The organism is Streptomyces sp. NPDC091282, assembly GCF_044757385.1.
Classification (GTDB): domain Bacteria; phylum Actinomycetota; class Actinomycetes; order Streptomycetales; family Streptomycetaceae; genus Streptomyces; species Streptomyces gramineus.
Map to the genome: position 1 here is coordinate 506,075 of NZ_JBIVUX010000005.1, position 55,724 is coordinate 561,798.

The 55,724-nt window shown below is 71.7% G+C and carries 50 protein-coding genes, 1 tRNA gene and 2 pseudogenes (2 of these 53 running past the window's edge); 31 read left to right on the forward strand and 22 right to left on the reverse strand.

Features of this window, described 5'->3' with window-relative positions; translation table 11 throughout:
• Positions 1–347, forward strand: partial view of an NADP-dependent phosphogluconate dehydrogenase gene (gene gndA, locus ACIQOE_RS25670; protein ID WP_401413951.1) — the end only. It extends 1,093 nt beyond the left edge of the window; only the last 347 of its 1,440 coding nucleotides appear in the window; the start codon falls outside the window, past its left edge; its stop codon occupies positions 345–347.
• Positions 348–383: 36 nt separating this feature from the next.
• On the opposite strand, the gene ACIQOE_RS25675 is transcribed toward gndA, so the two are convergent.
• The gene (locus tag ACIQOE_RS25675; RefSeq protein WP_362170626.1) at positions 384–1,424 is read right to left on the reverse strand and encodes an NlpC/P60 family protein; all 1,041 of its coding nucleotides are present in this window, start codon (positions 1,422–1,424) and stop codon (positions 384–386) included.
• Between the two features lie 209 nt (positions 1,425–1,633).
• Between ACIQOE_RS25675 and ACIQOE_RS25680 the strand changes: the two genes are divergently transcribed.
• Together ACIQOE_RS25680 and ACIQOE_RS25685 are read left to right on the forward strand one after the other, a co-directional pair.
• Positions 1,634–2,683, forward strand: a complete 1,050-nt coding sequence (locus ACIQOE_RS25680; protein WP_401413954.1) for a chitinase — start codon at positions 1,634–1,636, stop codon at positions 2,681–2,683.
• 186 nt (positions 2,684–2,869) lie between these two features.
• Positions 2,870–3,730, forward strand: a complete 861-nt coding sequence (locus ACIQOE_RS25685) for an LLM class F420-dependent oxidoreductase (protein WP_401413956.1) — start codon at positions 2,870–2,872, stop codon at positions 3,728–3,730.
• 43 nt (positions 3,731–3,773) lie between these two features.
• On the opposite strand, the gene ACIQOE_RS25690 is transcribed toward ACIQOE_RS25685, so the two are convergent.
• From ACIQOE_RS25690 to ACIQOE_RS25700, 3 genes are all read right to left on the reverse strand, one after another.
• Positions 3,774–4,241 (reverse strand): VOC family protein, encoded by a 468-nt coding sequence (locus ACIQOE_RS25690; protein ID WP_365560829.1) that lies wholly within the window; start codon positions 4,239–4,241, stop codon positions 3,774–3,776.
• Positions 4,242–4,270: 29 nt separating this feature from the next.
• Complete coding sequence (locus ACIQOE_RS25695) at positions 4,271–4,945, reverse strand: TOPRIM nucleotidyl transferase/hydrolase domain-containing protein (RefSeq protein ID WP_399011649.1); 675 nt, start codon at positions 4,943–4,945, stop codon at positions 4,271–4,273.
• Positions 4,946–5,324: 379 nt separating this feature from the next.
• A complete protein-coding gene (locus ACIQOE_RS25700) occupies positions 5,325–5,900 on the reverse strand; it encodes a TetR/AcrR family transcriptional regulator (RefSeq protein ID WP_365569100.1) in 576 nt (191 codons plus the stop codon).
• 185 nt (positions 5,901–6,085) lie between these two features.
• Here ACIQOE_RS25700 and ACIQOE_RS25705 point away from each other — a divergent pair, with 185 nt between their 5' ends.
• The gene (locus ACIQOE_RS25705; protein ID WP_401413959.1) at positions 6,086–7,105 is read left to right on the forward strand and encodes an aldo/keto reductase; all 1,020 of its coding nucleotides are present in this window, start codon (positions 6,086–6,088) and stop codon (positions 7,103–7,105) included.
• Positions 7,106–7,127: 22 nt separating this feature from the next.
• On the forward strand, positions 7,128–8,003 hold the full coding sequence (locus ACIQOE_RS25710) for an LLM class flavin-dependent oxidoreductase (RefSeq protein WP_401413961.1): 876 nt from the start codon (positions 7,128–7,130) through the stop codon (positions 8,001–8,003).
• A gap of 249 nt (positions 8,004–8,252) precedes the next feature.
• Here the strand turns inward: ACIQOE_RS25710 and ACIQOE_RS25715 are convergent, their stop codons facing one another.
• From ACIQOE_RS25715 to ACIQOE_RS25740, 6 genes are all read right to left on the reverse strand, one after another.
• Positions 8,253–8,540, reverse strand: coding sequence for an SCO5918 family protein (locus ACIQOE_RS25715; protein ID WP_351316946.1), 288 nt, complete (start codon positions 8,538–8,540; stop codon positions 8,253–8,255).
• Between the two features lie 129 nt (positions 8,541–8,669).
• Positions 8,670–10,157, reverse strand: coding sequence for a DEAD/DEAH box helicase (locus tag ACIQOE_RS25720; RefSeq protein WP_365560817.1), 1,488 nt, complete (start codon positions 10,155–10,157; stop codon positions 8,670–8,672).
• 182 nt (positions 10,158–10,339) lie between these two features.
• On the reverse strand, positions 10,340–10,543 hold the full coding sequence (locus ACIQOE_RS25725) for a cold-shock protein (protein ID WP_010032345.1): 204 nt from the start codon (positions 10,541–10,543) through the stop codon (positions 10,340–10,342).
• A 234-nt stretch (positions 10,544–10,777) separates the two neighbouring features.
• A complete protein-coding gene (locus ACIQOE_RS25730; RefSeq protein WP_351316952.1) occupies positions 10,778–11,116 on the reverse strand; it encodes a helix-turn-helix domain-containing protein in 339 nt (112 codons plus the stop codon).
• A 291-nt stretch (positions 11,117–11,407) separates the two neighbouring features.
• On the reverse strand, positions 11,408–12,439 hold the full coding sequence (locus ACIQOE_RS25735) for a 2-dehydropantoate 2-reductase (protein ID WP_401413964.1): 1,032 nt from the start codon (positions 12,437–12,439) through the stop codon (positions 11,408–11,410).
• A gap of 72 nt (positions 12,440–12,511) precedes the next feature.
• Positions 12,512–13,153 carry a TetR/AcrR family transcriptional regulator gene (locus ACIQOE_RS25740; protein WP_401413966.1) on the reverse strand — a complete coding sequence of 214 codons (642 nt, stop codon included), beginning with the start codon at positions 13,151–13,153 and terminating at the stop codon, positions 12,512–12,514.
• 71 nt (positions 13,154–13,224) lie between these two features.
• On the opposite strand from ACIQOE_RS25740, the gene ACIQOE_RS25745 reads away from it, so the two are divergent.
• Both ACIQOE_RS25745 and ACIQOE_RS25750 read left to right on the forward strand, forming a co-directional pair.
• Complete coding sequence (locus ACIQOE_RS25745) at positions 13,225–13,839, forward strand: peroxiredoxin-like family protein (RefSeq protein ID WP_362640108.1); 615 nt, start codon at positions 13,225–13,227, stop codon at positions 13,837–13,839.
• Positions 13,840–13,996: 157 nt separating this feature from the next.
• On the forward strand, positions 13,997–14,395 hold the full coding sequence (locus ACIQOE_RS25750) for a hypothetical protein (protein WP_351316962.1): 399 nt from the start codon (positions 13,997–13,999) through the stop codon (positions 14,393–14,395).
• 34 nt (positions 14,396–14,429) lie between these two features.
• Here ACIQOE_RS25750 and ACIQOE_RS25755 read toward each other — a convergent pair whose 3' ends face one another.
• Entirely contained in the window at positions 14,430–16,571 is a 2,142-nt protein-coding gene (locus ACIQOE_RS25755; protein ID WP_365560805.1) for a SpoIIE family protein phosphatase, read from the reverse strand.
• Between the two features lie 252 nt (positions 16,572–16,823).
• On the opposite strand from ACIQOE_RS25755, the gene sigJ reads away from it, so the two are divergent.
• Both sigJ and ACIQOE_RS25765 read left to right on the forward strand, forming a co-directional pair.
• The gene (sigJ, locus tag ACIQOE_RS25760; RefSeq protein ID WP_401413969.1) at positions 16,824–17,768 is read left to right on the forward strand and encodes an RNA polymerase sigma factor SigJ; all 945 of its coding nucleotides are present in this window, start codon (positions 16,824–16,826) and stop codon (positions 17,766–17,768) included.
• A 104-nt stretch (positions 17,769–17,872) separates the two neighbouring features.
• Positions 17,873–19,072 (forward strand): NAD(P)/FAD-dependent oxidoreductase, encoded by a 1,200-nt coding sequence (locus ACIQOE_RS25765; protein WP_401413971.1) that lies wholly within the window; start codon positions 17,873–17,875, stop codon positions 19,070–19,072.
• 60 nt (positions 19,073–19,132) lie between these two features.
• On the opposite strand, the gene ACIQOE_RS25770 is transcribed toward ACIQOE_RS25765, so the two are convergent.
• Entirely contained in the window at positions 19,133–19,510 is a 378-nt protein-coding gene (locus ACIQOE_RS25770) for an antibiotic biosynthesis monooxygenase (RefSeq protein ID WP_365569079.1), read from the reverse strand.
• On the opposite strand from ACIQOE_RS25770, the gene ACIQOE_RS25775 reads away from it, so the two are divergent.
• The 4 genes from ACIQOE_RS25775 to ACIQOE_RS25790 all read left to right on the forward strand — a co-directional run bounded on the left by ACIQOE_RS25775 (position 19,460) and on the right by ACIQOE_RS25790 (position 24,783).
• Positions 19,460–21,142, forward strand: coding sequence for a recombinase family protein (locus ACIQOE_RS25775; RefSeq protein ID WP_401413973.1), 1,683 nt, complete (start codon positions 19,460–19,462; stop codon positions 21,140–21,142). The two genes, ACIQOE_RS25770 and ACIQOE_RS25775, sit on opposite strands and share 51 nt — an antisense overlap.
• Before the next feature lie 313 nt (positions 21,143–21,455).
• Positions 21,456–22,934 (forward strand): FG-GAP and VCBS repeat-containing protein, encoded by a 1,479-nt coding sequence (locus ACIQOE_RS25780; protein WP_401413975.1) that lies wholly within the window; start codon positions 21,456–21,458, stop codon positions 22,932–22,934.
• Between the two features lie 36 nt (positions 22,935–22,970).
• Complete coding sequence (locus ACIQOE_RS25785; protein ID WP_401413977.1) at positions 22,971–23,999, forward strand: YIP1 family protein; 1,029 nt, start codon at positions 22,971–22,973, stop codon at positions 23,997–23,999.
• Between the two features lie 475 nt (positions 24,000–24,474).
• A complete protein-coding gene (locus ACIQOE_RS25790; protein WP_351316985.1) occupies positions 24,475–24,783 on the forward strand; it encodes a hypothetical protein in 309 nt (102 codons plus the stop codon).
• Between the two features lie 82 nt (positions 24,784–24,865).
• On the opposite strand, the gene ACIQOE_RS25795 is transcribed toward ACIQOE_RS25790, so the two are convergent.
• From ACIQOE_RS25795 to ACIQOE_RS25805, 3 genes are all read right to left on the reverse strand, one after another.
• A complete protein-coding gene (locus ACIQOE_RS25795; RefSeq protein WP_365560789.1) occupies positions 24,866–25,378 on the reverse strand; it encodes a phosphoribosyltransferase in 513 nt (170 codons plus the stop codon).
• Positions 25,379–25,388: 10 nt separating this feature from the next.
• The gene (dcd, locus tag ACIQOE_RS25800; protein WP_351316991.1) at positions 25,389–25,964 is read right to left on the reverse strand and encodes a dCTP deaminase; all 576 of its coding nucleotides are present in this window, start codon (positions 25,962–25,964) and stop codon (positions 25,389–25,391) included.
• 73 nt (positions 25,965–26,037) lie between these two features.
• Entirely contained in the window at positions 26,038–26,202 is a 165-nt protein-coding gene (locus ACIQOE_RS25805; RefSeq protein ID WP_362640123.1) for a hypothetical protein, read from the reverse strand.
• Positions 26,203–26,474: 272 nt separating this feature from the next.
• Here ACIQOE_RS25805 and ACIQOE_RS25810 point away from each other — a divergent pair.
• The 3 genes from ACIQOE_RS25810 to ACIQOE_RS25820 all read left to right on the forward strand — a co-directional run bounded on the left by ACIQOE_RS25810 (position 26,475) and on the right by ACIQOE_RS25820 (position 28,095).
• Positions 26,475–26,548, forward strand: a tRNA-Gly gene (locus ACIQOE_RS25810).
• Positions 26,549–26,914: 366 nt separating this feature from the next.
• Entirely contained in the window at positions 26,915–27,139 is a 225-nt protein-coding gene (locus ACIQOE_RS25815) for a hypothetical protein (protein ID WP_401413980.1), read from the forward strand.
• Positions 27,140–27,594: 455 nt separating this feature from the next.
• A complete protein-coding gene (locus tag ACIQOE_RS25820) occupies positions 27,595–28,095 on the forward strand; it encodes a hypothetical protein (RefSeq protein WP_401413982.1) in 501 nt (166 codons plus the stop codon).
• A gap of 6 nt (positions 28,096–28,101) precedes the next feature.
• On the opposite strand, the gene ACIQOE_RS25825 is transcribed toward ACIQOE_RS25820, so the two are convergent.
• From ACIQOE_RS25825 to ACIQOE_RS25835, 3 genes and pseudogenes are all read right to left on the reverse strand, one after another.
• Positions 28,102–28,851, reverse strand: coding sequence for a transposase family protein (locus ACIQOE_RS25825; protein ID WP_401413984.1), 750 nt, complete (start codon positions 28,849–28,851; stop codon positions 28,102–28,104).
• 75 nt (positions 28,852–28,926) lie between these two features.
• Positions 28,927–30,094 (reverse strand): annotated as a pseudogene (locus ACIQOE_RS25830) (IS3 family transposase).
• Between the two features lie 972 nt (positions 30,095–31,066).
• A complete protein-coding gene (locus tag ACIQOE_RS25835; RefSeq protein ID WP_401413986.1) occupies positions 31,067–34,135 on the reverse strand; it encodes an AfsR/SARP family transcriptional regulator in 3,069 nt (1,022 codons plus the stop codon).
• Between the two features lie 179 nt (positions 34,136–34,314).
• Between ACIQOE_RS25835 and ACIQOE_RS25840 the strand changes: the two genes are divergently transcribed.
• A complete protein-coding gene (locus tag ACIQOE_RS25840) occupies positions 34,315–36,747 on the forward strand; it encodes a tetratricopeptide repeat protein (protein WP_401413988.1) in 2,433 nt (810 codons plus the stop codon).
• A gap of 618 nt (positions 36,748–37,365) precedes the next feature.
• On the opposite strand, the gene ACIQOE_RS25845 is transcribed toward ACIQOE_RS25840, so the two are convergent.
• Positions 37,366–38,583: a hypothetical protein gene (locus ACIQOE_RS25845; protein WP_401414222.1), complete on the reverse strand. Its 1,218-nt coding sequence runs from the start codon at positions 38,581–38,583 to the stop codon at positions 37,366–37,368.
• A 541-nt stretch (positions 38,584–39,124) separates the two neighbouring features.
• Here ACIQOE_RS25845 and ACIQOE_RS25850 point away from each other — a divergent pair.
• Positions 39,125–39,991, forward strand: coding sequence for a helix-turn-helix domain-containing protein (locus tag ACIQOE_RS25850; protein WP_401414224.1), 867 nt, complete (start codon positions 39,125–39,127; stop codon positions 39,989–39,991).
• A gap of 67 nt (positions 39,992–40,058) precedes the next feature.
• Here ACIQOE_RS25850 and ACIQOE_RS25855 read toward each other — a convergent pair whose 3' ends face one another.
• The gene (locus ACIQOE_RS25855; protein ID WP_401413990.1) at positions 40,059–41,006 is read right to left on the reverse strand and encodes an ACP S-malonyltransferase; all 948 of its coding nucleotides are present in this window, start codon (positions 41,004–41,006) and stop codon (positions 40,059–40,061) included.
• A 299-nt stretch (positions 41,007–41,305) separates the two neighbouring features.
• Here ACIQOE_RS25855 and ACIQOE_RS25860 point away from each other — a divergent pair, with 299 nt between their 5' ends.
• The 11 genes and pseudogenes from ACIQOE_RS25860 to ACIQOE_RS25910 all read left to right on the forward strand — a co-directional run bounded on the left by ACIQOE_RS25860 (position 41,306) and on the right by ACIQOE_RS25910 (position 53,217).
• A complete protein-coding gene (locus ACIQOE_RS25860; RefSeq protein ID WP_401414226.1) occupies positions 41,306–42,850 on the forward strand; it encodes an acyl-CoA carboxylase subunit beta in 1,545 nt (514 codons plus the stop codon).
• Positions 42,847–43,068, forward strand: a complete 222-nt coding sequence (locus tag ACIQOE_RS25865; RefSeq protein ID WP_351317076.1) for an acyl-CoA carboxylase epsilon subunit — start codon at positions 42,847–42,849, stop codon at positions 43,066–43,068. Before ACIQOE_RS25860 ends, ACIQOE_RS25865 begins: the two co-directional genes overlap by 4 nt.
• A 103-nt stretch (positions 43,069–43,171) precedes the next feature.
• Positions 43,172–44,221: an AfsA-related hotdog domain-containing protein gene (locus ACIQOE_RS25870; RefSeq protein WP_351317079.1), complete on the forward strand. Its 1,050-nt coding sequence runs from the start codon at positions 43,172–43,174 to the stop codon at positions 44,219–44,221.
• Positions 44,218–45,249, forward strand: coding sequence for a ketoacyl-ACP synthase III family protein (locus tag ACIQOE_RS25875; RefSeq protein WP_365569043.1), 1,032 nt, complete (start codon positions 44,218–44,220; stop codon positions 45,247–45,249). The genes ACIQOE_RS25870 and ACIQOE_RS25875 overlap by 4 nt, the downstream gene beginning before the upstream one ends.
• 127 nt (positions 45,250–45,376) lie before the next feature.
• Positions 45,377–47,065 carry an FAD-dependent monooxygenase gene (locus tag ACIQOE_RS25880; protein WP_401413993.1) on the forward strand — a complete coding sequence of 563 codons (1,689 nt, stop codon included), beginning with the start codon at positions 45,377–45,379 and terminating at the stop codon, positions 47,063–47,065.
• Positions 47,062–48,057: pseudogene (locus tag ACIQOE_RS25885) on the forward strand (beta-ketoacyl-ACP synthase III); the annotation flags it as partial. The gene ACIQOE_RS25880 and the pseudogene ACIQOE_RS25885, both read left to right, overlap by 4 nt.
• Before the next feature lie 48 nt (positions 48,058–48,105).
• Positions 48,106–48,369: a phosphopantetheine-binding protein gene (locus tag ACIQOE_RS25890; protein ID WP_351317857.1), complete on the forward strand. Its 264-nt coding sequence runs from the start codon at positions 48,106–48,108 to the stop codon at positions 48,367–48,369.
• A 5-nt stretch (positions 48,370–48,374) separates the two neighbouring features.
• Positions 48,375–49,610 carry a beta-ketoacyl-[acyl-carrier-protein] synthase family protein gene (locus ACIQOE_RS25895; protein ID WP_399012054.1) on the forward strand — a complete coding sequence of 412 codons (1,236 nt, stop codon included), beginning with the start codon at positions 48,375–48,377 and terminating at the stop codon, positions 49,608–49,610.
• 61 nt (positions 49,611–49,671) lie between these two features.
• Positions 49,672–50,637 (forward strand): aldo/keto reductase, encoded by a 966-nt coding sequence (locus ACIQOE_RS25900; protein WP_351317091.1) that lies wholly within the window; start codon positions 49,672–49,674, stop codon positions 50,635–50,637.
• A gap of 35 nt (positions 50,638–50,672) precedes the next feature.
• Positions 50,673–52,388 carry a 3-hydroxyacyl-CoA dehydrogenase family protein gene (locus ACIQOE_RS25905; protein WP_401413995.1) on the forward strand — a complete coding sequence of 572 codons (1,716 nt, stop codon included), beginning with the start codon at positions 50,673–50,675 and terminating at the stop codon, positions 52,386–52,388.
• 88 nt (positions 52,389–52,476) lie between these two features.
• Entirely contained in the window at positions 52,477–53,217 is a 741-nt protein-coding gene (locus tag ACIQOE_RS25910; RefSeq protein WP_362640148.1) for an HAD family hydrolase, read from the forward strand.
• Here ACIQOE_RS25910 and ACIQOE_RS25915 read toward each other — a convergent pair.
• Positions 53,177–54,106 (reverse strand): ScbA/BarX family gamma-butyrolactone biosynthesis protein, encoded by a 930-nt coding sequence (locus ACIQOE_RS25915; protein ID WP_362640149.1) that lies wholly within the window; start codon positions 54,104–54,106, stop codon positions 53,177–53,179. The two genes, ACIQOE_RS25910 and ACIQOE_RS25915, sit on opposite strands and share 41 nt — an antisense overlap.
• Before the next feature lie 116 nt (positions 54,107–54,222).
• Here ACIQOE_RS25915 and ACIQOE_RS25920 point away from each other — a divergent pair, with 116 nt between their 5' ends.
• A complete protein-coding gene (locus ACIQOE_RS25920) occupies positions 54,223–54,909 on the forward strand; it encodes a ScbR family autoregulator-binding transcription factor (RefSeq protein WP_351317103.1) in 687 nt (228 codons plus the stop codon).
• Complete coding sequence (locus ACIQOE_RS25925; protein ID WP_401413998.1) at positions 54,906–55,628, forward strand: HAD family hydrolase; 723 nt, start codon at positions 54,906–54,908, stop codon at positions 55,626–55,628. Before ACIQOE_RS25920 ends, ACIQOE_RS25925 begins: the two co-directional genes overlap by 4 nt.
• Positions 55,629–55,678: 50 nt before the next feature.
• Here ACIQOE_RS25925 and ACIQOE_RS25930 read toward each other — a convergent pair whose 3' ends face one another.
• On the reverse strand, positions 55,679–55,724 hold the 3' portion of the coding sequence (locus tag ACIQOE_RS25930; RefSeq protein WP_362640150.1) for a glucose 1-dehydrogenase. The gene runs 725 nt beyond the window's last position; 46 of the gene's 771 nt are visible here — the last part of the coding sequence; the start codon falls outside the window, past its right edge — the gene reads right to left on this strand; its stop codon occupies positions 55,679–55,681.

Below are 55,724 nucleotides of genomic sequence, written 5' to 3' on the forward strand. Positions count from 1 at the left end.
GCGGCTGCATCATCCGCGCGTCCTTCCTGGACCGGATCCGCGCGGCCTACGGGGCCGAACCGGACCTCGTCAGCCTGCTGGCCGAGCGGGAGTTCGCACGGGAGATCGCCGCCGCGCAGGTGCCGTGGCGGGAGACGGTGGCCTCGGCGGCCCGCCGGGGCATCCCCGTCCCGGCGTTCTCCGCGGCCCTGGCCCACTACGACACCCTGCGGTCACCGCGGCTCCCGGCGGCGCTCCTCCAGGGCCAGCGCGACTACTTCGGCGCGCACACCTACGGTCGCGTCGACCGCGCCGGCGCCTTCCACACCCACTGGGCGACGGCGGGCCGCCCTGAGACGGCGGGCTGAGGAGCGCCCCGCGAGGGGCATCCCCGGGACACCGATTCAGACGCGGACGCCGAACATGAACGGCCCGCCGATGGTGGACATCGACTCGTAGCGGACGACCGTGCCGGTGCGCGGGGCGTGCAGGATCTGCCCGTTGCCCGCGTACAGGCCCACGTGGTGCAGGTCGTTGAAGAAGAAGACCAGGTCGCCGACCTGGAGGCCGGACGTCGAGTAGATCCTGGTGCCGATCGTCGTCTGCGACTCCGAGGTGCGCGGGATGGAGACCCCGGCCTGCGCGTACGCCCAGGAGGTCAGGCCCGAGCAGTCGAAGGAGGACGGACCGGTGGCGCCGTACACGTACGGCGTGCCGAGCCTGGTCTTGGCGGCGGCGAAGGCGGCGGCGGCCCGGCCGGTGGCGGAGGTGTCGCTGCCGAGGTCCACCCGCTCGCTGGAGGAGCGGCTCGCGCGGTCCTGTTCGGCGGCGAGCGCGGCCTTCTCGGCGGCGGTGAGGCTGTTCAGCAGCTTCTGCGCCTGGGCCAGTTTGGCCTGGACCTCTTTCTTCTTCGCGCCGAGTTCGGTGCGGGTGGCGGCCAGGTCCTTGAGCTTGCCGGTGGCCTCCGCCCGCTCCTGCGCCAGCTCGCGCTGCTTGGCCTGGATCTTCTTCAGCGTCTCGACCTGCTGGCCGCTGAGCTGGTCCAGGGTGGAGGCCTTGTCCAGGTAGTCGTCCGGGTCGGCGGACAGGAACAGCTGGAGCGAGGGGTCGAGGCCGCCGCTGCGGTACTGGGCGGTGGCCATGGAGCCGATGCCGTCCCGCAGTTCGTTCAGCTCGTCCTGGCCGCGGGCGACCGAGTCCTGCAGCGCGGATATCTGCTTCTGGAGCTTGTCCTGCTTCTCCTGGGCCCCGTTGAACTTCTCGGTGGCCTGCTCGGCCTGCTCGTACAGCTTGTCGACCCGGGACTTCACCTCGTCCTTGCTGGGCTTCTCGCCGGGCGCGGCGTTCGCGGCCTGCGAGGAGAGGGCGACGGCGGCAGCGGCGGCCGTGGTGAGCACGGTGACCCGAGCGCGGCTCGGCTGCTTGGGACGACGGTGGAACGCCACGGAGGCGATCTCCTTCCGAGCAGAGGTTCGGGTTACAGACCCTAATGACTCTCTTATGGTCGGTTCAAATCTTCGCATGAAAATTCTTGGCCGTAACTGCTCGGAGCGGAGCGCCTCTTGACGTCACATCGAACAGAAGGGGGCGCGGAGGGTCTGGGGATCGTAAAGAACCTTGACACTCAATTGGTCTAGTCCAACTATGGGCGTCCATGAGACGCACTCGTGCACTGCAGGCCGCCCTGACCGCAACTGCCTTGTCCACCGCGCTCGTCGGTCTCGGAACGGGCGCCGCGCACGCCTCCCCTCAGCACGCCGCGAAGCCCATGCCCACCCGGGTCGCGGCCCCCTACTTCGAGGCCTGGACCGGTGAGAGCCCCGCCGCGCTCGCCGCCGAGTCCGGCAACAAGTACCTCACCCTGGCCTTCCTCCAGACGCCCGCCGCCGGCTCCTGCACCGCCGACTGGAACGGCGACGCCACCATGCCGGTCGCCCGCTCGACGTTCGGCGCCGACATATCCGCCCTCCAGGCCCGCGGCGGCAACGCCATCCCGTCCTTCGGCGGCTACGCGGCCGACACCACCGGCACCGAACTCGCCGACAGCTGCACCGACGTGGACGCCATCGCCGGGGTCTACGAGAAGCTCGTCACGACGTACGGCATCTCCCGCATCGACCTGGACATCGAGGCCGACTCCCTCGCCGACACCGCCGGCGTCGACCGCCGCAACCAGGCGATCGCCAAGGCCGAGCACTGGGCCGACCGCACCGGCCACCCGCTCCAGTTCTCCTACACCCTGCCGACCACCACCAAGGGCCTGACGGCCGCCGGCCTGGCCGTCCTCCAGAACGCCGTCGCCCACCACGCCCGTGTCGATGTCGTCAACATCATGACCTTCGACTACTACGACGGCGCCACCCACGACATGGCCGCCGACACCAGGACCGCGGCCGAGGGCCTGCACGCCCAGCTCGCCGCCCTCCACCCGCACCAGAGCTCCAGGGAGCTGTGGGGCACGATCGGCGTCACCGAGATGCCCGGCATCGACGACTACGGCCCCGCGGAGACCTTCACCACCCAGAACGCCGTGGACGTCGAGCACTGGGCCGCCGCCCGGGGCATCGACACCCTCTCCCTCTGGGCGCTCCAGCGCGACAACGGCGGCTGCGTCGGCACCGGCGGCTCCAACTCCTGCTCCGGCACCGCCCAGGACACCTGGCAGTTCAGCCACACCTTCGCCCGCTTCGCCCAGCGCCGGTAACCACTCCGCCGCGACCGGCGGTTCCCCCGCGCCCTCCGTGCCCCCGGGCCGCCCGGACGGGTCCGCGCCGTGCCGGCGCACCACCGGCACTCGGCCAGGACCCGTCCACGGGGGCCGGCGCCCGCCCGCCGGGATTATTTCGATGGCGATCGGAATAGTCGTCGGCGGTGCCCGGTTGTGCGTTGTATGGACGAGATCACGGATGACACGCACAAGATCGACCTCGGTGCCGTCGGCGCGTGGCGGCACGCGGACACCGAGCCGGAGCTCGCCGTCGAGCTGGAACGGCTCGGCTACGGCACGCTGTGGCTCGGCAACGTCACCGACCCGGAGCTGACCGTGGTCGAACGGCTGCTGGACGCCACCGAGACCCTGGTCGTGGCCACCGGCATCGTGAACATCTGGTCCAACCCGGCCGACCGGGTGGCCCGTTCGTACCGCCGGATCGCCGCGCACCACCCGGACCGCTTCCTGCTGGGCGTCGGCGCGGGCCACCCGGAGGCGACCAAGGAGTTCGTCCGGCCGTACCAGGCCCTGAACGACTACCTGGACGTCCTCGACGACGGCGGTGTCCCGGTGTCCCGCCGCGCCCTGGCGGCCCTCGGCCCGCGGGTGCTGCGCCTGGCGGGCGAGCGCACGGCCGCCGCGCACCCCTACCTGGTCACTCCGGACCACACCCGCGGGGCCCGCGACATCCTCGGCCCCGGGCCGGTCCTGGCGCCCGAGCAGAAGGTGGTCCTGGAGACCGACCGCGGCCGGGCCCGCGCGATCGGCGACGCCACCCTCGGCTTCTACCTGAACCTCACCAACTACGTCGGCAACCTCCGCCGCCTCGGCTTCGACGACGCCGACTTCGCGGACGGCGGCAGCGACCGGCTCTTCGACGCGCTCATCCTGCACGGCGACGCGGCCCGGGTCGCGGAAGGCGTCCGCGCCCACCACAAGGCGGGCGCCGACCACGTCGCCCTCCAGCTCCTGCACCCCGCGGACACCGACCCGCTGCCGGGGTACCGGGCGCTGGCGGCGGCCCTGGGACTGGGCGGCTAGCCGGGCCCGTCCCCGATTCCTGGACGACTTCCCAGACGACTTCCTAGACGACGCAGAACTCGTTGCCCTCCGGGTCGCGCAGCAGGACGGCGTACTGTCCGTCGTCCGGCTCGTCCGTGACCCGGAGCACGGCGGCGCCCGCCTCGACCAGTCTCGCCACGGTGGCGTCGACCCGCCGGGTGCGGACCGGGAGCGGGACACCGCGGCCGCCGCCCACCCGCAGGTCCAGGTGGATCCGGTTCTTGACGGTCTTGGCCTCGGGAACCTGCTGGAACCACACCCGGGGCCCCCGCCCGTCCGGGTCCACGATCGACTCCGGGGCGTCGCCCGCCCCCTCGGGCAGCTCCTCGTCGGGCACGCCGATCGCCGACCAGTACGCCCGCCAGGTGGCGTGCCCGGCGGGCGGCGGCTCCGGCACGTATCCCAGTGCCTCGCTCCAGAACGCCACCAGCCTCGGCGGGTCGGCGCAGTCGATCGTCAGGTCCAGGGCCGGTCGTGGTGTCGTCTCCATGACCGGAGCCTCGCAGACGGGTCTGACACTCACCCCCGGCCGGCGCCCCGGCCCTCGGGCGCGCCGTCGAGCAGCGCGTCGAGCAGCCCGTCCAGCGGCGCGGGCACCCGCCCGGGGTCCAGGGCCTCGACCAGGACCCGGCCGTAATGGATCTTCCGTCCCTTCTTCGTGCCGAGGAAGCGGCGGAGCTGCTGCCGCGGGCTGCGGCCCTGCTGGGCGGGCTGGTTGAGGAAGGTCCGCAGGGCACGCTCGTCGCCCTCGGCCCGGATCAGCTCCGCGACCCGTGGCGGACCGAGGGCGCGGATCAGCTCGTCCTCCAGGTCGGCCGCACAGACGAAGAACCCGTGCGGCCCGGCACCGGCCCGCTCCAGGCCACGGGCGTAGTACGGCCACTCCCGCTCGTCGCACAGCCCGGCCAGCCGCAGCCCCAGGCCGGGCGGCCCCAGCAGCCGGGCGTAGCGTCCGGCGTTCATCGCGCCGCCCATCGACAGCACGCACACCCCCTCGGCCGCCGGATCCCGCCCGCGCCGCGCGGCCAGCGCACCGACGGCGGCGACATCGCTCGGCCCTTCGAGCAGGACGGCGACCCGCACGCCCAGCAGGTCGCCCAGCCGCCCGGCCGACCGCCCCGCCGCTGTCTCGGCCTCGCCGCCGCCGGCCGCCCAGCCGGTCACCGCGTCCCGGAACGCGCTCATGTCCGCCATGGCACGAGTCTCCGTCCGGCCCGTGCGCGGGTGCCAGGGAATTTCCGCCGCCGCGCGGGCCGGGCGCCACCGCGTGCTCCCGGACGGCGGTCGGGCGCCGTCAGCTCGGGAACATCCCGGCGGCCGCGTTGACCCAGGTGCCGCGCCTGCGGCGGCTTCGGCTTCGGGGCCGCCCGCTCCCCGCTCCGGTTCCCGTCCCAGCCGGTCCCCGAGGTCCGTGAGCAGTTCCCCGGCCGGTGGCACGCCGTCCGTCCGGCGCCGCTCCCGTCAGGCCCGCCGGCGACAGGCCGCCGAGCAGTACGACGCCGTACGGCCGGGGCCGCCGCCGCTTTCGATCGGGTCGCCGCAGACCTCGCAACGGCCGCTCACGCCAGGGACCTCATCCCCGGCCCAGCCCCGTGACGAGGAGGGACACCAGGCGGCGGGCGTCGTAGCCGGGGTCGTTCTCCGCGCCGATGCAGAGGTTGCCGACGCCGCGCATCAGCTCGACGGCGGTCAGCTCGGTGCGGATCTCGCCGGACGCGGCCGCCGCGTCCAGGAGCCGGGTGCAGACGGGGACCAGGCGGTCCAGGAAGTAGGCGTGCAGGGTGTCGAAGCCCGTCTGGTCGGAGCGCAGCGCACCGGCCAGCCCGTGCTTGGTGACCAGGAAGTCCACGAAGAGGTCGATCCAGCGGCGCAGCGCCTCGTACGGACCGGCGGCCTCGGTCAGCAGGGCGGGGCCCGCCTCGGCGCAGGCCTCCACCTGGTGCCGGTAGACGGCGATGATCAGGTCCGAGCGGGTCGGGAAGTGCCGGTAGATGGTCGCCGTGCCGACGCCCGCACGGGCCGCGATGTCGCGTACCGGTGCCTCCACTCCCGCCGCCACGAACGCCGCCGCGGCGGCCTCCAGGAGGGTCGTCTCGTTGCGCCGGGCGTCCGCCCGGCGGGGCCGTACCGCCTGCTCCTCGTCCTTCATCGACCGTCCTCCCTCGGGTGCTCCCTGCGCTGTCACCCTATCGGGGCGTTGCTAAACGGGACAGCGTTCCGTATCGTCGGAGACATGAAACGGGACGTCGTCCCGCTTGTCTGTCCGTCCGTGGCCCGGACCGCGCCCTCGTCGCGTCGGGTGGCCGCGTCACGTCATGCGAAGGAGATCCGGTCATGCAGTACCGCACCTTGGGCCGTACCGGTGTGCAGGTCAGCGCGCTCGCGCTCGGCGCGATGAACTTCGGCGCGATCGGCCGCACCACGCAGGCGGAGGCCACGGCGATGGTCGACGCCGCTCTGGAGGCCGGGATCAACCTGATCGACACCGCCGACATGTACGGCCAGGGCGAGTCGGAGGAGATGGTCGGCAAGGCGATCGCCGGCCGCCGGGACGACGTCGTGCTGGCCACGAAGGCGGGCCTGCCGATGGGCGACGAGCGCAACCACCGCGGCGCCTCCCGGCGCTGGCTGGTCACCGAGCTGGAGAACAGCCTCCGCCGGCTCGGCGTCGACCACGTGGACCTCTACCAGATACACCGCTGGGACCCGGCCACGAGCGACGAGGAGACCCTGTCGGCGCTGACCGATCTGCAACGCGCCGGGAAGATCCGCCACTTCGGCTCCTCGACCTTCCCCGCGTACCGGATCGTGCAGGGCCAGTGGACGGCCCACGAGCGCCGCCTGAGCCGTTACGTCACCGAACAGCCCAGCTACTCCATCCTCCAGCGCGGCATCGAGGCCCACGTGCTGCCGGTGACCGAGGAGTACGGGATGGGCGTGCTGGCGTGGAGCCCGCTCGCCTCGGGATGGCTCTCGGGAGCCGTGCGCAAGGGCCGGTCCATCACCACCAGCCGGTCCAGGCTCCGCCCCGAGGGCTTCGACCTCGCCCTGCCCGCCAACCAGGCCCGGCTCGACGCCGTGGAGCGGCTCGCCGCCGTGGCCGAGGAGGCCGGACTGACCCTGATCCAGCTCGCGCTCGGCTTCGTCACCGCGCACCCCGCCGTCACCAGTGCCCTCATCGGCCCCCGCACCCGCGACCACCTGGACTCCCAGCTCGCCGCCGCCGACACGGTGCTCCCCGCCGACGTCCTCGACGCGATCGACGCGATCGTCGCGCCCGGCACCGACCTGGCCGCCCACGAGAAGCACGACACCCCGCCCGCCCTGCTCGACCCGGCACTGCGCCGCCGCTGACCGGCGGCAGGAAGGCCATCCCATGACATCCACGACCCCACCCCGGTTCGGGATCATGACCGCTCCGATGCAGGTGTCCTACGACGACGTCCTGCGGGTCTGGGAGGAGGCGGACCGGACACCCGAGATCGAGCACGCCTGGCTCTTCGACCACCTCATGCCGATCGGCGGCGACCCCGACGGGCCTATATTCGAGGGCTGGACGCTGCTGTCCGCCCTGGCCGCCCGGACCCGACGGCTGCGCCTGGGGCTCCTGGTGACCAGCAACCGCTTCCGGCCGCCCGCGATGCTCGCGAAGATCGCCACGACCGTCGACGTGGTCTCCGGCGGCCGGCTGGACTTCGGCATCGGTGTCGGCTCCCGGCCGAACCCGCCCGAGGCGCGCCGCGAGTACCCGGCGTACGGCCTGCCCTTCACCCCGCCCGCGCAGGCCGTCGAGAGCCTGGCCGAGGCATGCGCGCTGATCCGCCGCCTGTGGACGGCCACCGAGCCCTTCGACTTCCACGGCACCCACCACCGGCTCACCGGGGCATTCGCCAGCCCCAAGCCCGTCCAGCGCCCTCATCCGCCGGTCCTGATCGGCGGGCGCTCGGCCGCGACCCTGAGGGTGGCCGCCGAACACGCCGACCTGTGGAACATCCCGGGCGGTGACATCGAGGACTGCGTCCGGCGCAGCGCCCTCCTGGACCGCTACTGCACGGAGATCGGCCGCGACCCGGCCGAGATCACCCGCTCGGTCCATCTCCCGGTCTCCTACGACCGGCCGGAGACGACCCGCGCCGCGATCGCCGAGGCGCTGGACGCCGGCTTCCGGCACCTCGTCCTCGGCCTGCCGGCGCCCTACCCGCAGGAGGTCGCGCACTGGGTGGCGGACGAACTCATCACCAAGGAGTCCTGAGCCGGCACGGTCCACGGACGCCGGTCCCGGGGGCCCGGCAGCAGCGGGCCGCACCCGGCGCACCGGTTGTCGCCGGGCAGCCCCACGGCGACAACCGGCTGAGCGGGACGTGCCGCGGCGCTCGGTGGCGTCTCACTGCTGAACCGCCGCCCGATCGCACCGGAATCCGGCCCGCTCAAGAGCCGGGTGCCACATCCCGGGCGTTCCAATCCACGAGCCGCGCCCCGCGCGAGGCCGGCCGGGCGGACGTCACCAGCCGAGGACGTCCTCGTCGGCCCGCGCCGCCTGGGGCGGTGTCACCGGGCTGGCGTCGTGGCAGGTGAAGCCGAGCCGGGTCAGCGCGCGGCGCATCTCGAGCGCCGTGAAGTCACGGCGGTTCTGCCGGGTGACCACCTCGCCGACCTGCATCACCGGGTAGAGGCGGCCGTCGATGGTCACGCCGACACCGGTGACGGGTTCGGGCGTGTGGCTGCTCATCGAGTGCTCGACCTCACTCTTGGTCAGGTCGAACGGGAAACGGGCGATGACGACACGCATGGATGCCTCCTCAGGGGGCGACCGCGGGGCGCGGCGGGGGACGGGGGGTGCGGACGGCTGTCAGGGAGTGAGGGTGCGAACGCCCGGGGTGTGGCCCCGCGCTCCGGCCGTGAGCTGGTCCTCCTTCGGCTACGAGTCGGTCCGTGAGGTGGCCCGGCGGGTCCGGGCGGCGGCCGACCGGCCTCCGCGACCGCGGCCGCGGCCTGCGGACCGGGTGCCTTCGCGCGGCGTGGCGACGCTCGGCGCGGGCAGGGTGACGGGCACGCCCGAGGGGGTGCGGGCGCCGGTGATGCGGTGCAGTTCGTCCTCGCCGGGGCGGACCTGGACGGCACGCGCGGTGATCCCGGCGTCCGTCATCAGGCGGTCCACCGCACGCCGCTGGTGCGGCAGGACGAGGGTGACGACGGTCCCGGTCTCACCGGCGCGGGCGGTACGGCCGCCGCGGTGCAGGTAGTCCTTGTGGTCGGCGGGCGGGTCGACGTTGACGACGAGGTCGAGGCCGTCGACGTGGATGCCGCGGGCGGCGACGTTGGTGGCGACCAGGACCGAGACGTGCCCGTCCTTGAACTGGGCGAGGGTCCGGGTGCGCTGCGACTGGGACTTGCCACCGTGCAGGGCCGAGGCCCGGACGCCGACGGCGAGCAGCCGCTTGGCCAGCCGGTCCACCGCGTGCTTGGTGTCCAGGAACATCAGCACGCGGCCGTCCCGGGCGGCGATCTCGGTGGCCGCCGTCTCCTTGTCGGCGTCGCGCACATGCAGCAGGTGGTGCTCCATGGTGGTGACCGCGCCCGCGGACGGGTCGACCGAGTGCACGACGGGGTCGTGGAGGTAGCGGCGGACCAGGAGGTCGATGTTCCGGTCCAGGGTGGCGGAGAACAGCAGCCGCTGCCCGCCGGCGGGCACCTGGTCGAGCAGGGCGGTCACCTGCGGCATGAAGCCCATGTCGGCCATCTGGTCGGCCTCGTCGAGGACGGCGATGCCGACCTGGTCCACCCGGCAGGCGTCCCGCTCGATCAGGTCGCGCAGGCGGCCGGGCGTCGCGACGACGACCTCGGCACCGGCCCGCAGGCTGCTGATCTGACGGCCTATCGACATGCCGCCCACCACGGTGGCGAGCCGCAGCCGCAGGGCGCGGGCGTAGGGGGTGAGCGCGTCGGTGACCTGCTGGGCCAGTTCCCGGGTGGGGACGAGGATCAGGGCGAGCGGCTGCTTGGGCTGGGCGCGCTGCCCGTCCAGGCGGGCCAGCAGCGGCAGGCCGAAGGCGAGCGTCTTGCCCGAGCCGGTGCGGCCCCGGCCGAGGACGTCCCGGCCGGCCAGCGCGTTCGGCAGCGTGGCGGCCTGGATCGGGAAGGGGACGGTCACGCCCTCGGTGCGCAGCGCGGTCAGCAGCCGTTCGGGCATGTCCAGTTCGGCGAACGTCTCGACGGCGGGCAGGGGCTCGGTGAGGGTGACCGGCAGGGCGAACTCCTGGCGACCCGGAGCGGAACGCTGGGTGCGGCCGTTCTTGCGGCCGGCGCCGGAGCCCTGGCGGGCCGTCTGGGAGCGGTCCGGGTGGGCAGTGCTCCGGTCGGTGCGGTGGCGTCCGGAACTACCGCCCGTGCGGCGGCTGCGGTTCATGGGGGAACCTTCCTCGATGCGGCGTATCGAGGAATTCCGGCCGGCGGGCGGACGGCCGCACGAGGAATCACAAGAATGAGCCGGAGAAAAAAAGACAAAAACTGGGGCCCGCACCCCAAGAGCGCGGGCCCCAGCCTGAAATCGCGCGCGAACTTTACGGCTCGCAGCGGATCGCGTCAGCTTCAGGCGGGAACGATGTTCTCGGCCTGCGGGCCCTTCTGGCCCTGCGTGACGTCGAAGGTCACCTTCTGGCCTTCCTGAAGCTCGCGGAAGCCCGAGGTGGCGATGTTCGAGTAGTGGGCGAAGACGTCGGGGCCGCCACCCTCCTGCTCGATGAAGCCGAAGCCCTTTTCCGCGTTGAACCACTTCACGGTGCCAGATGCCATATTGAATCTCCCTTGAGGGGCAGTGCCGGACTCCGCACTTCACGAAGCCGAGTCGCCGCGATGATCACCCCTCCGGAATGATTCCGGAAAGCTTTACAAAGAAAAGAATTTCTCTGGCAACCAAAACTGCAACTGCTATCACGCTAACACAGACAGGCTGTAAGCGGCCATGTGTTTACGGTGCCGCACGGTGATTCTAATGCCGCCGGCGGGGGCAATTCTGTACCGGCGGGACTAGGTATCCGTGGCGCATCCGCCGAGCCGCCGGCTGATGTCGCGGTTCAGCCGGAGGGCGTCCGCCAGCTGGTTCTCCAGGGAGATGATGCGGCAGGCGGCCTCGACGGGAGTGCCCTGGTCCACCAGCTCCCGGGCGCGCGCGGCGATGCGCAGCTGACGGCGGGAGTACCTGCGGTGACCTCCCTGCGAACGCAGCGGAGCGATCAGCCCCGCCTCGCCCACGGAGCGGAGGAAAGCGGGGGTGGTGCCGAGAACCGCGGCGGCTCGTCCCATGGTGTAGGCGGGATAGTCGTCGTCGTCGAGGTTGCCGGCGACCGGGGCGTTCTCAGCGGGCATGACACCTTCGTTTCGAGGACGCGGCGGGGGCCCGGGGCGGGCCTGGCGCCGGTCTCCGGAGGACCCGGCGCCATCCGCGTCGCATGGCAACCCTAACTCCGGCAGCCCTGGAGATGTGGCTCCGCCGTGACAGATTTCCGTCGGCGGTCACACCGGCGCCCCGCACGGCCGGTCGCCCGGCGCCCGGCACGTGATCGCTCCGTTCGGCGTATTCGCCCGGCCGGCGCCGAAGACGCCGGGCTCCGCGCCGCCCCGCGGAGCCCGGCCGCGGCCCTCGCGCGGCCCGTCCGGTCAGCGGGCGGCCCGCAGCTCGGCGAAGAGCTCCGCGCCCCGCCAGGTGCGCGGCGCGGCCTCCGCCGCGTGGACCAGCTCGACCAGGCGGGCGTTCGCGGGCGCGGTCCGTCCGTGCGCGGCGGCCAGGGCGACGATCTCGCCCTGGAGGGAGTCGATCTCGGTGGCCCGGCCGCGTTGCAGGTCCTCCCACATCGAGGAGCGGGCGTGCGCGTCGATCCGCAGGGTGGCGCCCGCCAGCCGCCGGAAGAGGCCGTCGGGCAGGCCGAGGACGTAGGGGGTGACGGCGGGCGCGGTGGGGCCGAGGCGGGCCGGGGCGACCCCGGCGGCGCGGTAGGCGGCGAGGGCCTCGCGCTGGCACAGGGCGAGACAGCGGCGGTAGTCACGCTCGCCCAGCTGGTCGCGGAGCGGCAGCCCGGACAGGGCGTTGACCGCGTTGTTGAGGTTCAGCAGCAGCTTGGCGTGCTGCACCTCGGACATGTCGGTGCGCGCCGCCACGGCCAGCCGCGCCGCGCGGAGGGCGGCGACGAGCCGGTCGTCGGGCTCGGTCATCAGCGTGCCGGGCATGCCCTGGTGCACCGTGCCCGGCTCGGACTGCACCACGTTGTAGGGCACCATCCCGGCCAGCACGGTACGGCCGGGGAGCGCGGCGCGCAGGGTGGCGGGGTTGTGCAGCCCGTTCTGGAAGCTCACCACGACCGCGCCGGGGCCGAGATGCGGGGCGAGGCCCTCGGCGGCGGCCGCGGTGCCGGCGGTCTTCACGGTGACCAGCACGTAGTCGGCGCCGGCCGCCGCCTCCGGCCCGGTGGCCAGGGTCAGCCGCTCCGGGGCGAGCCGGACGGGCGGGCGCACGGAGGTGCTGAGGGTCAGCCCGCGCTCGCGCAGCACGTCCATGGCGGCGGGCCTGCCGATGAGCGTCACGTCGTATCCGGCGGCGCTCAGATGGCCACCCACGTGGCATCCGATGGCACCGGCGCCGAGGACGGCGAAACGGGGTCCGGACCGGGGGGAGGCGGGAGGTACGGAGGACATGGGGGCTCCTGCGGAAGGCGGGTGAGCAACCGTACTCACGTGCGGGCGGCCCGTGTCACGCGGAGGGTGCGGTCAGCGGCCCGCGGTACCGGGGCCGGTGAGTCCTTCGAGGCCGTCCAGCAGGATCGCGAGCCCGCCCAGGAACTCCCGGTCGGCGTCGACGGTGCGGGCGGTGCGGGCGGTCGCGGCCATGTGCGGGAACGCGTCGGGCGGCAGTTCGGAGATGGCCACCGTGCCCGCTCCGGCCAGCGAGCCGAGGTGTTCCAGCTGGATGGCGCCGATGAGGTGGCCGAGCAGGGCGCGCAGCGCGACGACCCGCCGCTCGCCCGCCATCCCCGTCTCGTCGAGGATTCCCAGCACCGCCTCCGACCAGCGCAGCACCCCGAGGGAGCGGTGGCGGTGGGCGATGATCAGCGGGACCACCGCGGGATGGGCGCCCACGGCGTCGCGCATGCGCCGCACCATGACGGTGATCCGCTCGCGCCATCCGGCGGCGGGATCCGGCGGCCCGGTGTCCACGGCGCCCAGGACCAGCTCCACGACGAGCCGCTCCAGTTCCTCGCGGTCGCGCACGTACCGGTAGAGCCCCATGGTGCTCATGCCGAGTTCCTTGGCGACGGCGCGCATCGACAGTCCGGTGAGCCCTTCGCGGTCGATGACGGCGAGGGCGGTCGCGGCGAGCTGGTCCGGGGCGAGGGAACGCGGTCGTGGCATGGCGGTTGACAGCGTACGGCATACGCCTAACCTGGTAGGCGTATGCCGTACGCTTACGGAGGGGAACAGTCATGAACACACCCCGTGGCCCGATGGCACCCGGCTCCGCCGTGCCCCCGCGTAGTCTCACCACCGTCCTGGGCGACCCCGTCACCGTCCCCGACGCCACCCGCGCGGTCCACCTGCAGTTCCGGCGCTTCGCCGGATGCCCGGTCTGCAACCTGCACCTGCGCTCGGTGGTGCGGCGGCACCACGAGATCACGGCCGCGGGGATACGCGAGGTCGTCGTCTTCCACTCGCCGGCCGCGGAACTGCGCCCGCACACCGCCGACCTCCCGTTCGCCGTCGTCGCCGACCCGGACAAACGGCTGTACCGCGAGTTCGGCGTGGAACGCTCGCCCCGCGCCCTGCTCGACCCGCGCGCGTGGCTGCCGATCCTCCGCGCGGTGGTGAGCGGTGTCGGGCAGGTCGTCCGGGGCCGCGAGCACCTGCCCTCCCGCAGCCCGCACGGCGGCCGGCTCGGCCTCCCCGCCGACTTCCTCATCGCCCCCGACGGCCGGGTCCTCGCCGCCCGGCACGGCGAACACGCCTACGACCAGTGGTCCGTCGACGAACTCCTGGACCTGGCCGCCCGCCTGGCGCCCGCACCGCCTCCCGCACCCTCCCCGGCCACCGGCAAGCCGTAGCCGTGGCCGCAGCCGTGGCTACGACCGCAGCCGTCATGCGGCACCGCACGCCGCCGCCGGAACGGCCCCCGGAACGGCCCACGGCCGGGCACGTACTCGGACCGATCTGAGTATCCGGACTCTGTCCGGCGCCTGGGCCCCGCACGACGCTGGACGCATGAGACCTCACAAGCCCGTTCTTCGAGCAGCACTGCCCGCGCTCGTGCCCGCCGCGGTGGCCGTGGCGGCCTGGGCCGCCTGGCTCGGCTGGGACCAGCGGTACGACGTGCGGCCCGACGGATCGGTGAGCGGACCGTACGAGGGCTGGCAGGTCGGCGGGCTCGTCCTGACCCTGCTGGTCGCCGTCGCCTGGGCGACGGCCCGCGGACACAGCGCGGCGGCCGTGGCCGGTACCACCGCCGGACTGGCACTGGCCGCCTTCGTCGACTGGTCGGGCGACGGCGACGGGCTGTTCATGGTCGGGGTGGCGCTGGTGGCGGTGGCCGCCTTCGTCTGCTCCGCGGTCGTCTCCGCCGTGACCGACACCCTGCGCGGGGACGCCCCGCCGGTCCGCTGAGCACCGGAACGGGCGACCACCGGCCGCCCCGCCCCTACGGCCCGTGGCCGCCCGCACCGGGTTCCGCCGCCCCCGCCGTCCGCAGCAGGAGCACCGCCACGTCGTCGGTGTGGCCGCCGTCCGGCCAGGTGTGCCGGACGAGGCTGTCGATGAGCCGTTCCAGGTCGTGGACGCGGGCGTGGGCGAGATGGGCGGCCAGCCCGGCGGTGGCACGCAGGACGTCGCAACCGGGACGTTCGATCAGACCGTCGGTGTACAGGGCGAGGACCGCGCCGGCCGGGAGCACGGCCCGGGTGACCGGGTAGCGGGCGTCCGTGGCCACGCCCAGCGGCGGTCCCGGCTCGACGTCGAGGGAGTGCGCCCGGCCGGGCCCGGGACGCAGCAGGGGCGGCGCGTGACCGGCGCTGGCCAGCGTCACCTCCTGGCTCACCAGGTCCAGATGGACGTAGAGGCAGGTCACCAGCAGCTCCGAGGAGAGGTCGGTGAGCAGCCGGTTGGTACGGGCGATGACCTGGTCCGGTGCGGCTCCGCCGGTGGCGTGGGCGTGGATGGCGGTGCGGACCTGCCCCATCAGCGCGGCGGCGGCCATGCTGTGCCCCTCCACGTCCCCGATGACGGCCGCCGCGGTGGTGGCGTCCAGGCGCAGCAGGTCGTAGAAGTCGCCGCCGACGTCGATGCCGTGCCCGGCCGGCAGGTAGCGGGCGGCGACGTCCAGACCGGGCAGCGCGGGCAGGCCGCGGGGCAGCAGCGCCTGCTGGAGCTGGTGCACCAGATGGTGCTGGGTGTCGTACACGCGGGCCCGGTCCAGCGCCTGGGCCAGCAGTCCGGCCAGCGGGCTCAGGACGGCGCGCTCGTCGGCGGTGAAGGTGTGCGGGCGGTCGTAGGACAGGATGCAGCAGCCCACCGGGCGTCCCGAGATCACCAGGGGCAGGACGGCCCACGCCTGCTTTCCGCTGATCAGCGGGGCCCGGGGATGGCTGCGGGCCAGCTCGGCGGGGCTGCCGAAGTAGGACGGGACGCCGGTGGCCAGGGCCCGGCCGGCCGGCGTGAGGTCGGTGTCCAGGGGGAGCGCGTCGAGGCGCTCGGCGATGTCGGCGGGGTAGCCGTGCTGGCCGGCGATCCGCAGGCGGCCCGCCTCGGCGATGCTGAGCAGCAGCCCCTGCGCGCCGAACGCGGGCAGGATCTGGTCCGCGATCAGCTCCACGAGGTCCTGCGTGGTGACCGTCTCGGTGAGCGCCACCGCCTGGTGCACCAGCTGGAAGAGACGGCCGGGCGTGGCCGGGGCCGGTTCGCCGGCGGCGGGCGGCGCCGCGGCGTCCTGCGCGCCGGGGACCACGCGCACGCTGATGCCGCGGTGGTCCGGGTGCAGGTGGAAGGTGAGCCACCGGTCCGGCGGGCGGCGCGCGCTGAAGGACACGGGGGTGCGGCTGACGACCGCCATGCGGTACCGCTCCTCGTACCGCAGGTCGTCCAGCCACGGCAGGGACCGCCAGGGCCGGGTGCCCAGCAGCGCGTCCGGGTCCCGGCCCAGCAGCCGGGCGGCGGCCGCGGAGACGAACGTGACGCGGCCCTCCAGATCGAGCGCGAGGGCGCCCTCCGGGAGCCGGTCCAGGTAGTCGGCGGCGGCGCTCGGCCCGGTCCGGGCGGGAGGGCGCGGAGCCGCCACGGGTACGACGCCGGGCCGGTCCGGCAGAATCAGAGGCCCCGGGGCTTCGTCGAGGATCCGGGACAGCCGGCGCGCGCTCGTGGCGATGTGCTGCCGTTCGCGGGCGGTGGCGCGGGGCGGATGCCCGGCGGGCCACATCAGCACCAGCCCGCCCCAGCAGCACCGGGCCCCGCGCAACGGCGCCGCGGCGAGCGCGAACGGGTACGGCAGGACGGCCGCCGTCCGCGGATAGCGGCGGGCCATCTCGTCCTGGCCGCCGACCCACACCAGGCGGTGCTCCCGGATCGCGTCCGCGACCGGGACGGGAGCGGTCAGCGCCAGGCGCTGCCAGGGCGCGGTGAAGTCGACGGGCAGCCCGCACAGCGACACCAGGCGCAGCAGCTCGGCCTGCTCCTCGATGAGGTACACCCCGCCGATCGCCGCTCCCGTCCGGCGCACCGCACGGGCCAGCGCCCCGCCCAGGGCGTCCCCGACCGGGGGACCACCCCTGGGCCGGGCACGGTGCCACATGACGTCGTCCTCCGGTCGAGTGCCGCGGACGGCACGCGCCGTACCGTCTCCCGTCACCCCCGATGTCCACCCCCGACGGTGCGTGACGCATACCACCCATTCAAGGAAATATGCATCCACCTCGATGCCGCAACACAGGCCGCCGCACCAGCCGCCGCGGCTCCGTCGTGGCCCCGCCGCGGCCCGGCGGCCACTCCGCCGCCGAGACACGCGCCGGACCGCTGCCGGCGGACAGGGCCTAGGATCCGGGCCATGGCCCAGACCATGAGCGCGGTGGACCGGTTCGAGGCGGCGAGGCCCCGGCTGGCCGCCATCGCCTACCGGCTGCTCGGCTCGGCGAGCGAGGCCGAGGACGCCGTGCAGGAGACGTACCTGCGCTGGCAGGCCGCCGACACCGGCCGTATCGAGGTCCCCGAGGCCTGGCTGACGAAGGTGCTCACCAACCTGTGCCTCAACCAGCTCACGTCGGCCCGCGCCCGCCGCGAGACCTACGTCGGCCAGTGGCTTCCCGAACCGCTGCTCGCCGGGGACCCGATGCTCGGCCCCGCCGACACCGCGGAACGGCGTGAGTCCGTGTCGTTCGCCGTCCTGATCCTGCTGGAGCGGCTCACGCCCGGCGAGCGCGCGGTGTACGTGCTGCGGGAGGCCTTCGACTACCCGCACCGCGAGATCGCCCGGATCCTCGACATCACCGAGGCCGCCAGCCAGCAGACCTTCCACCGGGCCAGGCGGCACGTCGCCGACGGCAGGACGCGCGCCGAGGTCGGCGAGGCCGCCGCCCGGCGGATCATCGAGGAGTTCCTCGCGGCCGCCACCAGCGGCCGGACCGAGCCGCTGGTCCGGCTGCTCACCGAGGACGCGGTCGCGGTCGGCGACGGCGGCGGCAAGGTGCCGGCCCGTGCCAGGGCGTTCGAGGGCGCGGTCGCGGTCGCGACGTTCCTGCGGGGCCTGTTCAAGCCGGGCCCGGCCCAGCGCGCCCTGGCCGGCGGCCCGGTCGAGCTGTACGCCGCGACCGCCAACGACGGTCCCGCCCTGGTCGCGGTCGTCGACGGCCGGGTCTTCGGCGTCATGTGCCTGGAGATCACCGCCGAGGGCATCGCCGCGCTCCGCAACCAGGTCAACCCCGACAAGCTCGGCCGCGCGACCCGGCAGTGGGCGGCGGGCGACCACGGCGAACCCCTGCTCCGGCTCTTCTGAACCGGTGTGAGCCGCCTCACTCCGCGTTCCCGTCAGGAATCGGCGGTCCGTCCGGTTCAAGGGGCGACCCGCTCGACTCGCCGCCTTTCGACAGGAGCACGGACATGCAGCACCGCATCGTCGTCCTCGGCGCCGGATACTCCGGAGCCATCGCCGCCGGCCGCCTCGCCAGGCGGCTGCACCGCGACGACGTCGCCATCACCCTCGTCAACGCCGAACCGGACTTCGTCGAACGCGTCCGGATGCACCAGCTGGCGACCGGCCAGGACCTCAGGCCCCGGCCCCTCGCCGGGATGTTCGCGGGCACCGGCGTCCGGCTGACGCTCGCGAAGGTCACCGCCGTGGACGCCGACCGCAGGACGGTCACCACCGTCGACCCGCAGGAGCGGGCGCAGGTCCTGGAGTACGACACCCTCGTCTACGCCCTCGGCAGCGCCTGGGACGACCAGGGCGTCCCGGGCGTCGCCGAACACGCCCACCAGATCGCCGGCCGCACCGGCGCGCTCAGGCTCCGCGAACGGCTCGCCGCCCTGCCGGCCGGACAGCCCGTGCTCGTGGCGGGCGCCGGACTGACCGGCCTGGAGGCCGTCACCGAGATCGCCGAGGCCCGCCCGGACCTGGCCGTCGCGCTCGCCGCGCGCGGCGACCTCGGCGACTGGCTCTCCGCCAGGGGCCGCCGGCACCTGCGGAAGGTCCTCGACGGGCTCGGCGTCACCGTGCACGAGCAGACCGAGGTGACCGCCGTGACGGCCGACCACGTCACCACCGCCGACGGCCGGACGCTCCCCGCCGCGGTCACGGTGTGGACCACCGGCTTCACCGCCCGCCCGGTCACCGGCCTCGGCACGCTGGAGGTCACCGGCTCCGGCCGGATCGTGGTCGACGGCACCATGCGGTCGGTCTCGCACCCGGACGTGTACGCCGTCGGCGACGCCGCTCTGGCGACGGGCCCCGGCGACAAGCCGCTGCGGATGTCGTGCGCGACCGGCGCCCCGATGGCATGGCTGGCCGCCGACGCCCTCGCCGCCCGCCTGACCGGCGGAAAGCCGCCGAAGGTGCCGCTGCGCTACTTCAACCAGTGCATCTCGCTGGGCCGCGGACAGGGCCTCATCCAGTACGTCACCGCCGACGACCGGGCCGTGGCGGCCGTCCTGACCGGACGCACCGCCGCGCTCTACAAGGAACTGATCTGCAAGGGCGCTGCCTGGGCCGTGGCCAACCCGACCCTCGCCCTCCCGGCCCGCACCCGCCGCGTCCTGCCCGACCGGGCCCGCACCGCCCCGAAGGCGAGCACCCCGGCCTGACCCGGTTCGCACACGGCCCGCCGACCAGGCGGGCCGTGCACCCGCCCGGCGGCTCCCGCGCTACGCGCCCTTGGGCCCCGTCGACTGCACCACGTCGAAGGACCACAGCGTCGACCCGGAAGCCGCCGGCTTCGGACGCTCACCCTCCGCACCGCCCTGGTGCGCCGACTTCATCGGGCCCTCCATCCACGCCTGGAAGGCCTCCTCGTCCCGCCACCGCGTGTACACGAGGTACTGCTCGGTCCCCTCGACCGGCCGCAGCAGCTCGAACCACTCGAACCCGTCCGAGCCCTCCACGGCGTGCGCCCGCGACGCGAACCGCTTCTCCAGCACCTCCCGCTGCTCGGCGGGAACGGTCAGCACGTTGATTTTTACTACGCTAGGCACATGACACCTCTCGTCAAACGGGGCCCCGACTGGACTCCTAATCTGGATCATGTGCGCGCAGTGTCCTACATCCGACAGTCAAGGAAGCGTGAGGACGACTCCGCGTCGTCCCCCGAAGCACAGCGGACCAAGTGCGAGGCGCTGATCACGGCCAAAGGCTGGGACAACGCGGGCCACTTCGCCGACGTCGGTAAATCTGGCTGGGACCCCAAGGTCGTCCGGCCGGAGTTCGAGGAGATGATGTCCGCCGTTCGCGCCGGGCACGTAGACGCAGTGGTCGTGTTCTCGCTGTCCCGCCTCACTCGACAGGGTGCTCTTGAGGCCATGCTGATCAATGAGGAGTTGGCCAAACACGGCGTGCTGCTCGTCAGCGTCGAAGAGCCCTACCTGGACACGTCCACTCCCATGGGCGTAGCGATCTTCGGCCTTATCGCTGCGCCGGCCCAGCAAGAGTCCGACATGAAGTCGGCGTACATCACGGCGACGAAAGAGACGCTGAGGGCAGCGGGTAGCCACGTGTCCGGCATGGCCCCGTACGGCTTCCAGTCGACGCGTGAGCCGCGAGGGGAACTGGTGGTGGTCAAGCTGGTCCCTGATCCCGCTGAGGCCCCGTACGTGCGCGACATGGTGTCCTGGGCATTGGGCGGCATGACCGCATCGGCCATGGCTCGCAAGCTGAACACTGAGGGCGTACCGACCAAGGCAGCGGACATGTCAGCGCGTGTGACTGCCCGCCGGGCCCGAGGCGTAAGCCAGCCGCTGGAGCGTACGACGTGGGTGTCGTCCACTGTGCTCCGCATCCTCCGTGACCCGCGCCTTGCTGGTTACGCCGCCGAACGCCAGGGGACCAAGCGCGTCATCATGCGAGACGACTCAGGGGCACCGCTGGCTGCGCATGAGCCGATCATTCCGCCGGATGACTGGTGGCGCCTTCAAGACGTACTCGACGGCCGTGCGCCCCAGGTGGTCCGTCAGGGTGGGCGCTCCGTGCCGTCGCTGTTGGGTGGCGCCGGGATGCTCTTCTGTGGCGTCTGCGGGTCGTCCATGGTGACCGACCGGAGGGAGGGCAAGCAGCTCTATCGGTGCAACCGGGCCCAGTCTGGCGCCGTGCCGGGGCACGGTGGGCTGGCCATCAACATGGACGCCGCTGACGATGTGGTGGCCCGTGCCGTGTGGTCCCGCCTGACAACGCTGGACCCCGAAGATCCCGAAGATCTCGAATGGCTCGCCGAGGCCGCACGCCGGTTTGCAGCGCAAGCGGACACGGGGGAGCGACAGGCCGAACTAGCAGCAGCACGGGCTGAGTCGGAGCACGTACGAGAAGCGCTCCGCACGCTGTATGTCGACAGGCAGGCAGGCTTGTACGCGGGTGCCGTGGGTGACCAGATGTTCCGTGAGTCCGTGGAGCGGTTGACAGCGCACGAGGCGCGAACGGCCGGACGCGTGGAAGAACTGGGGACCGCCGAGGCCGGCACGGTGGCGATCCCCTTGGAATGGACGGGCCCGGAGGGTGACCCGCTGGGGCCGGAGTCGACGTGGGGCAGCTGGGGCCTGGAGGACCGGCGTAGTTTCTTGGCGTTCTTCGTCGACCGCATCTCCATCGCCAAGTCCATCGGCCGTGGCCGGAACGCGAACACGGAGGATCGGGTGACTGTGCACTGGGCAGAGGCTCCAAGCAGCTAGGCGCCTGTGCGCCGTCTACGGCCCGTTGCTGGAATCCCTCCGGCGGCGGGCCGTGGGCGTTTGATCTTCACTACGCTCATGCCCTCATCCTGCCGCAGAGGTGATCAAGAGAGCGTGAGCGACCAGAGGCCGCGCGGCCCCTGCGCGGGCACCGCGACACCCGGTGCGGTGGCGGCCCGGCGGCCACGAAGAATCACCGGCCTCGCATACAACCCTTGCTCACCGGCGCGGGTCTCTTGATCGCTGGACACCATTGACTCCGGCCGTCCGCCGGGAGGCGGCCGGCCCCCGCATGCCGCAGGAGACGACCCGCATGCACACGTTCCCGCGACTCGCCCTCGCGACGGCCACCGCGGCCGCGCTGACGGGCGGTCTGCTCACCTTCTCCGCCGCCTCGGCCACGGCCGCCGACGCCTTCAAGGTCGCGCGCGCCGACTTCAACGGCGACGGCATCGGTGACATCGCCACCTCGGCCACCACCGCCTACGTCAGCGGTCACAAGGGCGCCGGCCAGGTCGTCGCCCTGTACGGCTCCGCCTCCGGCATCACCACCGCCAAGCGCACCACCCTCAGCCAGAACAGCGCGGGCGTCCCCGGCACCGCCGAGGCCGGCGACAGCTTCGGCGAGGCCCTGGCGTACGCCGACTTCAACGGCGACGGCTACGACGACCTCGCCGTCGGCGCCCCGTCGGAGAAGGTCGGCAGCGACACCGACGGCGGCAGCGTCACCCTCCTGTGGGGATCCAGGAGCGGCCTCACCGGCAAGGGCGTCGACATCAAGGACCCGTCGCCGAGCAGCCACGACTACTGGGGCCTGCAGCTCGCCGCCGGCGACTTCGACGGCGACGGCAAGGCCGACCTCGCCGTCGGCTCCTCCGCCGCCACCGTGTGGGTGTTCAAGGGCGGCTTCTCCGCGAGCGGCACGCCCGGCGGCCGGTACACCGTCAAGCCGCCGATCGAGCCGGGCACGAGCTCCAACCCGTACGGCCCGATGAAGCTCACCGCCGGTGACGTCAACGGCGACGGCCGCACCGACCTCGTCGTCGACGGCTACGAGACGAAGACCAGCAACCACTGGAACACCAACTACTGGCTGCCGGGCAGCGCCAAGGGCGTGACCGTGACCGGCGCCAAGACGCTGAAGAGCGGCGTCGTCACCGGCATCGCCGACATCAACGGCGACGGCTTCGGCGACATCGTCAGCGGCGCCTCCTGGGACGCCAGCAGCGGCGGGACCGTCTTCCCGGACTCCGCCACCGGCGGCCGGGTCGCCATCACCTACGGCAGCGCCTCCGGCCCGGCCAAGGCCACCATGTTCAACCAGAACACCTCGAACGTCCCCGGCACCTCCGAGAAGGGCGACAACTTCGGCTGGGAGATCGACCTCGGTGACGTCAACGGCGACGGCTACGCCGACCTGGTCGTCTCCAGCCCGTACGAGGACATCGGCAGCAACGCCAACACCGGCCAGGTCACCGTCCTGTACGGGTCGAAGACCGGGATAAACCTGGCCTCCGGCGCCCAGTCCTTCGCGCAGAGCACGGCGGGCGTCCCCGGCGACGACGAGAAGGGCGACCTCTTCGGCGCCGACGTCAAGCTCGACGACGTCACCGGCGACGGCAGGGCCGACCTGGTCGTCGGCTCGTACGAGAACGGCGGCGACGGCGCCCTGACCTACCTGCCGTCCAACGGCTCGAAGATCACCGCCACCGGCTCCCGGGCCCTCTCCGCGAGCGGCCTGGGCATCTCCACGACCGGCACCCCGCAGCTCGGCGCGGTCCTCGCCGACTGACCGGCCCTGATCGGCGCCGGGGGGTTCCCTTAGGGGATGTCACAGCTCTGCGGCAATGGCGGGCTCGGGCGCCCGAGCCCGCCACACCGGTCCCCGGGACCAGGTACGTTCGAAGACGTGGCTGGATTCAGGATCGGACGCGGCGGCCGGGACGACCGTGCCCCGCACACGCGACCGCAACAACCCGGGTACGGGCAGCAGGCACCGCCGCAGAGCTTCGGCGGCCGGCCGGCGGGCCCGTCGTACGGGTACCCGCAGGCTTCGCAGCCGTACCCGCCGCAGCACGGCGGGGGCGGCGGCTGGCCGCAGGCCCAGGCACGCGGCGGCCACCCGAGACCGGGCGGCGACGGCCCGGAGTACTTCGGTGACGACCACGGCTACGGCGGTCACGGCACCGGCGGCCCCGACCCGTACGCGGCGAACCAGCCGGGCCACACCCAGGCCTTCTCCGTCGACGAGGCGAACGGCTACACGCAGGGCGCGACCTACCACGCCGGCTCGGCGGCGCCGTCCGGACCGATCGGCCCGCGGCTGCACTGGAAGGACCTGCTCAAGGGCATCGTCCTGGCCCCGAACCAGACGTTCCTGCAGATGCGGGACTACGCGATGTGGGGCCCGGCCCTCGTCGTGACCTTCCTCTACGGCCTGCTCGCGGTCTTCGGCTTCGACGGCGCCCGCGAGGACGCGATCAGCGCCACGCTCACCAACGCGATCCCGATCGTGCTGACCACGGCGATCGCGCTGGTGCTCTCCGCCTTCGTGCTGGGCGTGGTCACCCACACCCTGGCCCGTCAGCTGGGCGGCGACGGCGCCTGGCAGCCGACGGTCGGCCTCTCGATGCTGATCATGTCGATCACGGACGCGCCCCGCCTGCTCTTCGCCATGTTCTTCGGCGGCAACGCGGGCTTCGTGCAGATCCTCGGCTGGGTCACCTGGATCGCCGCGGGCGCCCTTTTGACCCTGATGGTCGGCAAGTCCCACGACCTGCCCTGGCCGAAGGCGCTGGGCGCGTCGGCGATCCAGCTGATCGCCCTGCTGTCGATCGTGAAGCTGGGCACGTTCTAGCCTCACGCGTCCACCCGTGAAGAAGGCCCCCGGCGACCGCCGGGGGCCTTCTTCGGTCGTGCGCCCCGGCCACCGGGAGCGCCCCGGCCACCGGGAGTGCACCGGCCTCCGCGCGCACCGGCGGGCACCGCGGATCACGCGACCGCGCTGGAGCCCCGGGGCGGTCTCCGTGCGCCGACGTACCCACGTGAGCGCTCCGTGGGGCGCGGGCGATCCGGGCGAGCCGTGAGTCCGCTCGCGCGACGGGCGAGCACCACCGAGCGCCCAGGTCGGCGCGGTGAGCCGGTTGCGCGGAGCGGAAAAGGCACTGGGTGTGCACACGGAAGCCCGGCGGCCACGAGCGGCACCGGGCGGCACCGGGCGGTCTGCGTGCCGAAGGGAAACCCGCGAGGCCGATGGACCCGGGTGATGCGGGGCGGCCTCGCGGCCGGCGCCACCGAACCCGCACTCCAGCGAGCGAAGAGGAGAACGACGTATGTCCATGACCCAGAGCGGACGGCTCGACCTGTCCTCGAACAACGCCAGCGAGATCACCGGCGGGGACACCTCGACCTTCACCCAGGTCGTGTTCCCCACCCCGTTCCCGGCCAACTCCCAAGTCATCGTCCTCACCCAGGTCCAGACGTTCCGCGGTCCCGACACCCCGGGGGTGCGCATCCATGACGTCAACGTGAACGGGTTCAAGATCCGGCTCAACGAACTCGTCGGCAGCGGAGGGGCCCTGGCCGACGGCAGGCACACCGCCGAGACCATCGGCTGGGTCGCCACCACGGTCAGCGGCTGACCCCTCGCGGTGACCGGGGGTGCGCGCCGCGCGTCGCGGCGCGCACCCGCACGCGGCCCGTGCGGGAGCGGGGCGCGTCAGCTCAGAGCGCTTCCCTGGACGGCGTGACCGCCTCGCCCGACCTGCGCACCACCGGCAGGACGCTCCACGGGAAGTTGATCCACCTGTCGGTCCGCTTCCACACGTACTCGCACTTCACGAGGGAGTGGGACTTCTCGTAGATCACGGCCGAGCGGACCTCGGCCACGGTGTCGAGGCAGAAGTCGCGGACCAGCTTCAGGGTCTTGCCGGTGTCGGCGACGTCATCGGTGATCAGCACCTTCTTGTCGCTGAAGTCGATGGCGTTGGGGACGGGTGCCAGCATGACCGGCATGTCGAGGGTCGTCCCCACCCCGGTGTAGAACTCGACGTTCACCAGGTGCAGGTTCTTGCAGTCGAGCGCGTAGGCGAGACCGCCGGCGACGAACACGCCGCCGCGGGCGATGCTCAGCACTATGTCGGGCTCGAACCCGTCGTCGGCGATGGTCTGCGCCAGCTCGCGCACGGCGACGCCGAACCGCTCGTAGCTCAGTTCCTCCCGTACGTCACCGCTCATGACCGGCTCCTCACACCTGCGTCCGATGGAAACTGAGGTAGGAGCGGGACGGGGTCGGTCCGCGCTGCCCCTGGTACCGGGAGCCGTAGCGCTCGCTGCCGTAGGGGTGCTCGGCGGGGGAGGAGAGCCGGAACATGCACAGCTGCCCGATCTTCATGCCCGGCCACAGCTTGATGGGCAGGGTCGCGAGATTGGACAGCTCAAGGGTCACGTGGCCGCTGAACCCGGGGTCGATGAACCCGGCGGTGGAGTGCGTGACCAGCCCGAGCCGTCCCAGCGAGGACTTGCCCTCCAGCCGGGAGGCGAGATCGTCGGGCAGCGAGATGACCTCGTACGTCGACGCGAGGACGAACTCACCGGGGTGCAGGATGAACGGCTCGTCGCCGTCCGGCTCCACCAGCCGGGTCAGGTCCGGCTGCTCGACGGAGGGGTCGATGTGCGGGTACCGGTGGTTCTCGAACACCCGGAAGAGGCGGTCCAGCCGCACGTCGATGCTCGACGGCTGCACCATGGTTTCGTCGTAGGGATCGATCCGTACCCGCCCGGCATCGATCTCGGCCCGGATGTCCTTGTCTGAGAGAAGCACGCCCCGAGGATACGCAAGGCGCGCGGACCCACGACAATCGTGACAGTCCACGCGCCCGTGACCCTGCCGGTGGCTACTGCCGCTGCTTCTCCAGAGCGACCGGCACGACACTGCGCAGCCGGGCGCACCGGGGACACCGGACGAGCCGGCCGGGGCCGAGCCGCTCGGCCTGCTGCATCGGGAACGAAGTGGTGCTGAACACGTGCCCTTCGGCACAGCGGACGACGGTGTGTTCCATCAAGTCCCTTGAATCCCTTCCCCAGGAGCCGCGTCGGGCTAATTGCCGTGACGACGGAAAGCCACATTACGGGATCTATGGGACGGCTCTCCAGGCGGCACTCCGGCCCGCCCGGCCCCTCTCTCGCGCCCCCACCGTACGCCCCAACTCCGGCCGCCCGCACGCGTATCCCACCCCGTGAAACACGGGCGGACCCCACGGTCGGAGCACCGGGGGTCTGCGATGAGGTACAGTGAGCGAGCGTTCGGACACCGGCGTTGTCGGCGTCTTACGCGGGTGTAGTTTAATGGTAGAACATCAGCTTCCCAAGCTGAGAGCGCGAGTTCGATTCTCGTCACCCGCTCCAAATGAAGCCCCCAGGTCGTGGACCCGGGGGTTCTTTGTTGTCCGGGCCGGCGGGCGGGGGTCGCCCCACCAGCGCATCATCAGCCCGCTGAGGACTCCTGCGTGTGGTGCTGGCGGCCGTCCTTTTGGTGCTTCGCACGCTCGGCGCGGACCATCGTGTCCTTGGGGGTGGCGCTGGACCGGGTCGAGAGCGTGTGATCGCCGCGACCGCCTCCGACTCCGATCGGCAGCGTCTGCGGCGACAAGTGGACCGGACCGTGGGGGGAGTGGATCGACTCGTCTTCACCAAGGAGACCGGGCCCAGGTTCACTTGATGCTTGACGGTCCAGCCTCACTCTGGAGCCGGGCCTCAGGCATGCTTCCCTGCGTGAGCGCCTACAGCAGCGATCCGGACCTCAACGTGTACGACGTCACCGGCAACGGCACGGAAGTCGACGTTGCCACCAACCTGCTCAACGGCGACATCAGGCTCTCCATCCTGTGGACCCAGGACGTCCTCCTGTCCGCCGAAGCCGCCGACCAAGTAGCCGACGCCCTACGACGAGCCGCAGCACAGTCCCGCAGCATCACAACCGCCCCAAGCGCCGACTGAGTCACAACTTTCTCTACTGGTTCATGCCCCGACCGCGCTCCGCTCCGCCTGGCGCGCTCCCGGCTCTGGCTCCGCCCGTCGCTCCTGCTTTCGGCCCGCTCCGCCCGCGCTGCGCCGACGCGCGTCCACATGACCAGCGCCGGGTGATGAGTCGATCACCGTAGAGAGCGGCCACCGGTCACAGCCAGCCTCCGGCGGGGGCGCTCAGGCTCCGAGATGGCGGGGCCCTTTGCGAGTGCCGGCGGACGGTGGCGTGCGAGGGTTGCTCCCATCCCGCCTGCCATCGACCCAGGCACAGCTGAGCTGCATGGGCCGACGGCGGACGGGATGGGAGCCGCGGATGGTGGTGGTTCCACCAGTAGAGCTCGAGTGCACCAACCCCGCTTAGGCTGGCCTTCACCCCGGCGGGGAGCGTAGCGCGCAGCTTGTGAAGAGCTGGCGGAGAGGGACCGATCATGTTGTCTGCGAGTGATCTTGAGGCTTGCTTCGGTGCGCCTCGCGGCTACTCCACGGTGGATGCCTGGGAAGAGATGGAAGCCTCAACGGGGCCGCTGCCCATGGACTACAAAGAGTTCGTGGCAGGGTTCGGTCCGGGCACCATCGGCCGTTTCCTGCACGTGCTGCACCCGCAGTCCGCCACGCTCGACATGTTCGGAACGATTGAGCACATGGCTCCGCTCTACCAAGAGCTCGTCCCCGAAATGATTCCCCACTCAGTGTTCCCTCGGGACGACGGTGGCATGGTCCAGTGGGCGAGCACAGCGGAAGGCGACGCCTGCTTCTTGGTCCATGGCACCGAGGGCACGTGGCGCATCGGAGTCTGGTTCCGGCAGTGGGCCCAGTGGGAGGAGTACGAGGAGAGCGTCCCGGTCTGGCTTGTCCGCCAAGCCGAAGGCAGGCTCACCATTCCTGGGCTACCACTGCACACACACGGTGGCTTCGTTCCCGTCGACTGAGCCTTTTCAGCGTTGACGCTCCAGGGTGAGGATGGCTGCGGCGATGGCGGTCATGCGGTTGGGGCTGCAGCGGGCCCGGCGGAAAATGCGCCAGGACTTCAGCCTCGCGATGCCCCGTTCGACCGGTGCCCGTGCCGCTGACAGCGCCCGGTTGATCGTCTGCTGGGTCGTGGTGAGGTCCCGGTTCGGGAGCCGTCTGATCGGTGTGGTCACCCAGGGGCCGGCGCCGATGTAGGCGCGGTCGGCGAGGATCGGAACGCCCTGGCGCTCGCAGATCCGGATGATGCGGTGGGTGCGGGCCGCGGTCAGGTCATGGGTGCGGCCGGGCAGCGCTGGCGAGACCCACAGCAGGTTGCCGGTGGGATCGGTCACGACCTGCACGTTCACGCCGCGGCGGCGGTGCTTCTGTGAGAAGTCGGCCCGGCTGTCGCCGACGCGGTCGCACTCGGCGAGGGTTCCGTCGAGCAGGACGTGGTCGGGATCGGTCTCGCGCAGGACCCGCAGCAGTCCGGGAGCCCGGCCGGACAGGTGTTGGACGACGGCCTTGACGTAGGCGTGGGCGGTGCCGACGGATATACCGAAGCCGGCCGCGATCTGCGCGAGCGCGTCGTGGCGGCGAAGACAGACCAGGCCCACGAGGGCACGCTGGTGAGGCGGCAGCTTGCAGCGTCGGTCACCCTCACGGGTGACGATGAGCATGGATACCCACTCGACCAGAGCGTGCGGCAGATCGAGTGCGGCAGGATGGGGAACCAACAGGGCTCCTATGCCGATGGGTTGAGACTTCGAACACCTCCCTCAACGGCGCGGGAGCCTTGTGCGTTGCGGTCCTCATCCCGACTCGGCCTGGAGGGCCGGTGTAGTCATGACGGTCTCGAATTCGATGGGGGTCAGCCGGCCGAGTGCGGCTTGCCTGCGGCGTCGGTGGTAGGTCCGCTCGATCCGCGACACGATCGCGATCCGGGGTTCTTCGCGGGTGGACCGGACACGGCGGTCGAGGACGTTCTTCTGCGGCAGGCTGAAGAAGGACTCCATGGCTGCGTTGTCACCTGCGGCCCCGGCTCTTCCTATCGATCCGGCCATCCGGTGGCGGTCGAGTGCCCGGACGAATTTCCGGGACCGGAACTGCGATCCGCGATCGCTGTGCAGGATGCACCCGTCGACGTGTTCACGCCGGGCGACGGCGTTGTCCAGGGCGGTCACGGCCAGGCGGGACTTCATCCGCGCGTCGATGGAGTAGCCCACGATCCTGTTGCTGAACATATCCTTGATCGCGCAGAGGTGCAGCTTGCCTTCACCGGTGGTGTGTTCGGTGATGTCGGTGAGCCACAGCCGGTTCGGGCCCCTCGCGGTGAAGTCACGGCGGACGAGGTCGTCGTGCACCGGCGGGCCGGCTTTCCTGCCCTTGCCGAGCTTCTTGCCGAACACGCTCTACCAGCGGTTGTCCCGGCAGATCCGCCAGGCAGTCCGGTCCGCCATCACGGCCCCGGCGCCGCGCGCTTCGTCGGCCAGGAAGCGGTAGCCGAACTCCGGGTCGTCGCGGTGAGCGTCGAACAGTGCGTTCGCGCGATAGGCCTCCTCCAGCATGGCGTCGGTCACCGGCTGGTCCAGCCAGCGGTAGTAGGGCTGTCTGGCGAGCTTCAGCACCCGGCACGCAACCGTGACGGGCATCCCGTCCCCGGCCAGCTCCTTCACGAGCGGGTAGATCCTTTTCCCGGCAGATGTGCCTGCGACAGATAAGCAGCGGCCCGCCGCAGGACCTCGTCTCCTGCTCCAGCAGCTTGATCCGCCGACGCGCTTGCCGAAGCTCTGCGCTCTCCTGGCTGGTCGTTCCGGGCCTGGTCCCGTCATCGATGTCCGCGCGGCGCATCCACTTCCACAGCGTCATCGGGTGGACGCCGAAGTCCTTGGCCACCTGCTCGACCGTCACCCCCGGGCCGCGGTTCCTCGCGACCCGCACGACGTCCTCGCGGAACTTTTCGGGATAGGGCTTGGGCATAGTGACATCCTTCCCACCCGCCCCATAGGGCAAGCCAGTTCAAGATGTCACCCGATCGTGCGGCAGACCCGTGCTTCACGACCGGCGGATGAGTATCTACTCCTGGGCCGAGGTGTTGAAGCTGACCCCGTAGAAGTCGCGACCCTGTACGACTGGGCCGCTCTGAGAGCCACCGTTCACAGTGTTACTGGTGCTTCCACCGCAGGTGTGCACCGTCTGAGCCAGCTGCTGCCACTGCATCAGGTCGGCCTGAAACGAGGAATCTTGCTCGGCACGACGCCTCAGAACCTCGCTGAGCGCCCGTGCTCGTTCCACGTCCTGCGGGGCCACCGACAAGGAGGCAAGTTCAGCTTGCCCTGTGGTCGGAGCCGTCGATCCGGAGACCTCGGCCGCCGGAGTCCTGCGTATCAACCTGCCCAAGGTCTCCCAGAGTTGGCGGCCTGCCTCGCCGCCTGCTCCGGATGCCGCCGCCACGAGAAGGCTCGCCGATATCGGGTCCACGCCCCTACCCCCAGTCGCCGAGTTGCTCCCAACGGATGAGAGCGTCATCGTCTCAGACACCCGGCCTGCCAGAGCGATCAGCATCGGCCATATCCCCGGTAGGCGAGGGTCCGGTGTCACCGCAGCCCGCAGCCCGCAGTGACACCGGACGCCTATGAATATGTGCCCAAACCGCCTGGAGTGAATCCGTTGCTAATTACACATGCAATGAACGTAAAAATAATCACCGCGGATGCGGCGAGCTGAGCTTTCACGAGGTCTTGCACCTTTCGGGCTTTTTGTGCAGCGCTGGCAGAAATCTGGCAAGCGGGCAAGGCGGAGCTCCGACTGGGAGCGACGGGATCAGCGCCTTCCACCCAAGAAGATCCTATCGGTTGCCAGGGCGTGTACATGCACGTTTCGCGGCGGCCCGGAAGTCTGCACCAGTTTATGCGCGTAGCTTTTAGCCATGCCCGAGTAGAGATAATGCAACTAGGTGGTAACTTCGCCCTGAAGTTCGGCCAGCGCCTCTGCGGCGCGGGCCTGTTCCGCAGAAGCGCCAATGCGCCTGCTGGCGGCCACGCTTTCCTCTAGGTGAGTCACGGCTCGATCCATGTGGCCCGCGTCGCGTTCGGCCAGGGCCAAGTCGTAGAGCACGTCGGCCTCTTCGCCTGCAGCGTGAATCGCTCGTATCACCTCAAGTGCGGCGGCATGCTGGTGCAGAGCCTCATCGATGCGGCCGGCCGCGCGGTAGGCCCTGCCGATTCGGGTGAGCGCGATGGCCTCTGCTCGCCGGTCTCCAACGTCTCGCAACACCGGCAGAACCACGCTGTACAAAGCTAGGGCCTCATCGGTCCGGCCGAGCAGGTCAATAACAGATGCCAAATTCATCTGTAGCGTTGCTTTGTCTCTGGGGTTCCCCATGTGGTCTGCTACTGCCAAGGCTCTACGGTAAGACGCTTCCGCTGCTTCCGGGTCGCTGTTTCTTCTGTAGACTTCTGCCATGTTGTTTAGAACGCTGTATCTGCCGCGGTCGTACCCTATTGCTGTAAAATCGGCAAATGCCGAGGTGAAGAATGTCAGTGCTTCTTTATTTTCCGCCAAGTGGGAATGGGTTATTCCGAGTAAGTTTTTGCATCGTGCCGTTCGTAATCTGTCTCCAGTTTGCGTGAGGAAATTTAGGGATTCTTCCTGAAGGGATTTGGCTGTTGTGTACTGCCCCGTCTGCCATAAAGAGATCGAGAGCTGGTGAACGCATTCGCCCTCCAGTTCTCGGTCCCGGTCCCGCAGCGACCGGGCGATGTCGAGCGCCTCACTCGCGGCCGAGATCGCCTCGTCGTAGTGGGAGCCGTGGGTGTGCACCGCGCAGAGGTCGAGCAGGGCTCGCGCCCTGGCTTTGCTCTGACCAGCGACGTTCCAATGGGCTGCGGCGCGTCTGACCAGCGGCTCGGCCGCGGCCAGGTGTCCCTCCATGTCCAGAAATCCAGCCAACACGTGCACGGTGATGGCTAGTTGGTGCTCAGTGCCATGGTTTACAAACCAGTTAAGAGTGTCCAGAAGGTTGGCAGACTCTGCGATCAACCACTTTTCTGCCGACTGCGCGTCGCTGATCTCCGGCGAGGGGGGCCTGTCTGTATCGACCGTGTCGAGGTCGGTGCGCGAGCGGAAGGGGTAGGCCAATCGATCTGCCCGGTCCGCGTTGTGGACGTAGTGATGCATGAGGTCGTGTACGGCCTGTCGGACGTCGTCTGCGGACTCGATTTCGCCGGTACCGATCAGCGATCGCGCGTAATCGCGCAACAGGTCATGCATGGTGAAACGATGTGGAATGGGTTCGGACACCAAGTGGTGGGCGAGAAGTTCTTCGAGCACGCGCTCGGTGGTTTCCAGGGGGAACCCTGTGAGCGCCGCGATCGCCTCGGGGCCGAACTCCACTCCCACGTGAAGGCCAATTCGGCGGAAGACCCGCTGCTGTTCGGCGTCCAGCGCGTCGTAGGAGACGGCGAAGACGTGCATCAACGTTCTGTCCGCGTCACGCAGGTGGCTCAGTAGGCCACCGCCGCCCAGCTGACGCAAGAGGTCGGACGTGGTCCAGGAGGAACGGGCGAGCAACCGGCTAGCGGCGATCTCGATGGCCAGCGGGAGGTGCCCGCATATCCGGACGATCTCCGCCACATCCGATGGATCGGTCTCTCGCCCTCTCCCCAGCCGCTGTACGAAGAGCGTCGCTGCGTCCTCGGGTGGCAACACGTCCAGAGAGATCGGTCGCACTCCAGGCAGTCCAGGCAGTCGTCGACGGCTGGTCACGATGACTGCTGTCGGGGAGGCGCCAGGAAGGAGGGGGCGGATCTGCGGGGAGGAGGTCGCGTCGTCCAGGATCACCAGCATGCGGCGATCACGTGCTACCGAGCGCCACAAGGCCACCAGATCATCCAGCCCATCGGGTAGTTCCCTGGTGGCCATGCCCAGGAGCCGCAGCAGTTCGGTGAGGGCTCGGGCCGGGGTCGCCGGTCTCCGGTCGGTGGCACCCCCGCCGAGGTGGAGGTAGACGCGGCCGTCCGGGAAGCGGTCCCGTAATCGGTGCGCCAGATGGACAGCCAGGGCGCTCTTGCCGACGCCGCCCATTCCGTGGATCGCCTCGACGGTGATGACATCCGAGGCGCCCTCTCCCTCGCAAAGCGCCACGGTCAGCCGCCGGAGTTCACCCCACCGTCCGGCCCATGGGACGTCCCGCGGCAGATTGTCGGGTACCCGGCGGGTGGGCCTCGTGGTGGCTTTCTCGTCGCCTCCGGCGCGCGGGAGCAGGGCGACCGCTGGGGTTCCAGCCAGGATTCCCTGGTGTACGCGGCGCAGCCCGCGGCCGGCATCTAGACCGATGTCATGGACGATGCGTTGCCGCGTCTGCTGTAGCAGCCTGGTCGCTTCGGCCGTTCGGTTGCTGCCGTACAGGGCGACGGCCAGCCGCTCGGTCAGGGCTTCGTCCACCGGATGTGCCTCGGTCAACGGCAGGAGCACAGGAATGGCATCGGTGAACTTTCCTTTGGCCAGGAGGATCTCGGCTCTTGTCATCGCGGCGACGAAACCCGTCTCACCGACCGCAGCACGCAGATGCTCCGCCCAAGAACCGGGGATCCCTGCCAATGGCTCACCGAGCCAGAGGCCGTCAGCGCGGTTCAGCAGTCGCATGGCGGCTTCTTCGTCCCCGCCGTCCCGCAGGGAACGGGCTCGATCTACATAACTGGTGTAGCAGCGCAGATCCACCCGGTCCGGGTCGACTTCCAGGGAGTACGAGTTCGTACGGCTGACGATCCTGGGCGCGTCCCGCCCGGCGATCCGCAGGGAGCCCCGGATCCGAGAGATGTGTGCGTGGAGCGCTTCCCTGGCCTTGCCAGGCGGATGCTCGTCCCAGACGCGGTGGATCAGCGTGTCCACGCTCACCGTGCGGCCCGCGTCCCAGGCGAGGGCCGCAAGTGTGACCCGCGTTTTCGTCGATCCGAGATCACTGCGCCGACCCGCTGCCCGAATCTCCACCGATCCCGAAAGCCTGATCTCGAACACCACCAGCGTCCTCCCCGCAGGTAGCGCCTGTGATTGCCGAGCATTCGAGGATGTCATGGGCTTGGCATGGTTGACCACGGTAAGACTCGATGAGCGCAAGATTGACTGATAAATGGCTGCTTTAGTTCACTTCTTGTCGAGAGTGGGGAGTGAAGCCCTGGGAGCTGAAAGGAGTTGCTTACGTGCCTGCCTTCTTCTCGGACGGACGGGAAGCGCTGCTGTCGGCCTTGGCCTCCTGTGGCACGGACCCGGAATCCCCCGCATGGCGTGGTCTGGCACCAGTGCTGGAAACGGCTGCCCGTGCGGACCCGTCGGTGTCCCTGCATCCGGTGGGATGGCAGTCGGCGGCACTCCAGCGGGAACTGGTCGACCGTCTGCAGACGTTGGCTTCGCGCGACTCGGCGACACGGCACGCGCTCAGCGAGTGGTTGCGCCGTCGCTGCACCCTCGGCGGCATCTCCCCCGGACTCTCGTCCGTCGCGACCACCAACGTCGTCACTGGCAGTTCTGTTCTCCACGGCCCTAGCGTGCAAGCCCGGGACATCCATGGGGGCATCCACTTTCACCCGCTCTCCGCGAGTGTCGGATCACGTCTGCCCGTACCCCGCCAACTTCCGCCGGTGACACCGCTGTTCATCGACCGGGAAACCGACCGACAGTGTCTGGACGCCTTACGGATTCACCACACGGCCCATGCGCCGCAGGTCCTGGTGGTCAGTGGACTCGCGGGCGTGGGCAAGACTGCCCTCGCCACTCACTGGCTGCACGAGCACGTCGACGACTTTCCCGACGGCCAGCTCTACGCCGACTTGGGCGAATGGAACGCAGAGGGAGAGAACGGACCCGTCCCTCCGACCGTCGTACTGGAAGCCTTCCTGATCGCGCTCGGAGCGCCCTTGGTGCCGACCGGGGCTGCGCAGCGGAGCGCGCTGTGGCGTTCCATGACCTCGGGACTGCGACTGGCCGTCCTCCTGGACAACGCCTTCACGGCTGCTCAGGTCCGTCCGCTCCTTCTCGGCACACCGGCCGGGCTTACTGTGGTGACCAGCAGAAACAACCTGACCGGACTGCGCGTCGACGGCGCTTCCGTACATCGGCTGGAGGGGCTGCCTGCAGAGTCGGCCATCGAACTCCTGGCTGTCGGCGGCGGGACGCGCGTGGTGCGGGACCCCACCGCCGCACGTGAAGTGGTCAGACTGTGTGGCCACCTGCCCCTGGCGATCGGCCTGGCCTCCGCACAGCTCGCCCTGCGCCCCCACCGTTCCGTGTCCGCCTTGGCCGACAGCCTGTCCAGTGGCCGGGGCGCCGTCGACACACTGCGCGCCGACGGGAAGGCCGTGATGCGTACGGCGCTGGACATGTCGTACAACGTACTCCCTGACGAGAGCCGTGCGTTGTACCGCCGGATGGGACTGCTGCCTTCGGATCGGCACGACGTCTCGTTGCTGGCCGGCTTGGCAGGCGATGGGGAGGTGACGGGCGACACCGAACAGGCCGCCGAAATCGCCGCCCACGCTCTCGTGGAGGCGAACCTCCTTGAAGAGGCGGGCCCGGGTACCTACCGATTCCATGATCTCGTTCAGCCGCATGCTCGGCGACTCGGCGAAGAATTGGAGGACCCTGGCGGACATGAGCGTACGCTGCGACGCTTCGTCGACTGGTGTCTGTCCACCGCAGCCTCGGCGGAGAGCATCCTCACCCCCAGTCACCGGCTGCCGGGGCAGCACCTCCCCGAGGAAGGGGCGCTCCCGACCCCACTCGATGGCCCCGAGGAGGCGCTCGCCTGGCTTGACAGGCACCGCAATGGCCTGATGGGTGCGGTAAGGCACTCGGCCCAGGTCGGCTGGCACTCCTCCTGTTGGCGTTTGACGGACCTCATATGGCCTCTTTTTCTCCGATTGCGGCCGACCCAGATGTGGATCGAGGCACATTGCCTCGGTCTCGAAGCGGCACGCCGGAGCGGTTCGAGGCAGGGGGAGGGTCGCATGCTCACCTCCGGCGCGATCGGCCTGCGCAACGCCGGTCGATTTCCGGAGGCAGCCGACTGGTACAGGCAGGCGCTGCAGATGGCGATGGCCGACGGCGACGCACGCCAACAGGCACAGGCTCTGAATGGCCTGGGACACATCAGTCTCCTGGCTCAGCGGCTCGATGAGGCACGAGACCACTTCGAGCGGGCCTTGCGGCTGCGGGAGTCGATTGGCTACCGGCGCGGAGCCGCCCTCTCACGGCGGCGCCTCGGCGAGACCGCTCTGGCCAGTGGGGACCTGGCGACTGCCGCGTGGCAACTGCGCCATGCCGGCGACGAACTGGACGAGCTGGGAGAGACGTACGAGGCGACCCGCGTTCTGGCGCTTCTCGGCCACGTCCAGGACCGCGGCGGGGATCCCGAGGGTGGTGTCTCGCGGCTGCAGGAGGCACTCGCTCGCTTCCAGGCGGGTGGTGCGCGATCAGAGCACTGGGAGGCGCGTTGCCTCGAATGGCTCGGCCAAGCCTTCGAGTCAAGCGGTGACCGTGCGGAGTCGCTGCGGTACTACGAGGCCGCCCGGGACCTCTTCCAACGTCTGAGCCTCGAGGACACACAGCGTCTGGACAACCGGCTGCGGCAGCTCTGATCACCGCCGCCGCGACCGGCTGTCCCGCCACTCAGCGACGCCGTAATTCCCCCAGGCAGCGCAATGCGCGGTGCGATCCTCCGGATACCGTCCACGCGTGGACGACCGAGGCAAACACCGTCAGCGGAACCGAGGCGTCGGACCCGCACCGTTCCGGCCGGACGAACGACACGGCGCCAGTCCGATCCCGAACTCCGACGACGCACGTTCTGGCTGTGTCGGGTACGGCGGCGGCAAGGCATGCAGGACTGTTCTCCAGCAACTCGCACACCCGCCGATGGGCCGACTCGGTCGACAGCGGCACACGACTCACGAGAACATCGGCGTGTGCCATGAGCCCCGCCCATTCCAGACTGTCTGCGTCAACCCAGAGATGTACATCGCAGGGCAGCAGGCCGGGCGCGTGTCGGCACGGGAACGGATGCGTGTGCGGGCCCACGGGCGACAACAGCGGCTCGAATCGAACGAGAACGGAACCGTATGCCGTGTCTGATCGCCAGACGGCGCAGGCCGACCGGTCCTCCAGGCCGTCCCCCTCGAACTCTACGCCGGTCCGTGCCATGCGGAAACACACCGTGGCCCATGCGGCACAAGGCACCGAGAACGCAAGCCGGGCACTCACAGTGTCGTCTCGCTGTAGGCGGAGATCTCCCACCGAGTCAGTGACGGCGGCGAAGGAGGCGGCGCGACGAACGGCGGATGGGCCGGTTCTCCCATCCCGAGCATGCTGTACACGACCGAACGCATCCTTCGGTGGAATTGCCCCGGAGCGGAGGACAGCGCGGCGGCGACATGGTCGTACTGTCCAGGGCGGTGCAGTAACGACGCGTACTCCAGTTGTTCCGCCAGCGAGTACCCAGGAGAGATCATCGGGGCGACGGCCGACACCAGAGCCGCCGGGGAGTGATCAGAGACCTCCCTCGGCAACCCGGCCGTCAAGAGCACCACCGCGTCCGTGAGCGCTCCATAGCAGGTCAGTGACCCGTGGTCGCCGATGATCCAGTCAGCCGCAATCAATGGCCCCTGCCAGTCGGCTTCCGGAGGGACGACCGAGATTCCCCGGCTCTGGCAGCAGGACAGCCAGCGGCGCACCTGTCGGGTCCCGTGGCCTGCGAACACATTCGGATGAACCAGCATCGCGACGCGATAGCGGTCACGGGGCAACTGACCCAGCAACTCAGGCAACAGAGAGCCAAGCCGTCCGAACGTCGAAGTCGGACCCCAGGTGGACGTGACGACGACGAGCCGCTGCCCGTTCTCGATTCCCAGCGCATGACGGTAGGACTCCCGCCCCGGCCTGCCGGCCGCGATGCGGTCGACACATGGATCGCCCGCCACATGTGCCACTGCGGCTGCCTCCGGGCAGGATCGGCCGAGTTCCTCCAGATCCCGGTCATGTGAGTAGATGATTGCCGCCGGGACCAGTCGCTCTTCGTGCATCAGGTGCTGCCGGCTCAGCATCCCGGGAAACCTCCGCTCTCCGGGTGCCAGTGTGCTCGTGTCAGTGAGCAGTTTGATCTGTCCAGCCCCGTGCGAGATTCGCACGACCGGTGTCCGCAGCTCGTGCACGCCGCGGGATCCCGCCGCGAGCGCGAGGTCGAACTCGCCCCGCAGGGACTCTTCCCAGGGCACCGTGGCGATGCCCAGATTCTGCAGGAACTCGGTGACCCCGTTGCCGAAGGCGTGCGGTGCGACCGTAAAGACCAGCTGAATACGCAGATCGGTCTCCAGCAGCTCGAAGACCTCGCGCAGTCGTTGGGCGAAGGTCACTGTGTGCACAACCACGAGAACTCTCTTGCAGTCTCGTACCGTCAGCCAGTGCCCCTGCTCGATCAGGGCTGGTTTCGTCGTTTGGACAGACACGTGATCCCCCGTCGCTTGTCTCTGCCTGCGTCTGACGACAGGACGGTTCCCGGTAGGCCCATCGCTTTCCTTGCACGCTCCTTGCAATACCCTTGCGGGCTAAATGCGTTCTTGCGAAGCGATCCCTTCGCCACATGAGCTCCAGTCAGCGATTGCGTGACCTTCCAAGCACCGTCGCTTCCGAGCTGAGAGGGCGAGTTCGCTGCCACCGACTCCATGTGAAGCCCTCGGGTCCGTGACTTGGGGAGTGGTCGTTTTCCGGTCCCGCGTGGGGTGCCCTCCTTGTGCTCTAAGGCGCCACCTATGCGACCTAGGCAGAGGGCGGGTTCGCGGGAGGTCCAGGGGTTACGGAGACCGGTGCAGTGCAGTGCGGTGCGGTCGGCACGGGCCGACCGCGGAGCCGCGCGGGGCGGATGTGCGGTGAGACCACCCGACCGCAGCGGGCACAGGATGTCGGGTCCGCCGCGGTGGGGCCCGCCTAGCGTGGGGGTCCGTGAGGAAAGGACGGCCGGAGGTGCTGGAGCGGCTGAATCAGGCCATGGACCACATCGAGGACCACCTCGGTGAGCCCGTCGACGTGGCCGAGCTGGCCCGGATCGCGATGACGTCGGAGTACCACTTCCGGCGGATGTTCTCGGCGCTGGCGGGCATCCCGCTCTCCGAGTACGTCCGCCGGCGGCGGCTGACGCTCGCCGGGGCCGAGGTGCTCGCGGGGAAGCGGACGCTGCTGGAGGTCGCGGTGCGGTACGGGTACGGCTCGGGCGAGGCGTTCGCGCGTGCCTTCCGCGCGGTGCACGGGGTCGGCCCCGGCGAGGCGCGGCGGACGGGTGCGGCGCTGTACTCCCAGCCCCGGATGTCCTTCCGGCTGATCGTCGAAGGGAGCAGCGGCATGCGGTACCGGGTCGTGGAGAAGGACGGGTTCAGGATCGTGGGCAGGGGGACCCGGGTCCCGCTGGTCTACGAGGGGATGAACCCGGCCATCGTGGAGTTCGTCAAGAGCATCGGCAGGGAGACGCTGGGGCGCTGGGAGGCGTGCGGGGACGGGGAGCCCGGCGGCGTGGTGGCCGTGGTCGGCAACCACTCCGCGGACGATCCGGAGGGCACCGAGATCGACTACTTCCAGGGCGTGGTGAGCGAGGCGGAGGTGCCCGGGGCTTCGCAGAGCCTCGACGTCGGGCCGGGGACGTGGGCGGTGTTCGAGTCCTCGGGCGAGTTCCCGCGGGCGGTGCAGTACCTCTGGCGGGACGTGTACACGCAGTGGTTCCCGTCCAACCCGTACCGGAGCCGGCCCGGTCCGTCCCTCTCGCGCACGCGGCTGTCCGAGGACGGTACGCAGGCGGAGGCCGAGGTGTGGATCCCGGTGGAGCGGGCGGACGGCTGAACCCCGACGCCGGGGTGGTGAACGGCGGCTGTGCGAGCGTTCCCGCCCCGGGCCCGTTCCCGCCCCCTCAGGCCGCCTGCCCCGCCGCCACCTTGAAGCGCTCGACCGTGGCCCCCGGCAGGGCGCGGCGGGTCAGGCCCGCGAGGGTGGCGCCCGGGCCGATGTCCAGGAACGCGGCGGCGTCCAGGTCCTCGTGCAGGACGCGCAGGGTGTCCGCCCAGCGGACCGGGCCGACCAGCTGGCGGGCGCACAGGTCGCGCCAGTGGTCGCCGCCGCGGTGGGCGGCGGCGTCGACGTTGGCCACCACGGGAAGCGTGCCGGCCGCGAAGTCCGTCAGGTCCAGGGCCCGGCGCAGCGCCTCGCCCGCGGGTGCCATGTAGGGGGTGTGGCAGGCGGCGGTGACCGGGAGGACGCTGTAGCGCAGCCCGGCCCCGGCCGCGAGGGCGGCGGTGGACTCGACCGCCTCGCGGCTGCCGGCGACCACCGTCTGCTGCGGACCGTTGTGGTTGGCCACCCACAGCTCGGCGCCGTCCCGGCGTGCCCGGTCGACCAGGGCCGTGACCTGCTCCGGGCCGCCGCCCATCACGGCGGCCATCGCGCCGGGCCGGTGCCGGGCCGCCTCGGCCATCGCCCGGCCCCGTTCGCCGACCAGCCAGGCGCCGTCGGCGGGTGACAGCACACCGGCGGCGACCAGCGCCGCGTACTCGCCGAGGCTGTGCCCGGCGACCGCCGCCACGTGCGCGGACGGCTCCTGCCGCAGGAACTCCGACCAGGCCAGCAGGGACGCGGTGAACACGGAGATCTGGGCGTGGTCGGTGCGGGAGAGGGTCTTCTGGTCCGCCGTCAGCAGCAGTTCGGCGACGTCGAAGCCGGAGGCGCGGGAGACGGCGTCGACCAGTTCCCAGGACGGCGTGTGCCGCCACGGCTCGCCCATACCCGGGCGCTGCACTCCCTGGCCCGGGAACAGGACGGCGTACCGCGGCTCGGCGGTGGACCCGTGAACGTGCGCGACCATGATCTGCCCTTTCGATGTTCCGACGACGGTCGAGGACATCGTCCAAGGGGTCCGCTCAAGTCACGGATCGCTTTTTCCTCACGCCCGGCCCGTTTTCCGCTCAAGGCCCGGAAAAGGAACAGGAGGCTTTTTCGCGGCTTGAGCCGGGCATTGCCCGCGACCCCGAACCCTTTCTTCCGGGCGGCCTCGGTCCAGAGGGCGTCCGGAGGGGAGGACAAGGCATGACCACCGTGGTCGAGAATCCCGTGGCGCACAGCCCGGTGCCGCCTGGCGAGCCGGAGCCCGAGCGTCCCGACAGCATGCACGTACGCGTGGAGGAGCTGCGGCGGCTGCGCGCCGAGGTGCAGGCGGGCCCCGGGCAGCGGGCGACCGAGGCGCAGCACGCCCGGGGCAAGCTCACCGCCCGCGAACGCATCGAACTCCTGCTGGACGAGGGGTCGTTCACCGAGCTGGAGGGGCTGCGCCGGCACCGTGCGACCGGCTTCGGCCTGGAGCGCCGCAGGCCGCACACCGACGGCGTGATCACCGGCTGGGGCACGGTCGAGGGCCGCCAGGTCTTCGTCTACGCCCACGACTTCCGTATCTTCGGCGGCGCGCTCGGCGAGTCGCACGCGATGAAGATCCACAAGCTGATGGACCTCGCGGAGGCCTCCGGCGCCCCGCTGGTGAGCCTGTGCGACGGCGCGGGCGCCCGCATCCAGGAAGGGGTGACCGCGCTCGCCGGGTACGGCGGCATCTTCAGCCGCAACGCGCGCGCCTCGGGTGTCATCCCGCAGATCAGCGTGATCCTCGGCCCGTGCGCGGGCGGCGCGGCCTACTCGCCGGCGCTGACCGACTTCACGTTCATGGTCCGGGGCGTGTCCCAGATGTTCATCACCGGCCCGGACGTCGTGCGGGCGGTCACCGGCGAGCAGGTGACCATGGACGAACTGGGCGGCGCCGACGTGCACGCGTCGGTGTCCGGGGTGGCCGCGTTCGCGTACGACGACGAGGCGGCCTGTCTGGAGGACGTGCGCCACCTGCTGTCGTACCTGCCCTCCAACAACCGGCAGGCCCCGCCCGTGCTGCCGTGCGACGACCCGGCGGACCGGCGCACCGACCGGCTCGCCGGCCTCGTCCCGGCCGATCCCGCGCGCGGTTACGACGTGCGGGAGGTCGTCGAGGAGATCGTCGACCACGGCGAGTACTTCGAGACGCACCCCACCTGGGCGCCCAACGTGGTGTGCGCGCTGGCCCGGATCGACGGCCACGTCGTCGGCATCATCGCCAACCAGCCGCTCGCCAGCGCCGGGGTGCTGGACATCAGGGCCAGCGAGAAGGCCGCGCGGTTCGTGTCGCTGTGCGACGCCTTCAACATCCCGCTCGTCACCATGCTGGACGTGCCCGGCTTCCTGCCCGGCGTGGACCAGGAGCACAACGGCATCATCCGGCACGGCGCGAAGCTGCTGTACGCGTACTGCAACGCCACCGTGCCGCGCATCCAGCTGATCCTGCGCAAGGCGTACGGCGGTGCCTACATCGTCATGGACTCCCGTTCCGTCGGCGCGGACCTGTCCTTCGCCTGGCCCACCAACGAGGTGGCGGTGATGGGCGCGGAGGGCGCCGCGAACGTGATCTTCCGCAAGCAGATCGCCGCCGCCGACGAACCCGCGGCGATGCGCGCGCGCATGGTCGAGGAGTACAAGGCCGAGCTGATGCACCCGTACTACGCGGCCGAACGCGGCCTGGTCGACGACGTCGTCGAACCGGGCGAGACCCGCGCGGTGCTCGCCCGTTCGCTGGCCATGCTGCGCACCAAGCACCGGGCGCTGCCGCAGCGCAAGCACGGGATCACCCCGCTGTGAGCGCCGCGCCGACCTCGGCCGACATGCTGCGCGAGGCCGCCTTCCGGGTGGTGCGCGGCGATCCCGGTCCGGACGAACTGGCGGCGCTGGTCGCCGTGCTGAGCGTGCTGCGGGCGCGCGCCGAGGCCGCAGCCGAGCCGGCCGGCCCCGCCGTGCCGCGGGCCACCTGGGACCGGGCCGGCAACGCCTACCGCAGTCCGCTGGCCTGGGTGCTTTGAGTCCGCTTTTAGCGAGCGATGTGCCACCCCGCCCGACAATGGAATCACGCGGGAGAAAAGGGAATCGACCCCCGTCCCGCGCCTCATCAGGAGGACGAAGGAAATGCCACCTGCCACCAAGAAGACCTGCCTTCCGGGTGCCGCGAACCTCGAATTCATGCGCACCGTGGACCGTTCCCTGCTGCACCGCTGGGCGCTTTCCGAGGTATTTCTCACCGACGCCCGCAAGACCGGTGAGGAGGAATACCTCGCCGCCGCCCAGCTCCCGCCGCTGCACGCCTACTACACCGAGAGCACCTCGCGGCTCGGCTGCCCGGACCCGATGCTGCTGCTGGAGTGCTGCCGGCAGGCCGAGACCTACGGCGGCCACGAGTACGCCGGGGTCTCCCGCAAGAGCAAGTTCCTGCTGCGTTCCTGGTCGATGGAGCTGCCGGGCCTGCTCACCCTCCCGCACCAGGAAGAGCCCGGCGAGCTGCGGATCTCGGTGCGCACCGGCAACCGCCGCGGCACCCCGGGCGACGTGCGCCGGCTCTCCTTCGGCATCGACATGAAGCTCGCCCAGCGCTGCCTCGGCTTCGTGCGCATGGACGTCGGCTACATCCCCGCCGAGGTCTACGACACGGTCCGCCTGCAGGGCCGCGGCCGGCCGCTGGTGCCGTTCAAGGACCTGCCCCGCCAGACCGCCTACGTCGACCCGCACCTGGTCGGCCGCAGCGACCCGGCGAACGTCGTCCTCAGCTCCGCGACCGTCGGCAGCGACAACGCCAGCGCGACCGTGCGGGTGCCGCTGGAGAACCGCAGCATGTTCGACCACGGCCAGGACCACGTGCCCGGCATGGTCCTCATGGAGGCGGCCCGCCAGCTGTGCCTGCTCGGCGTCTCCGACCTGTGGGGCGCCTCGGTCAGCCGGAGCACGGTGGCCGGCTTCGAGTTCTCCTTCACCCGGTACGCCGAGCTGGACGCGCCCACGACGGTGCACATCCGCAAGACCGAGCCGTACGCGCACGAGGACAACCTGAGCCTGATGCTGCCGGACCTCAGGACCTTCCACATCGACTTCGAGCAGGACGGCGACATCATCGCCTCCGGCCGGATGCACACCACGACGGCGTCCACGGGCGTGCCGCTCCTCGACGGCGAGGAGTGCGTATGAGCCCCGACGGCATATGGCTCACGCCCGCCGAGTGGCTGCCGCCCACCACCGAGAAGACGGCGGACGCGCTGGCGGCCGGCCGGGTGACGGCCGACGAGGCCGACGCGATGGGCTACGGGCAACTGCCCGTCTCCCCGGACGTGTCCGCGCCGGCGATGGCGGTCCGTGCCGCCCGGCACGCCCTGTCCCGGGCCGGCGTCCCCGCCGGTGACCTCGCCGCCGTCCTGCACGCCTGGACCTACCACCAGGGCCACGACTTCTGGTCGCCCGCGCACTACGTGGCCGCCAGGACCGGCGCCCTGGACGCGATCCCGACCGGCGTCCAGCAGATGTGCAACGGCGCGGCGGCGGCCCTGCGCACGGCGGTGCACCAGCTCGCCGCGCGGCCCGGTGACGGACCGGTCCTGGTGACCACCGCCGACCGCTTCGCCCCGCCGGGCTTCGACCGGTGGGCCGGCGACTACGGCGTCTGGTACGGCGACGGCGCCACCGCGGCCGTCGTCGGCACCGGACCCCGCCCCCGGGGCGCGCTGGCGCTGCGGGGTCTGCAGAGCCGGGCGGCGCCGGAACTGGAGAGCGCGCACCGCGACACCGACGTCTTCCAGCCCGCACCGCACACCCGCAGCGCGGCCGTGGACGTGCGCCGGACCAAGAAGGCGTTCCTCGCCGAGCACGGCAAACCGCGGTTCCTGGAGCGGCTGCGCCGGGAGACGACGGCCGTGCTGGCCGCCGCGCTGGCCGAGGCGGGCATCGGCGGCGGGCGGCGGCTGAGCGCCGTCCTGCTGCCGCGGCTCGGCCGGGCCACGGCACGGGACGTGTACGGCCCCGCCGTCGGCGAGGTCACCGACGCGCCCCTGGCCGACCTGGGCGAGAACACCGGCCACCTCGGCGCCGGCGACCTGCTGTCCAACCTGGCCGCCCTCGCCGGTGACACCGGCCCGCACCGGCTGGCCCCCGGCGAGTACGCGGCGGTGCTCAGCGCGGGCGCCGGGTTCACCTGGAGCGCGGTCGTGGTGCAGCGGACCTGACCCGCGCGAACGCCCCGCCTCCGGGCCCCGCCGAACCGGCACCCCCGCTCGTCCGGCCCCCTCGACACCCCGAACCCCACCCGGGTTCCGAACCCTTCGCATCCCGATCTTCGACGAAAGGACTGTCATGACGTTCCCTCAGCGCGAGGGCCCCGATGAGCGTCGTCCCGTGCTCGTCGTGGGCGCCGGCCCCGTGGGACTGGTGCTCGCCACCGAACTGCTCGCGCAGGGTGTTCCGGTCCGGCTGGTCGACCACTCGGCCGCCGGTCCCGTCCAGCACTCGCGGGCCAGCGTCGTGTGGCCGCGCAGCCTGGAACTCCTCGGCCGCATCGGAGCTTCCGAGCCGCTGATCGAGGCGGGCAACCGGCTGGACTCGGTGCAGTACTACTCGGACAAGCGGCATCTCGGCGCCATCGAGATGAGCCGCCTCACGGACACCCCCTACCCCTTCGGCGTGGTCGTCCCGCAGGACACCACCGAGGAGGTGATCCGCACCCGGCTGGCCGCGTACGGCGGCGCCGTCGAGTTCGGCTCCCTCACCGGGCTCGACACCTCCGGGCTCCGGCCCCTCGCCCGGGTGCGGCGGGCCGACGGGCGCGACGAGGACATCGAGGCGGAGTACGTGATCGGCGCGGACGGCGCGCACAGCGCGGTGCGCCGCCTCGCCGGGATCGAGCTGCTGGGCACCGGCAACGACGTCCTGTTCGCGATCGGCGACGGCCCGGTCGCCGGCGACCTGGACCAGCACGCGCTGGTGTACTGCTACTCCCGCTCCGGCGCCCTCGGGATCGCCCCGTTCGGCGGCGGCCAGTACCGGCTCGCCATCAGCGTGCCGGACTGGCGCGAGGAGCAGGGGCCGCCGCCGGAGCTGTTCCAGCGGTTCGTCGACGAGCGTTCGCCGCGGCCCGGCATCGTCGGCGACCTCGACTGGTCCACCATCTTCCGGGCCCGGCGCCGGGTGGCGGAGACCATGCGCGCGGGCCGGGTCTTCCTCGCCGGCGACGCCGCCCACGTGTTCAGCGCGGCCGGTGCGCAGGGCATGAACACCGGCATCCAGGACGCGGTCAACCTCGCCTGGAAACTGGCCGGCGTGGTCCGCGGCGCGTTCGAACCGGGCATCCTCGACACCTACGACAGCGACCGCCGCCTGGCCGCCGAGCGCATCGTGCTGACCACGGCCAAGCAGACCAGCTGGGGGCTGTTCAAGCGGCGGCACGAACTCGCGCTGCGCGACGCCACCGTACGGCTGGCCCACCGCACCGGGATGCTGCAGCGGTTCGGCGCGCCGCTGATGGCGCAGCACGACGTCAGCTACCGGCCGGCCGAGTCGCTGCGCGACACGCTGCCCGGACTGACCCGCAGGATCCGCGTCGGCGACCGGCTGCCGGTGTTCGCCGCGCACGACGACCCGCAGCCGGGCGCCGAGCGCTGGCCGTCGATCGACCCGGCGCGGCTGACGGTGCTGCTGTGGGCCGGTGAACGGCAGGACGCCACCTGGCTGGCCACCCGCGACGCCGTGTCGGCGGCCGTCCCCGACGGCGTCCCGGTCCGGGACATCTCCGCCTGGCCGGGCTTCACCGCCCTGCTCGGCACCGCCCCGAAGGCACTGGTGGTACGCCCCGACGGGCACACCGCGGCGATCGTCGCCCCCGAGCCGACGGCCGTCCGAACGGCCCTGCGCAGGGTGGGAAGCAGCTTCCGGGCGGCCGCCGGCCTGCCGGCCGCGGAGGTCCAGGACGCCCCGTCGGCCCGGCTGACGACGCTTGCGGTGCCCCCGGTCCAGGCGGCCGGCGCGTCCGAGGAGCTGGCGTCGTGAGCCGCGCCGCCGTCCTGTGCGGCCTGGGCGGCGCGCTGCCGGAACGGGCCGTGTCCAACGACGAACTGGCGCGCGAGCTGGACACCTCCGACCGGTGGATCCGCACCCGGACCGGGATCGGCCGGCGTCATGTCGTCGCGCCGGGCGAGGCCACCTCCGACCTGGCGGTGGCGGCCGGACGGGACGCGCTGGCCTCGGCCGGACGCGGTGACGTCGACCTGGTGGTGCTGGCCACCAGCACGCCGGACCGGCCCTGCCCGGCCACCGCGCCGGACGTCGCCCACCGGCTGGGCCTCGGGACGGTGCCCGCGTTCGACGTCTCCGCCGTGTGCACCGGGTTCGTGTACGCGCTGGCCACCGCGTGGTCCATGATCAGCGCGGGGGTCGCCGAACGGGCCCTGGTGATCGGCGCGGACACCTTCTCCACCATCCTCGACCCGGCCGACCGCACCACCCGGGCCATCTTCGGCGACGGAGCCGGAGCCGTGGTCCTGCGGGCCGGCGAGGCGGACGAACCGGGCGCGCTGCTCGGCTTCGACCTGGGCAGCGACGGCTCGGGCGGCGACCTGATCACCGTGCGCGCCGGCGGCTCCCGGCAGCGCTCCACGCCCGGGACGCCGGACGCCGGGGACCACTTCTTCACCATGGACGGCCGGCCCGTCTTCACCCAGGCCGTGCTGAACATGAGCCGCTCCTCGCAGCACCTCCTCGACCGGATCGGCTGGAGTCCGGGCGAGGTCGACAAGGTCGTCGCGCACCAGGCCAACATCCGGATCCTGGCCGCCGTCGGCGAGCAACTCGGTCTGGAGGACAAGCAGATCGTGGCCAACCTGGACCGGGTCGGCAACACCGTCGCCGCCTCGATCCCGCTCGCCCTGCGCGACGCCGCCGCCGACGGCGACCTGCAGCCCGGCCACCGCGTACTCCTCACCGGCTTCGGCGGCGGCCTCACCTGGGGCTCCGCCGCCCTCGTCTGGCCGGCCCTGGAACCGGCCGGCCGCACCCACCACCCCGAGCACCGCCAACGAGAGGACATCGTCATGAGCACCCCCGCGATCGAGACCCAGGAATCCCTCAAGCACCGCGTCTCCGCCCTGATCAGCGAGAAGTTCGGGCTCGACGAGGCCGAACTGCTCTCCGGCGCCACCTTCGACGAGCTGGAGATCGACTCGCTGATCCTCGTCGAGCTGAGCCTGATCCTGCGCAAGGAGATGGACATCGTCCTGGAGGAGGGCGACCTGAAGTCCTCCTTCACCCTGGACGAGGCCGTCGCCGTGATCCGGGCGAAGGCGGATCGGGCGTGAGCGGCGTGGCCCGGGGCCGCGGAGTCGCGATCACCGGAATGGGCCTGGTCACACCCGCCGGGATCGGGGTGGAGGAGAACTGGCGGCGCGTGCTGTCCGGCGTCTCCGCCGCCGCCACCGACCCCGAACTCAAGGGCGAGAAGGTCGACATCTCCTGCCGGGTCGCCGGCTTCGACCCCACGGCCGAGCTGGGCCGGCGCACCGCCTGGAAGCTGGACCGCTTCACGCAGCTCGCCGTGGTCGGTGCCCGGCAGGCGGTCGCCGACTCCGGTCTGGACACCGGGGTCTGGGACTGCACCCGGGTGGGTGTGGTGATCGGCAACTCGCTGGGCGGCGCCGCGACCCTGGAGAAGCAGCTGCGCACGTACTCCGAGGGCACCCCCGAGGACGTCTCGGCGCTGATGATCCCGATGAGCATGGTCAACATGGTCGCCGGTTACGTCGCCATGGACCTGCGCATCCACGGCCCGAGTCTGGTCACCGCGACCGCGTGCGCGTCGGGGGCGTCCGCGATCGGCACGGCCCGCGAATGGCTGCTGTCCGGGCTGTGCGACGTGGTCCTGGCCGGCGGGACCGAGTCGGCGATCAGTCCGGGCACCCTCAACGGGCTGTCCCGGATGGGCGCGCTGTCCGGCCGTACCGATCAACCGGCCGCGGCGTCCCGGCCGTTCGCCGCGGACCGGGACGGGTTCGTGGCCGGCGAGGGCGCGGCGATCCTGGTCCTGGAACGGTGCGCGGACGCCACCGCGCGCGGTGCCCGCCGGTACGCGGACATCGCCGGTTTCAGCGCCACGTCCGACGCGCACCACGCCACCGCCCCGCATCCGCAGGGCGAGGGCCTGGCCCGTGCGCTGCGGGCGGCCCTGGCCGACGCGGGGGTGCTCCCCGACGAAGTGGAGCACGTCAACGCGCACGGCACCTCCACCCCGATGAACGACCTCACGGAGGCCCGAGCCCTGCACTCGGTGCTCGGTGACCGCGCGGCGGTCACCTCCACCAAGGGCGTCACCGGCCACACCCTCGCCGCCGCGGGTGCCGTGGAGGCCGCGTACACCGCGCTGGCGCTGTACCACGGCGCCGTGCCGCCCACCGCCAACGTCGAGTCGCTCGACCCGGCGATCGACGTCGACATCGACGTCGTCACCGGCACGGCGCGGCACCGGCGGCTGAGCGTCGCCGCGAGCACGTCCCTGGGGTTCGGCGGACACAACGCCGCCCTGGTCCTCACCGCCGCGGCCTGACCGGGCCGGGGTGTCCGCACCCCGGCCCCCTCGGGCCCCTTCGACAAGGAGAGAACTCCGCGTGAGCACGCGTAGCCTCGGCCCGACCGGGCTGGACGTCCACCCGGTCGGCCTCGGGTGCATGGGAATGAGCTGGGGCTATGCCGAGTCCCAGCGCGACGACGAGGTGTCCCTCGCGGTGATCCGGCAGGCCCTGGACGCCGGTCCGGTCCTGCTGGACACGGCCGACGCCTACGGCGACGGCCACAACGAGACCCTCGTCGGCCGCGCCCTCGCCGGCCGCCGCCACGACGCGGTGGTCGCGACCAAGACCGGCATCGTCGTGGACGACCTCGCCACCCGCACCCTGAGCCGCGACGGTTCCCCCGAGCACATCCGGCGCTCGGCGGACGCTTCCCTGAAGCGGCTCGGGGTCGACGTCATCGACCTGTACTACCTGCACCGCGTCGACCCCGCCGTACCGCTTCAGGAGTCCTGGGGCGCGCTGTCCGAACTGGTCAGGGCGGGCAAGGTGCGCCATCTCGGGCTGTCGGAGGTGACCCGGGAGCAGGCCGCCGCCGCGCACCGCGTCCATCCGGTGGCCGCGGTGCAGTCCGAACTGTCCCTGTGGACACGGGAACCGCTGGACCCCGGCACCGGGATCTCCGGCTGGTGCGCCGCGCACGGTGCCGCCTTCGTGCCGTTCGCGCCGCTGGGCCGGGGCTTCCTCACCGGCCGCTACACCCGGCCCGACGACTTCGAGGCCGGCGACTTCCGGGCCACCAACCCCCGTTTCACGGGTGCGGCGTTCACCGCCAACCTGCGGATCACGGACGCGGTGCGCAAGGTCGCCGCACGGCACGACGCCACCGCCGCCCAGGTCGCCCTGGCCTGGACCCTCGCCCAGGGCGGCCACGTCGTCCCGGTCCCCGGCACCAAGCAGCCCCGCTATCTGACGGACAACCTGGCCGCGGCCGCCCTGCGCCTGACCGCGGCGGACCTGAGCGACCTGGACGGCGCGCCCGCCGCCACCGGCAGCCGCTACTGACCGCACGTCTTCCCAACGACCAGCAGGAGCACACCATGCCCGATCAGCCGGACGGCGCCTCCACGCCGTCCCCGTACACCGTGGCCGTCGTCGGTCTGGGCGGCACCGGACTGGCCCTGGCGCGCCGACTGGCCGGCGCGGGGCTCACCGTCGTCGGCATCGACGACGACCCGGCGGCCCTGGTCCGCGCCGGGCAGCTGAGCCCGCACGAGCGCCCCCGCACCCTGACCCGGTTCCCGGCCGGGGTCACCGACGCCGACCTGGTCGTCGAGGCCGTACCGGAACCGGCGGCGGTGAAGCGGCCGGTGCTGGCCCGGGTGCGCCGGCACCTGAGGCCCGGCACGCCGGTGCTCACCACCGCGCTGACCACGCCCCTGACCGAACTTGACGAGGCCGCGGGCGACGACCTGTTCGCGCTGCGCTTCCTGCGCGCGGACCACCTGGACGCCGTGGAGGTCGCCCGCGCTCCGGGCGCCTCGGACGCCGCGGCCGAACGGGTGGCACGGATCCTCGCGGCGGCCGGAATCACCGCGCACCAGGTCGTTGACCGGCCCGGCTCGCTCGCCCCCGGCCTGCTGCTCGGCCTGCTGAACCGGGCCGCGTGGATGGTCCACGACGGGTACGCCGGTGTCGAGGACGTCGACACCGCGATGCGGCTCGGCTGCGGCTGGCAGGAGGGACCGCTGGCCGTCCTGGACGCCATCGGCCTGGACACGGCCCGCGACCTGCTCTCCCGGCTGGCCGAGTCCGGCGCCGGGCACCCGGCGCCTGCGCCGGTCCTCGACGAGCTGATCGCCCGGGGCGCGCTCGGCCGCAAGACGGGCCGCGGCTTCCACCGCTACGGCCCGGCCGGCGGCGCGCGCCGCCCGGCGGAGCCGACCGCCCCGCCCGGCCGCCGGGTGGTGGTCGTGGGGTCCGGGACGATGGCCACCGGCATGGCGGAGTGCTTCGTGCGCGGCGGCTTCGACACCACGCTGCTGGCCAGGACCGAGGAGAAGGCGCGAGCGGCCGCGGAGCGCGTGGAGTTCGCGCTGAGCCGCGCGGGCGCGCCCGAGGAGGGGCGGCGGGCCGGCTTCACGGCGACCGCGGACCGCTCGGTGCTGCGCACGGTGGACATCGTCGTCGAGGCCGTGGTGGAGGACCTGGCGGTCAAGCGGCGGCTCTTCGCCGAGCTGGGCGCGGTCTGCGCGCCGCGCACCCTGCTGGCCACGTCCACCTCCAGCCTGCCGGTCGCCGCGTGCACCGAACCGGCGGGCCGACCCGCGGACGTGCTGGGCCTGCACTTCTTCAACCCGGCGCCGATGATGCGCCTGGTGGAGCTGGTCGCGGCGCGGGGCACCAGCGAGCACAACCTGGCCCGTGCCCGCGCTGTTGCCGAACAGCTCGGCAAGCAGACCGTGGAGTGCGGCGACCGGGCCGGTTTCGTCGTCAACGCGCTGCTCTTCCCGTACCTGAACCAGGCCCTGGAGCTGCTGGACGCGGAGCAGACGACGACCGCGGCGCTGGACGCGACCGCACGCGCGGTGGGCGGCCAGCCGCTCGGTCCGGTACGGCTGCTCGACACGGTCGGCGCCGACGTGGCGCTGGAGGTGCAGCGCCGGCTCCAGGCCGACCCGCGCTGCCGGGCACCCGAGCCGGCCCCGCTGCTGGAGCGGCTGGTGGCCGCCGGGCACCTGGGCCGCAAGACGCCCGGCAAGGGCACCCGCACCTACCTGGCCTCAGCCGCCGCGCCCGTCCCCGCGTCCGTCTGATCCCGCCGGGCCGCGGCCCCGCCCGACCTCCCCCCGGGCGGGTCCGCGGCCCGGCCTCCTCCTCCCACCCGCATGGAAGGCCGTACTCATGTCCGCTGTCCCCGGCGCATCGAACGCCCCCGTCGAGATCGCCTTCTTCGACGTCGACGAGACGCTGATCACCGTCAAGAGCATGTTCCGCTTCCTGGAGTTCCACTACCGCGAGCGCGGTCTGCCGCCGTCCGCCTACGAGGAGGCCGCGGACACCCTGCGGCGCAGGTCGGCGGCGGGCGTCTCACGGCTGGTCACCAACCGCGAGTACTACCGGCTGTACGCGGACCGGCCGCGCGAGGAGCTGTTCGCGCACGGCCGGGCCTGGTTCGACGCGGAACTCGCCACCGGCACGCTGCTGCACCAGCCGGTGGTGTCCGCGCTGCGCAGGCACCGGGAACAGGGCGCGCTGACCGTGCTGGTGTCGGGTTCGTTCCGGCCGTGTCTTGAGCCGGTCGCGGAACTGCTGGGCGCCGACGAGATCCTGTGCAGCGAGCCGGGGTACGCCGGCGGGTACTGCACGGGTCTGGTGGAACACCCGGTCATCGGCGTGGAGAAGGGCCGGCTCGCGCGCACGCTGATGCGGCGGCGCGCGGTGTCCCCGTCGCGCGCCGCCGCGTATGCCGATCACGCCTCGGACCTCGACCTGCTGCGCTCCGTGGAGCATCCCGTCGCCGTCGGCGACGACATGGTGCTCGGTGCCCATGTCGCCCGGGTGGGCGGCGGGACACTGCCGGGCGTCGGCCGGGCCGTGGACGTCAGCCGGTCGGTTCCTTCGCGACCGACACCAGCGCGGTGAAGCAGAGCAGATCGTTCTGGTGCATCGTCACCAGGAAGCGGGCCCGGCCGAGCTGGTCGTCGGGGAGCAGCTGCGCGTCCACCCGGCAGGGGGAGTCGAGTTCGACGTAGCGGTGGAAGACGGTCTCCATCGCCTCGGCGACACCGACCCGCGGGTGGCGCAGGGTGCGCACGGCCTGCTTGGCGGCTTCCAGCAGGAGGATGCCCGGGGCGTGGTCGCTGGGGTGGTCGAAGTACATCGGGTGGTGGGTGTCGATCCGCAGCAGCCAGCGGTCGGCCGCGTCGGTGGGGGAGAGCACGACGTCCCGGAACTCCTCGCCGGCGCCGGAGACCGGGGGCGGCAGCGGGCGGCTGCGGGCCAGCTCCAGCATGCGGTGGGCGTCGCGGCGGTCGCCGCGCAGCCGGTCGTAGATGGCGGGCGGCTGGATGGTGAACCGGGTGTGGGCGGTGGCCAGTTGCCGGCCGTCGCGGAGCACGGTGATGTCCAGGGACAGGGCCGAGACCCGGCCGCGGCGGCGGACCACGTCGTGGCAGCGGATGTGCAGATCGGGCCGGCCGCCGATGCCGCCCGCGCCCAGCGTCGCGAGGTCGAGCGCGTAGCGGTACTCGCTCCAGAGCAGCCGGTGGTCGAAGGGCACGTCGTAACCGGCGTGCGACAGCAGCGGGAACGTCTGCCGGATCGTCTCGGTGAGCAGGACCGCGCTGTCCTCGGGCCGGTCCCCGTCGGCCAGCAGACCGGCGGTGTCCGTCCAGTCGGCCGCGACCAGGAACTCGTCCTGGGACAGCCGCGTGAGGCCCGAGAGCAGTACCTGGCCGGCGTCGTGCTTGTGGACGAGGCCCTTCTCGACCCGGACCGGTCTCGAAACGGCAGCCGTCACCAACTCGTTCATGTGGAATCCCCCTGTGTTCCGCATTGGCGTGCGCCGCCTCCCGCCGGGTGGCGGGGGAGCGCCATGGCCAGTAACATAGAGGACGTTCTTTTTCTTGTCGAGACCGGGATGCACCCATGGCACGAGCGAACACGAATCGCGCACCCAAGCAGGAACGCGCGATTCAGACCCGAGAACAGCTCCTGAAGGCGGCGGCGGAGGTCTTCGACGAGTACGGCTACGCCGGCGCCGGGATCAACAAGATCCTGCAGCGCGCGGGCGTGACGGCGGGGGCCCTGTACTTCCACTTCAAGGACAAGCAGAGCCTCGCGATCGAGGTGATGAACGCGCAGCGCAGCACCATCGAGCCCCATGTGCCCACCACCGGACTGCAGCGCCTGGTGGACATCACCCTCATCTGGTCGCACTCGCTGCAGGCCGACCCGCTGCTGCGGGCCGGTGTCCGGCTCACCGGCGAGCAGGCCGCCATCGGCCTGCGGGACGCCACGCCGTACACGGTCTGGGCGCGCACCTTCGAGGAGTGCCTCGGCACGGCGCGCGCCCAGGGCGAGCTGCGGGAGCACGTGCCGACCGGGGAGCTGGCCGAGTTCGTCGTCGGCGCCTGCACCGGCATGCAGGAGTACGCGCAGGTCGTCTCCGGCCGCGCCGACCTGCCCCGCCGCACCGTGAACATGTGGCGCCTGCTGCTGCCGGGCGTCGCCACCCGGACGGCTCTCGACGGCATCGAGATCAGCGAGGAGCGCGCTCTGTCCCTGTGGACGTCCGTGAGCGCGCCCGACCAAGGGGAGGGAACCCGCGCATGACCGACCGACTCCGCACGCTCAGGCTCGCGGCCGTCAACATCGACGGCGTCCTGCTCAACGACACCTTCAGCCCGCTCATCCACCGGTTCGTCACCCGGCGCGGCGGCGTCTACTCGGCCGAGGTCGAGCGCAGCGTCTTCTCGCAGCGGCAGGCCGACGCCGGCCGGGCCATGGCGGCCGCGGTGCCCCAGGAGCTGACCGGCGAGGAGGCGCTGGCCGCCTACTTCGAGGAGCGCGCCGCCTACCTCGCCGACCACCCCGTGGAGGTCACCGAGGGAGCCGGGGCACTGCTCGGGCGGCTGCGCGCCGCCGGGCTCGACGTGGTCTGCTACGGCGGCCTGGCCAAGTCCCACTTCGACAAGCATCTCGGCGGGTACGCCGACCTGTTCACCCCTCCCCACTACATCTGCACCAACGACGTCCGCCCCGGACTGCGGGAGATCGCCGCGCACTTCGGGCTGGAGTGCGGCCAGGTGCTCTTCATCGACGACGTGGCCCGGGTCGCCGAGGCGGCGCGGGCGCTCGGGGCGCCGTTCATCGGCCGGCCCAGCCGGTTCGAGCACAGCCACCAGGCCGAGCTGATGCGGCAGGCCGGGGCGCGTCATCTGGTGGACGGGCTCGACGAGATCGACGACGCGCTGCTGCGCGCGGTGGCGGCGGAGGCCGCGGCCGGTACGGCGTGGGCGGGCGCCGGCGAACCGGTGCCGGCGGCGGTGTAGGGGCGCGGGGCCGGCCCGTTCCCGGGCCGGCCGGGCGGCGGCGCGACGCCTCACACGGCCAGCGTGCCGCCGTCCACCGGGACGGTGGCGCCGGTC

What these genes read in the sequence shown, in the direction of transcription:
- ACIQOE_RS25925 (WP_401413998.1), top strand. Translation starts at nt 54,906, where the DNA reads ATGACCGACCGACTCCGCACGCTCAGGCTCGCGGCCGTCAACATCGAC.
- ACIQOE_RS25795 (WP_365560789.1), bottom strand. Translation starts at nt 25,378, where the DNA reads ATGAGCGGTGACGTACGGGAGGAACTGAGCTACGAGCGGTTCGGCGTC.
- ACIQOE_RS25700 (WP_365569100.1), bottom strand. Translation starts at nt 5,900, where the DNA reads ATGAAGGACGAGGAGCAGGCGGTACGGCCCCGCCGGGCGGACGCCCGG.
- ACIQOE_RS25875 (WP_365569043.1), top strand. Translation starts at nt 44,218, where the DNA reads ATGAGCCCCGACGGCATATGGCTCACGCCCGCCGAGTGGCTGCCGCCC.
- ACIQOE_RS25805 (WP_362640123.1), bottom strand. Translation starts at nt 26,202, where the DNA reads ATGGAACACACCGTCGTCCGCTGTGCCGAAGGGCACGTGTTCAGCACC.
- ACIQOE_RS25730 (WP_351316952.1), bottom strand. Translation starts at nt 11,116, where the DNA reads ATGCCCGCTGAGAACGCCCCGGTCGCCGGCAACCTCGACGACGACGAC.
- ACIQOE_RS25720 (WP_365560817.1), bottom strand. Translation starts at nt 10,157, where the DNA reads ATGAACCGCAGCCGCCGCACGGGCGGTAGTTCCGGACGCCACCGCACC.
- ACIQOE_RS25890 (WP_351317857.1), top strand. Translation starts at nt 48,106, where the DNA reads ATGAGCACCCCCGCGATCGAGACCCAGGAATCCCTCAAGCACCGCGTC.
- ACIQOE_RS25685 (WP_401413956.1), top strand. Translation starts at nt 2,870, where the DNA reads ATGGACGAGATCACGGATGACACGCACAAGATCGACCTCGGTGCCGTC.
- ACIQOE_RS25690 (WP_365560829.1), bottom strand. Translation starts at nt 4,241, where the DNA reads ATGGAGACGACACCACGACCGGCCCTGGACCTGACGATCGACTGCGCC.
- ACIQOE_RS25855 (WP_401413990.1), bottom strand. Translation starts at nt 41,006, where the DNA reads ATGGTCGCGCACGTTCACGGGTCCACCGCCGAGCCGCGGTACGCCGTC.
- ACIQOE_RS25820 (WP_401413982.1), top strand. Translation starts at nt 27,595, where the DNA reads ATGTTGTCTGCGAGTGATCTTGAGGCTTGCTTCGGTGCGCCTCGCGGC.
- ACIQOE_RS25775 (WP_401413973.1), top strand. Translation starts at nt 19,460, where the DNA reads ATGACACCTCTCGTCAAACGGGGCCCCGACTGGACTCCTAATCTGGAT.
- ACIQOE_RS25870 (WP_351317079.1), top strand. Translation starts at nt 43,172, where the DNA reads ATGCCACCTGCCACCAAGAAGACCTGCCTTCCGGGTGCCGCGAACCTC.
- ACIQOE_RS25750 (WP_351316962.1), top strand. Translation starts at nt 13,997, where the DNA reads ATGAGACCTCACAAGCCCGTTCTTCGAGCAGCACTGCCCGCGCTCGTG.
- ACIQOE_RS25705 (WP_401413959.1), top strand. Translation starts at nt 6,086, where the DNA reads ATGCAGTACCGCACCTTGGGCCGTACCGGTGTGCAGGTCAGCGCGCTC.
- ACIQOE_RS25745 (WP_362640108.1), top strand. Translation starts at nt 13,225, where the DNA reads ATGAACACACCCCGTGGCCCGATGGCACCCGGCTCCGCCGTGCCCCCG.
- ACIQOE_RS25860 (WP_401414226.1), top strand. Translation starts at nt 41,306, where the DNA reads ATGCACGTACGCGTGGAGGAGCTGCGGCGGCTGCGCGCCGAGGTGCAG.
- ACIQOE_RS25915 (WP_362640149.1), bottom strand. Translation starts at nt 54,106, where the DNA reads ATGAACGAGTTGGTGACGGCTGCCGTTTCGAGACCGGTCCGGGTCGAG.
- ACIQOE_RS25920 (WP_351317103.1), top strand. Translation starts at nt 54,223, where the DNA reads ATGGCACGAGCGAACACGAATCGCGCACCCAAGCAGGAACGCGCGATT.
- ACIQOE_RS25755 (WP_365560805.1), bottom strand. Translation starts at nt 16,571, where the DNA reads ATGTGGCACCGTGCCCGGCCCAGGGGTGGTCCCCCGGTCGGGGACGCC.
- ACIQOE_RS25905 (WP_401413995.1), top strand. Translation starts at nt 50,673, where the DNA reads ATGCCCGATCAGCCGGACGGCGCCTCCACGCCGTCCCCGTACACCGTG.
- ACIQOE_RS25785 (WP_401413977.1), top strand. Translation starts at nt 22,971, where the DNA reads ATGTCACAGCTCTGCGGCAATGGCGGGCTCGGGCGCCCGAGCCCGCCA.
- ACIQOE_RS25765 (WP_401413971.1), top strand. Translation starts at nt 17,873, where the DNA reads ATGCAGCACCGCATCGTCGTCCTCGGCGCCGGATACTCCGGAGCCATC.
- ACIQOE_RS25910 (WP_362640148.1), top strand. Translation starts at nt 52,477, where the DNA reads ATGTCCGCTGTCCCCGGCGCATCGAACGCCCCCGTCGAGATCGCCTTC.
- sigJ (WP_401413969.1), top strand. Translation starts at nt 16,824, where the DNA reads ATGGCCCAGACCATGAGCGCGGTGGACCGGTTCGAGGCGGCGAGGCCC.
- ACIQOE_RS25740 (WP_401413966.1), bottom strand. Translation starts at nt 13,153, where the DNA reads ATGCCACGACCGCGTTCCCTCGCCCCGGACCAGCTCGCCGCGACCGCC.
- ACIQOE_RS25790 (WP_351316985.1), top strand. Translation starts at nt 24,475, where the DNA reads ATGTCCATGACCCAGAGCGGACGGCTCGACCTGTCCTCGAACAACGCC.
- ACIQOE_RS25770 (WP_365569079.1), bottom strand. Translation starts at nt 19,510, where the DNA reads ATGATCCAGATTAGGAGTCCAGTCGGGGCCCCGTTTGACGAGAGGTGT.
- ACIQOE_RS25880 (WP_401413993.1), top strand. Translation starts at nt 45,377, where the DNA reads ATGACGTTCCCTCAGCGCGAGGGCCCCGATGAGCGTCGTCCCGTGCTC.
- ACIQOE_RS25725 (WP_010032345.1), bottom strand. Translation starts at nt 10,543, where the DNA reads ATGGCATCTGGCACCGTGAAGTGGTTCAACGCGGAAAAGGGCTTCGGC.
- ACIQOE_RS25710 (WP_401413961.1), top strand. Translation starts at nt 7,128, where the DNA reads ATGACATCCACGACCCCACCCCGGTTCGGGATCATGACCGCTCCGATG.
- ACIQOE_RS25695 (WP_399011649.1), bottom strand. Translation starts at nt 4,945, where the DNA reads ATGGCGGACATGAGCGCGTTCCGGGACGCGGTGACCGGCTGGGCGGCC.
- ACIQOE_RS25735 (WP_401413964.1), bottom strand. Translation starts at nt 12,439, where the DNA reads ATGTCCTCCGTACCTCCCGCCTCCCCCCGGTCCGGACCCCGTTTCGCC.
- ACIQOE_RS25680 (WP_401413954.1), top strand. Translation starts at nt 1,634, where the DNA reads ATGAGACGCACTCGTGCACTGCAGGCCGCCCTGACCGCAACTGCCTTG.
- ACIQOE_RS25780 (WP_401413975.1), top strand. Translation starts at nt 21,456, where the DNA reads ATGCACACGTTCCCGCGACTCGCCCTCGCGACGGCCACCGCGGCCGCG.
- ACIQOE_RS25715 (WP_351316946.1), bottom strand. Translation starts at nt 8,540, where the DNA reads ATGCGTGTCGTCATCGCCCGTTTCCCGTTCGACCTGACCAAGAGTGAG.